Source organism: Subsaxibacter sp. CAU 1640 (assembly GCF_023156585.1).
Classification (GTDB): domain Bacteria; phylum Bacteroidota; class Bacteroidia; order Flavobacteriales; family Flavobacteriaceae; genus JBPOFM01.
Window position 1 is genome coordinate 173,015 of the sequence record NZ_JALNMI010000003.1, and the last position, 57,671, is coordinate 230,685.

Here is a 57,671-nt window from a genome sequence, read left to right on the forward strand (position 1 = left end):
ATTGTCCAAACATATTATACCCACAAGACCACAATGTACCATCAGTTTTCTTTGCCAAAACATGGCTTGTACCACAAGAAATGGTTTCCCAGTCAGTAGCAGTGCCCACTTGCACAGGAAAAAGACGATCGGTCAAATTGCCAAGACCCAACTGTCCCCTTTGATTTTGTCCCCAGGTCCATAAAGTGCCATCGGTTTTTATGGCATAACTAGATGCAAATCCTGCAGAAATAAACTCCCAATCGGTATCTGTTCCTACTTGCTGTGGTATGTTTTTAGCTATAAGAGTACCGTCTCCTAGTTCTCCATATCTATTATTGCCCCACGCCCACAAAGTACCATTAGACTTTAAAGCCATTGAAAATTCGCCACCTGCAGAAATAATCGACCAGTCATTGTCAGTTCCTACTCTTACAGGTGTATTTTGATCTATATTGTTGCCAATGCCCAATTCGCCTGCTGCATTATATCCCCAGGCCCATAGACTACCATTGTCCATCAATCCTAAAGTGTGTAAGGTTCCTGCACTCACGTTTTCCCAACATTGTGCAAATGAGGTAGAGCTTATGGTGAAAAGTAGTAAAAGCGTAATAATTTTTTTCATGTTTTTTTTTAATTAGAAGGTTGTGTTAAATTTTCCTACAAAAGAATAAAAAAAATCAATACACGAAACGTATTTATAGAAAAGGTTGAATAATTTGATTTGATTTAGTTTATAAGCTTTCTTTTTTTGGACAAGCATAAAGCCTACTGCATTAAGCTTGAAGCATTAAAAAATGTATCTTTGCGCACTAAAACGTTTTAGTAAATGGAGTGTATTTCGGTGTTCGATATGTTAAAGATTGGTGTAGGACCTTCTAGTTCACACACTTTGGGCCCTTGGCGTGCCGCCGAACGATGGATTAAAGAGCTAAAAGATGCCAACAAATTTGACAAAGTCGAGCATATTTGTGTAGATCTGTACGGTTCCTTGTCGCTTACAGGTAAAGGCCACGCTACGGATTATGCAGTGATGTTGGGTTTAAGTGGTGCCAATCCTGAAACCATCCCTACCGAAAACATCGATATCATCATCGCTTCCATCAAGAACACTCAAACCTTGATGTTCAATAATGAAATGCCTCTGAAATTTAATGTAGAAACAGATATTGTTTTCAACAGAAAGTTTCTCCCGTTTCATTCCAACGGTATCAAATTCACGGCCGTCATTAACGGCAGAAAAGCGAGCTCTACCTTCTACTCTATTGGTGGCGGATTTGTTGTGAAAGAAGAACGTAAAAACTCCAAAAAGAACAAAGAGATTTTCAACAATACCTTTCCATATCCTATTCAGTTGGGTAGCGAATTGTTGGCGTATTGTAACCAACTCAATCTTCCCATTTCGAGTGTGGTGCTTGAAAATGAGAAATCCATCCGCACACCTGAAGTTATTGATGCAGAATTAGGAAGGATATGGAACACAATGTTAGAATGTATGTTCATCGGTTGCCATACAGAAGGAAATCTTCCTGGCGGCTTGAATGTGAGACGTCGTGCTTATGACATGCATCAAAATTTGAAGGGCGATTTACCTTATGAAACACCTGAAGAATGGCTGCAAACTATCAGAAAAACCGAAGTTAAGTTCCGTCAAATATTGAAATGGGTCAGCTGTTTTGCCTTGGCGGTCAATGAGGTGAATGCCTCGCTCGGTCGTGTGGTCACAGCGCCTACTAATGGTAGTGCTGGTGTCATTCCTTCGGTGTTGATGTATTATATGGTGATTGAAAACCACGATGCCAACTTCGAACACATCAAAAAATTCTTATTGGTTGCCGGCGAAATAGGAAGCATCTTCAAGAAAGGTGCTACCATCTCTGCGGCTATGGGTGGATGCCAAGCTGAAATAGGTGTTTCTTCTGCAATGGCCGCTGGTGCGTTGACCGAGCTTTTAGGTGGCACACCCGAACAAGTCTTAATAGCTGCTGAAATCGCAATGGAACATCATCTCGGTATGACCTGCGACCCTATTGGCGGATTGGTGCAAGTGCCGTGCATTGAACGCAATGCGATGGGTGCCATTAAAGCCATCAATGCAGCAGAACTAGCCATCGACACCGATCCAAACAACGTCAAAGTACCTTTGGACAAAGTGGTCAACACAATGTGGGAAACCGCAAAAGATATGAACACCAAATACAAAGAAACATCAGAGGGTGGCCTTGCCGTTGGCGTGCATTTGTCGGATTGTTAAAAAGAGGCTTTAGAAGTTAGACGTTAGACAAAATTATTCATTATTCATTGTTAATTGTCAATTGATCATTGCTGAATACAATTCTCCTTCCGTCTAGTATCAATAAGATATACCATCTTCCAGCGTCCATCTAGCTTGACCAATTGAATGGAGTTGACACCACAATGGCTGAATTCATTATTGTACCAAAACCCATAAGGTGCCCAAACGTGAGCCATATCACCATCTATTTGAATGGTCATATTCAATAGTTTTTCTTCAAAATAAGCATCTTTCGGGATGGCAAGTATCGTACTGACAAAATCGGTGTAAGATTCAGTTTTGACAAAGGTTTTGCCGTCTTTGTCCTTCGTTATGGTCTGCATCACCACACCTTCGGCAACAGCAGCTTCCATTTGCGTTCGGTCTTTTTGATGAAAGGCAATAAAAAAATCATCGATGGCTTTTTGTACGGCTTCTTCATCAGTTTCTTGTGAATACCCAAAGGAACACACGAACATTAAAAATATAATAGTAATCTGTTTCATAGAGCTAATTGTTTTAAAGACTTTAAATTACAAAAATTTCAAGTGAATACGTGAGGATTTAACAAATTACGTTTAAAGAATTTGTACTATATTTCGCCCGCCTAACGCAATGCATCGATGAACTATTCGCCATTTAAGATTTGCCTTTATATTGTCTTGACGCTCTTGGTGTTATTGGGCGTGATGTATTTAAGTAACGCCAAACAATTGGATAGTGGTAAAGTTCAAGAAGGCTTTTTTGTGGGTGATGTAACGATTAAGTACCCAACTGCAGAAAGCTTTTTAGAGCAAGGCAAAAGAGAAAAGGCCGACATTAAGGCTTTGGATAGCATTGTGGAGAACATTGAGGTATTGGTTGAGGATATTGATGTAAAGCAGGAACCTTTTAAAGAAGAAAACTTTGTTCCTAAAATTCCCGACCTCACCAAAATTGATACGTCTAAAGTACAGCGTATCAATTATCCTGTTGGTCAAACAGATTATATTGCACAGTTAAGACAGCATCTAAAAAGCGGACAATGCAGAATCATACATTATGGTGATTCGCAATTGGAAGGCGACCGCATCTCGGCGTATTTAAGAAATAGATTGCAAGGCTTATATGGTGGCAGTGGTCCTGGCTTTGCGCCCATTGTTCAGGTCTATGACAACATCAGCAGTGTGGTCAACCATTCTGATAATTGGACACGTCACGCATATTTCGATCCTACGCAGACAAAATTTCCCCATAAAAAGTATGGTGCGTATTCGTCTATGTCGCGCTTCACACCTGCTTATGAAACGGTTGATAGTCTTTTATTGGATAGTTTAAGTACTACCAAAGCGACCATCAGCATTGGTATTCCTACCAAATCGTATGCCTTGCTCAAAAAGTTCAACAAAATTGGGCTTCATTACGGTAACGCTGTGGCGCCCACAAGCATCAAAGTCTATAATGATGGTGCCTTGATTAAAAGTCAAAGCCTCATTGCAGATGGCAATTATCACAAGTTCGCTATTGAATTGGGCGCAACGCCCTCAAATCTCTCCATCGAATTGGAAGGTAAAATCAGTCCAGATTTTTATGGCTTGACTTTAGATGGAAATAGTGGCGTCAGCTTGGATAATGTGGCAATGCGTGGGTCGTCAGGTACTATTTTCGCTGGAACCAACGGCACCAATTTTCAGCAAATGTATCAACAACTGCAACCGAAACTCCTCATCTTTCAATATGGTGGCAACTCAGTGCCTTACATCAAGGATTCGACTGGAGTTGCTGAATATGCAGGCTACTTAAAGAATCACATTACTTGGGTAAAACGTAAAACCAATAACGCCAATGTCATTTTCATTGGTCCTTCAGATATGACAACACTTGAAAACGGTGAGATGATTACCTATCCGTTGTTGCCTTATCTCAATGAAACACTCAAAAAAGTGTGTCTGGAAAATGGCATTGCTTTCTGGAGTATGTTTGATGCGATGGGTGGCAAAAGCTCAATGAAACATTGGGTCGATGAAGGTTTGGCAGCCAATGATTACACCCATTTTTCGCCCAAAGGCACCAAAATTATTTCAGAGCTTTTCTTTTTGGCGCTGTACCTAGATTTATCAGATATTAAATGAAATACGCCCTAACAATACTCTTCCTACTCATAAATGTGACGTTGTCAGCACAACAGTATGTGCTCGATAGCATTGAGCCTACCTTGGGCTCGCTCATCAACCGCGAGGCAAACACGTTTAAAATGGCTTCCGAATCGCCAGCCTTCAATCAATTCTTTGCAAAATTGGACAGCATTTATAGTGGAAAGAAAGACAAATTACACATCTTCCATATTGGTGGTTCTCATATTCAAGCAGATATTTATTCAAACAAAATCCGTACATATCTTCAAAACACCAATGAAGTATCTCAAGGACAGCGTGGCTTTGTGTTTCCGTATCACTTGGCGCATACCAACAATCCCAGTAATTATCGCATCAGTGCCAACAGAGATTTATGGCAAGGTTACCGATGTTCTATCAGAAAAGACAGTATTGCTTGGGGATTGGCTGGTGTGACGGCTGCTTTGCGCGTCTATGAAGACACTATTTATTTGAAATCAAACCATCGCAACTATACCAAGAAACCTTACGATTTCAATAAGTTGAGATTGTTTTACAATACTTGGAAGAATGATTACGAGGTAAATATCCTTGACGAGCAATTGGAGTTTACAGATACGCTCAACCTCGACAAGATGTATCGCGAGTACCGTTTTAGCAGCAATATTGATTCCTTGGCATTGCAGGTTCGATTGAAGGACACGACTGCGGTAAATCCTGAATTTGCGTTGATGGGTGTTGAGTTTATGAATGATAATGAGGGCATCGAATACACAAGTATTGGTGTGAATGGTGCCAGTTTTGATTATTACCAACGTGCTGCATACTTCGAAAAACAACTAGATTTGTACAAACCAGATTTGTTCATCATTTCCATTGGAACCAATGATGCCTATATGCCAAAGTCTAGGTTTGATGCCGAAAAATTCCGTGCCAACTACGAAGCTTTCATTCAAATGATTCAGCGCATCAATCCCGAATGCGCCATTCTTTTGACCGTTCCAAATGATGATTATTACCGAAGAAAATATTTGAATTACAATACAGCTATCCAACAGGAAATCATTATGCAATTGGCTCGCAAATACCATATGGCTGTTTGGGATTTCTACGAAATTATGGGTGGCTTGGGCTCGTCAAACAAATGGTATAAAAACAAGTTGATGCCAAGAGACCGTATTCATTTTACCTATTTAGGCTATAACATCAAAGCCGATTTATTTATGGATGCCATGATTGATGCGTGGGCCAATAGCACGAACAGAGATAAAGAAGAATTGTTGACGCATTATCACAACTTGGATGAATAGACTCTACGATATTTTTCAGTTTTCAGAGGATTTTCCTTTGATATTCACCCAAGCCAACTTCTGGATATTCTTTGCCGTGGCTTACTTCTTGTTTGCCTTGTGCTATAAGAAAATCGCCTTGCGTAATAGCTATCTATTCCTTATTTCGTTGTTCTTTTATTATAAAACCAGCGGACTCTTCATAGGTATTTTGATTTTCAGCACGTTGGTCGATTTCTTTATCGGTAGAACCATTTACAAGAGCAACCATCAAACCAAACGCTATGCCTTGGTGGCGACCAGTGTCATCATCAACCTGACGGTGTTGTGCTATTTCAAGTATGCCTATTTCTTTACGGATAGTTTCAATATGCTGTTTCATACCAATTATGAAGTGGTGAATTGGTTGGCACAATGGGGAAATACGTTTAACGATCAAAACTATTTCACGGTAGATAAAATCATTCTGCCTGTGGGTATTTCGTTCTATACCTTTCAGACGATCAGTTACAGCGTCGATATTTACAGAAGGAAATTAAAACCGCTCGACTCTATTCTTGACTTCGGTTTTTATGTCAGTTTTTTTCCACAGCTTGTGGCCGGACCGATTGTAAGGGCCGAAAACTTTGTACCGCAAATTTCACAACCTACTGTGATCACAAAAGCTGATTTTGATGCAGGAACGTTTATGATTCTGAAAGGGCTCATCAAAAAGATGTTGTTTGCCGATTTTATTGCGATGCACTTTCTCGACCGTGTGTTTGATGCGCCTGAAATGTTCTCTGGCTTTGCGAATGTAATGGCAATGATTGGTTATTCCCTACAAATTTATGGTGATTTTTCGGGCTATACAGATATTGCCATTGGGCTAGCCTTGTTGATGGGCTTCAAGCTGCCTGTTAACTTTAATTCGCCTTACAAAGCCACAAATGCAGGCGAGTTCTGGAAGCGATGGCACATCTCGCTCTCTACCTGGCTTCGAGATTACCTTTACATTCCTTTGGGAGGAAATCGTCAAGGTACTGCGGCATCCTATATTATTTTGGCAATCATTGTATTGGGAACGCTCTATGCATTTCAAAATCTGTATTTGGTTTTTGGTGTGTTGGCAACGGCATTGTTCATTTATATTTTGGCGCTTTACAATTCCAATGTCAAAAATCACATCAATACAAACATCAACCTAATGCTCACAATGCTCATTGGCGGATTGTGGCACGGCGCGTCTTGGAAGTTCGTCATTTGGGGCGGACTCAATGGTCTCGGGATTGTGGTATACAAATACTGGCGTAAAATCAGTCCGTGGGAAGCCAATAATAGATGGTACGCTCGCTGGTGGAAGATTGCCATTACCTTGGCATTTATCACCTTTACACGTATCTACTTTAGAGGTGAAAGTATGGACCATATTGCTCGCTGGTACAACCAAGTAGCTTATCATATGGATTGGCATTATGCTTGGGACATCATTGTGCATTACCAAATGGTTTTTTGGGTGATGTTGATAGGCTATGTCACACATTGGCTACCACAAACCACCAAAGACACGATTGAAGGTTGGTATGCCAAAAGTCCAATCCCAGTTAAAATTGGCGTTGCTGCCGTCACAGGCATTCTTTGCTACCAAGCCTTCTCCACCGATTTTCAACCGTTTATCTATTTTCAATTCTAGATTGGCTGTTAGCTAGTGGCCTTTAGCCTTTAGCCTTTAGACTTTAGCCTTTAGACTTTGGTCTTTGGCAACCATCGTTCATAAACCTTAAGAGCTATCTGCATAATATTTACTGCTTATCGCATACTGCATACTACATACTACCAAACGGTCATCCGTCATCCGTCATCCGTCTTGACTCTTGGATCTTGACTCCTGACTCTTTGTTCCCGATTCTCTCTAACATTCTAACAAGTCTAAAATAATCTCCCTATTTTTACAACATCAAAACTAAACACGATGTCTGTAGCTAAAAAAGAATATAAACGAATTACCGTCAAAACACTGGTAGATATGAAAGCCAAAGGCGAAAAAATATCTATGTTGACGGCTTATGATTTCACCATGGCAAAGATTGTGGATGGTGCCGGAGTCGATGTGATTTTGGTGGGAGATTCTGCTAGTAACGTAATGGCAGGTCACGAAACCACTTTGCCGATTACGTTGGATCAAATGATTTACCACGCCTCGTCGGTAGTGCGTGCTATCAATCGCGCGTTAGTCGTGGTAGATTTACCATTCGGAAGTTATCAGAGCGACCCAAAAGAAGCTTTGCGTTCTGCTATTCGTATTATGAAAGAATCTGGCGGACACGCAGTAAAGCTTGAAGGTGGTAAAGAAATCAAAGAATCCATCAAGCGTATTTTGAATGCTGGCATTCCTGTGATGGGTCACTTGGGATTGACACCACAATCTATCTACAAATTCGGAACGTATACAGTGAGAGCCAAGGAAGAAGAAGAAGCTGAAAAGTTGAAAGAAGATGCCTTAATGCTCGAAAAAGCTGGTTGCTTCGCCATTGTGCTTGAAAAGATTCCTGCCAAATTGGCCAAAGAAGTCGCTGAAAGTGTCAGCATTCCGATTATTGGTATTGGTGCTGGAAATGGTGTAGACGGACAAGTATTGGTTTTGCACGATATGCTTGGTATGACCTACGAATTCCAACCCAGATTCTTGCGTCGCTATATGAACCTATATGAAGATATGACCACAGCCATCACGAAATATGTTGATGATGTAAAGGCCGAGGATTTTCCTAATGAGAATGAACAATATTAGATTAGACTTTTTAGACTGCGTTGCTTTAGAGTATTAGACAAGTTAGACTATAGTTTTTTTTATTCAATATGGTACATCGATTTAAGGAACTGGAAATTTGGAAGCGAAGTAGAGTATTTAGTTCCAAAATTTATAAAGTCACGTCTAGTTTTCCAGAAGCAGAAAAGTTCGGTTTGACTAATCAATTGAGACGTGCTTGTATCTCAATTCCCTCAAATATTGCTGAAGGTTCTTCACGACAATCACAAAAGGATTTTTCAAGATTTTTGGAGATTGCCATTGGATCTTGTTACGGGGTAGAAACCCAATTACTGATTGCCCAAGACCTTGGTTTCGCAGATAAAACAGAGATTGAATCCATATTAAATGAGTTGAATGAAATAACCAAAATGATTTCAAGATTTAAAGCCTCTCTAAAACAATAATTCAAAAAATCCAGCTTATCCAACTAGTCTTATGTTCTAACAAGTCTAATGATCTAACTGGTCTAACCAGTCTAACAATCTAAAATGTCCAACCCTTCCAACAAATCCAATCCTTCAAACAAAAATAACCTCCAAGTTATTTATGAGGACAACCATCTGATCATCGTAAACAAACGAGCTGGTGATATTGTACAGGGTGATAAAACAGGTGACAAGCCTTTGAATGAGGTGGTAAAGTCTTTCATCAAGGAACGCGACAATAAACCTGGCAATGTGTATTTAGGTGTGGTGCATCGATTGGACAGACCTACAACTGGCATCGTCCTATTTGCCAAAACAAGTAAAGCATTGCCAAGACTCAACAAATTATTCGCCGAAAAGGATGCCAAGAAAACTTATTGGGCGATTGTCAAGAATCCGCCGCCAAAGTCACAGGACACTTTAATCCATTGGCTTAAAAAGAATCCGAAGAACAACAAATCTACGGCGCATAGTAAAGAAATTCGTGATGGTAAAAAAGCCATTCTCCACTATTCACTTTTAAAGCAACTTGATAATTATTATTTACTGGAAGTACAACTAGAAACAGGTCGTCATCACCAGATACGTGTGCAGTTAGCTAGCATTGGTTGCACGATTAAAGGTGACTTAAAATATGGCTTTGACCGCAGCAATGCCGACGCCAGCATTCATCTACATGCACGCCAACTGGAGTTCGTGCATCCTGTTTCCAAAGAGACTATTAAAGTCGTTGCTCCTGTTCCAAGTGAGGATGCCTTATGGCAGGCTTGCGAAGATTAAACTCAATCTTTTAAAATTGAAAAAGCCCGTAACTTTTAGCTACGGGCTTCTTTATATATACATGAGTAATTAGTTTTTTACTGGCATTGTATGTTCAGCTGGTTGAAACGTAAGAGATGTTTGTTGCATTCCCATCGCTTGTCTGCCTGCCATGCAGGTGATATCTCCTGTAAATCCTGAACCAACCACATTAGGGTCAGAATAGAATGTAAGAGTCATATAACGTCCTGTAGACACTACATTATCTCCTAACAATGAGAATGGTCCATTACCAGTTCCAGAGAATCCTTCTGGCATTGACGGTGTTCCTTCAACAGACATTGTGATCACCAAACTATCTGTATTTGGTCCATCATAGATTCTTACAAAGTCATAACCTTCTTCAGTATCAAATTCAGAGAAATTAACATTGACAGTATTTCCTTCACCTGCATCAATTACATAAACATCTCTTCTGAAACCTTCATAATCTCCATCACCTGCATGATCTTGAATAGACTCATCGCAAGTAGCATAGGTCATAGAAGTTGGTGGGATCAATGACAATACAAAATCTCCAGTCTCACCATCATTGGCTGTTACATAGATATAATATATTTCATTCAAGACGGTATTCAAAGGTATTAAAGGATTGTTTCCTAAACCACCGTTATCGTCACCATTCTCGCAATCCAAAGCACCACATGAACCAGTGAACAAACCAATTTTAGTATCAACATCGTCTCCTTCTGTTGTAATCAACACTGGGAAACCATCTCCAACGAAGGTATACCATACACCTGGAGCAGTATCCAAGTCAACTACACATGATGCTGGTGCATCAACACTAGATGCATCTGTAGTAGAAACCAATACTGAATCTCCAACACCTATTGGCAATGCAGACGCACACGTATCATTCAACAAACCTACATTTGAGCAATCAGAATCACTTTGGAACGTACCTGTGACTCCAGGACCATAGGTTGGTGCCGACCATGTACCACTTACCTCTGAACAAGAGGTTGTGTTAGCATAAGTGGTATATTCATGAGTACCACTCCAAGTTACGTCATGTCCTAGAACTCTGATTGATCCAGCAACATCACATGTAGTGAAACCTCCAGATGAAAAACAATTCGACTGTGTATTGTTTTCTGCTGCAGAGGTATAAATACGACCTCCGTAGAAAACTTGAACCATAAAGTTCTGTCCTTCGCCGGCACCAATGGACATTATATTCCAGGTGCGGTTGGAGTTTGGAAATCCTTGTCCATTAACAGCGCAATCTGTACAGGCATAAGTTCCTGTAATAGGCATTAAAGGCAGACGTTGTGTGTTTTTGGCAATCAAAATATCCGATGCCCTAGTATCGAAGTTGGTATTGTTCACCAACGGATTGGTACCATCACCATCTACTGAAAATTCAAAAGTTGAATGTATTGAACTCAATCCTTCAGAACTAAATTGCAATTGACTCACTTTTTGATCCATTGTCAATTTAGCAGGGCGGCTTTTTAATAAAATTTGCTCACCTGAACTTAAATCGATTTGAGCTTCACCTTCGCTACCTGGCATTAGTGATACGGTAACCGTACCGCGAATTAAACCATCATTGGTAGAAAATAAACCTTTATAAACTCCTAAATAGGAATTGTCGTATTGACCAGCCGCAAGCCTGGTATTGTCGTTCTCTGAATTTGGTGAATCTAGGCTATCTTGAGAACATGACCAGATGATAGCACACACCATTAACAATTTTAGTAGTTTGTTGTTTTTCATAGTATAATAAATTTAGGATCAATTAATAGTTGAACAAATGTATTTTATAAAATTGGTTGAATAGGCATTCCGTTTCATATATTCTTCTAATAGCAATTTTATTCGACGAACACCAATGACATCTCAAAAAATGTAATGCATTTAGTAAAACAATATTTCAATTGCAAAGAATTCACAAAAATGATCCTTTATTTTTGTTAAAATCTTTTTAAAATCGACAATAATGTAAGAGCCTTTTCACCTATTTCGAGTCTTTCACACTTTAAATCAATGACTTAAGATAAATTGACTCTAACCTATATGCAAATTTTCAAATAATTAAGGATTTTTAGGTGCTGATATGCAGTAAAGGTGAACTGAATTAAGGTGAAGAATTTCGAGTTTATTGCTCTTGGGCGTTACTCTATTTATGGAGTTATTAAATGTGTCAATGCAGTAAAAAAGATTCAATAAAAGATTTGGAGTTATCTGTATAAGAATTAATACTTCTTAATTATGTATCTTTACGTTAACCAAAAACCCCAATATCATGAAAAAAATGATCCTACTTCTGTTTTTTTCCCTCACTTTAAATTCATTTTCGCAAGAGAAATTGTTCAGTTTTGAAGCAAGTTATCCCCTTCTCTTTGGTGATACCTTTGTGAATGACAATTATAGCGGTCTCATTGATGCTGGGTTAAAGTATCGGTTTTATAGTTTTGAAACTTTTAATATAGGCGCCGCTTTTAATGGTGGTTATTTACGAAATACCAAAGACGACACCGTGATTGATGCCGATGTGAAGCTGTTTACCTTGCAACCGAAATTTTTTGTGGAGCTCGATGCGGAAGATTTGCCAAAGTTTCACCCAAGCATCGGTGTAGGATATACTTTTTTGAACTTTGAGGTAACCGATATGTTGAACCCAGATAATCCAGGCTCGACTACCTTTACAGAAACTGAAAGCGGTTTTAACGTCAACGTGGGATTGCTTTATGATCTTACCAACAAACTCTTTGTGCAGGTGCAGTATGACCTGATTAAACTGAAGACCGATGACGGTGTGCCTGACATTCCCTACAACAAGAACATTCATCTTTTAAAATTTGGGTTGGGGCTTTATTTGTAGAATCCTGTCGATAGTGCCCAGGCAATTATCAATGTCAGTAAACAGTATGCAGTGGCAGTGGCAGATGTTTGGGTTTTTATTTATGCAGTATAAATGTTAGTGTATAACACCAACAATGGCGGAATTGGACTATGGCCATCGTAAGGCTCTAATTATTTACGTACTCCAATCCTCTGGTCGATTGATAATAAAACGAATTTTCGTTTTTATATTTCTCAAATTCTGATTGACTTACTAAAAATTTGTATGTTCCTTCTGAATATAGTTCTCCATTATAATCGATAGATTTGATCAGCATTTTAATTCCATCTTTCAAAATAGTTAAATCAGGTAATGGCTGGTATTTATGACGTAATATACTTCCATCATCATTTATAATCAGTTCGCCCGTACTTCCATTAATAATTTGGTATTTGCCATTTTCTTTGATTAAAAACAGGATCAGTTTTTGCCCTTTTTTATAGTCAGTTTTGCGTATATCACAGGTCCATTGTTTCCCAATAGTAACGTAGATTGTTTTTTGATCTTTACCCTTAATGAAATCTGATATGGTGAAACCATATTTTCCGTCATAAATTTCATCAATAGTACCTTCAACAATTAAATCTGTCTTTGAAGTAACGATAGAGTATGGTAACACCATCTTATCAAAATAATTAGTATTTGAAAGCGAAACGCAAATTATTGTGAAGATGAGTGTTTTCATAATCATTCAAGGTTTGGCAAATAAGCTAAATTGAACCTTACTATTTTAAGCTAAACTTATTTGTTTGTGACTGGCAATTTCTGCTTTCTTCCAATGATAAAATACAGCAGAGCTCCGAAAAAGTTGCTTAATAAAACTACTAAAAGCCAGACTATTTTGTTGTTTCCAGAAAATTCATTTCTAACAATATCTATCAGTGCTATAATAGTTGGTATAATACCTAGAAATACGGTAGTTAATATTATAATTATTTGCCACGGTCCTATGGCTAAAAAATAGTTCATAAGTTTTGATTTGAGTTATATCCATAATTTTAGTCAGCATTAAAGCAGATATTTTAGTGCATGGACGATTTCTGAAAGATAACAAATTTAGTAGGACTTTGCTAATGCCCCTTTGCACTTATTGCTCGTGTAAGACTCAATCCCCTCAAGGTAGAACCGTAATCACCTTCCTTTCTTATTGACCAATCTATAGAAAAATTTGCTAAAAAAAATGTTATTATTTGAGAAGCTAGAATAATTTTAATACTTTAGCAATCAATGAACTATAATTGAAGAATTATGAAAAATTCAACAGTCAAAAAGTTCATCCCCACGTTTACACTTCTTTTTTTTCTATCCTCATTAATTTCTCATGCGCAAGTTGGCATTGGTACAACCTCCCCTGCCGCTGGTTCTGTATTGGATGTGAATAGTGCCGACAAAGGTGTATTGGTGCCTCGTGTGAATATTCCCGACTTGACTTTAATTGCCCCTATAACGGGTGGTGCTACAGAGGGACTTCTGGTTTGGAATACCAATACAACTACAGGTGTTGGCTTTCATTATTGGGACGGCAGCGCCTGGCTTCCAATCGTAGCAGGAAAAGTCGGTTGGGAAATAACTGGTAATTCTGGAACTACTGCTGCAAATTTCATGGGAACCATCGATAATCAACCTCTAAACTTTAGAGTCAATAATGAAGTTGCTGGTTTTATAGATTCCATAAATGAAAATCAGAGCTTTGGCTACGAAGTTCTTAATAACAATACTGGCAATTCAAACAACGCCTTTGGATATCAAGCACTGACCGCCAACACTACCGGAAATTTCAATACGGCAATTGGTAATTTAGCTCTGACCTCTAACACAACTTCTAATGGTAATACCGCTATAGGGCGTTTAAGTTTAAACCAGCAGGATACTGGTAATGGCTATAATACAGCATTAGGTACTGAAGCAATGCAATCTAGCACTACCAGTTCATTGAATACAGCCGTGGGTTGGCGAGCACTTCGAGATGCGACTACAGGTGAACAAAATACAGCTATAGGTGTGGGTTCTATGGAGTATGGTAACGGTACAGTTGGAGCAACCGCTGTTGGTAGATACTCTCTAGCCTACGACTCTTTCTCTAATTTTACAACTGCCATCGGTTACCATGCCATGTCACAACAAAATTTTGATAATGGTGGCAACCTATGGAATTCATACAATACGGCGGTGGGCGCTGTAGCGCTTCGTAACAATAATCCAACTGCTATTGGTGAAGGAGATTGGAATACGGCTATTGGTTCTTTTTCTATGTTCGGCAATACCATTGGCCGATTCAATACCAGTTTAGGTGTTTCTTCTCTGTACACAAATGTAGATGGAAATTACAACACAGGGATTGGTGTCAATGCCATGCGACTTAAGAATTCGGGTGATTATAATACGGCCGTGGGCAATGGATCTTTGTTCAATAACCTTACGGGCAATAGAAATACGGCATTGGGCGCAGCAGCTCTTAATGCGAATGACGGCAACAACAATACAGCAGTGGGCATTGACGCCATGGGCAATAGTCCTTCGGGAGATTATAACGTTGCCATGGGCGACTCCGCTTTACGAGACGGCAATACAGGCGATTATAATACCGCTATCGGTACGGAAGCCTTACGTCTCAATACCACTGGTACCGAAAATACCGCTATCGGTCATTGGGCACTACGCAACAATCAAACTGGTGAAAATAATACGGCCGTGGGTTCCTTCTCTCAAGGATTGAGAAATTCAGGAGACTTTAATACATCCGTGGGCTATTCGTCGCTTTATAATAGTACATCGGGCAGCGAGAATACCGCTCTGGGCTACAGAGCTTTGTTTGGATCTGGAGCCACCACCTACCTCGGTAATACGGCTGTTGGCTTTAATAGTATGTATGGGATTACCACTGGGAACCAAAACACTGCGGTAGGTCATTATGCCTTGACAGCTATTACCACAGGCGTAGGTAATGTAGCGGTGGGCGGTGGGGCCATGGACCAAAATACGGTGGGCACCAACAATGTCGCTTTGGGTTTTTGGGCGCTTCGCACCAATACGTCCTCTAGCTTTAACATCGCTATAGGCAGGGAAGCGATATATAGTTCTTCATTTAACAATGGCAACGCGGCTTTTAATACGTTTAATGTTGCTGTTGGCTACCGTTCGCTTTACAGCACCAACCCTACCAGTGTCTCAAATGCCGCTTACAATGTTGGATTGGGTTATGCCGCAGGCATCAATAATTCCATCGGTACACGCAATACGTTCCTTGGAGCAGCATCGAGTTCCTTGGGTGGCAATTTTAATCAATCGACCGCTATTGGATTCAATAGCTTAATTACAGCCAACAACCAGATTCGTTTGGGCTTTACGGGAACCACCTCCATTGGCGGCTATCAAAACTGGACCAATATATCAGATGGTCGACTTAAGCACCGTGTACAGGAAGATGTCAAAGGATTGGAGTTTATAAATAAACTTCGACCTGTGACCTATACCATGAATGTTGATGCCATTAAAACGCCAAAAGTAGATGATATGGAAGAGCTGACTTATAATAATGACATTCGCAACACCCGCCATACAGGTTTTATTGCACAGGAAGTGGAGCAAGCCGCACAATCGGTGGGATTTGACTTTAATGGTGTAGACGCTCCAAAAAACAGTGAAGACTATTATGGTTTACGTTATGCCACTTTTGTGGTCCCTTTGGTAAAAGCGGTACAGGAACAACAGGAAGAAATTGAAGAGCTGAAAGCTTTGGTCATGGAGTTGAAAGCACAGTTGGATGAAAACAGATAACGTTCTGACCCAATATCACAAAAGAAATTAATAAACCTTGTGAAACATCTTTATAAAATGATTTTATGTGCATTCATAAAATCATTTTGATGTGATGACATTATATATACGCTTTCGATGTATGGATATAATCCATTAAATCTTAAGCTTATGAAATCAATCTTTACCCTTTTTGCAATTCTTATTTCCCTACACATGTCAGCCCAGCTGACCTTGGGTTTCAACTTCAATCCTTCCAATGATGGCAATCTGTGTTCAGTGGCGCATGATGATTCTTACTTGTACGTCTACCAGTGTTTTGCTGCAGTCATCAATAAGTATGACAAGACTACCGGCACTTTCATGAGTAGCATTCCATTTCCACAGGCATCTGGCGCCAATGATGTAGACATCGAAATTGTCACCACCGAATTTGTTATGAATGCCACAAATATACCTGCCGGAAGCCTGCTCGTGTTTGATGGTGAAAGTGGTGCGGTTGAAATCTACGCCATCTCGGTTTCAGATGGAACGGTGATTACTACTCTCAATACCAATTTTGGAAATAGCCATGTGGTAGGTGGCGACTTCAATGCCACAAATTCTAATTTTTATGTGGTACAGGACAAACTGGCAAGTGCCACAGAACGTAATAAAGTGGTAGAGTTGGACAATATCAATGGCAGCAACACATTTAGTTTTCAAACCTCTGACGACGGTTTTATTGTCAATTATGGTGATTTGTCATGCTATAACAATCAATTATTTGTGGTGAGCAGTGATGAAGCTGATATGGCTGTGTACAGCATTACTGGTGACTTGCAACAACTCGTGACACTTCCCACCGAATTTAGTTCTTACCGTTCCGTTTCCATACAAGACGGTACTGGTGAGATGTGGGTGTGCACCTCATCTCAAGTCATTTCCTTTGAAGGCCTTAATGAAGCTTTATCTATAAATGAGTTGGCAGTGGAGGATTCTTTTTCCATAGCTCCAAATGTGGTCACGAACACATTGCAAGTGCATCACCTTAAACAGCCTACATTTTATCAGCTATACGATGTACTCGGCAAACAAGTTGGTAAGGGAAACATCCATCCACAACAACCCATCGATGTCAGCAATTTGTCTCCAGGTTTACATCTGTTGATGTTGGATAATAAAACCGTACTTAAGTTTATCAAACAGTAAAAACATAGGGCAAGTGAGCTTTCCTTATGGCGAAGGCTCGCTTGCATTTATAAACTAATCATTCTTCCCCCGCCTATTCCTATTTCGATTACGGTTACGGTTGCGGTTTCTATTTGATTTTTTAGTGCTTGAGTCGGAGCTGGAAGCGCCATCACCCGGTTTTTTGTTTTTGGGTCTGGAGTTACGGTTTCTGTTCTGTCCTGGTTTGATGGGTTCGGTGGAGGCATTAGGGTCGGGTTCGAAGCCTTCAATGATTTCGACAGGGATGCGCTCGCCTACCAACTTTTCAATGTCTGCCAAATATGAGGTTTCATCAGCGCTTACCAAGGACACGGCTTCGCCACTGGCGCCTGCCCTACCTGTTCTGCCGATACGGTGCACATAATCTTCAGCAATGTTGGGCAATTCAAAATTGACCACGTGCGGTAATAAAGGAATGTCCAGACCACGTGCGGCAATATCGGTGGCTACCAATACACGGATGCTTCCTTTTTTAAATCCGTCCAAGGCTTTTGTTCGGGCACCTTGGCTTTTATTACCATGGATGGCTAGTGCAGAGATGTTGGCATTGTTGAGCTTTTTGGTAAGGTTGTTGGCGCCATGCTTGGTGCGTGTAAACACAAGTACTTGTTCCCAATCACCTTCAGAGATGAGATTTATAAGAAGTCCTGCCTTTAATCCCTTTGCAACCCGATACACTTTTTGCTCTATGGCATCTACCGTCGTATTTTCAGGGGTGGCTTCTACCTGCACGGGGTGGTACAGAATATCGTTTGCCAAAGCTTTGATGTCTTTTGAAAAGGTGGCCGAAAACAATAAGGTCTGGCGTTTGCTGGGCAACAAGGCCATGATCTTTTTCATATCGCGCAGAAAGCCCATGTCGAGCATTCTATCGGCTTCGTCTAGGACCAAGATGTCTACATTTTTGAGGGACAACAATCCTTGGTTGTGCAAATCGAGCAAGCGGCCTGGGGTAGCAATCAAAATATCGACGCCTTGTCGCAAGGTTGCAACTTGTGGTTTCTGGTTGACACCTCCAAAAATGACGGTGCTTTTGATATCGAGAAAGGCGCTGTAATTCTTCACATTGTCATACACCTGTGCGGCGAGTTCGCGTGTAGGTGTGAGTACCAACGAGCGAATGGGCCTGTTATGAAGCTTTTTCCCTTGAGAAAGAATTTGTAGCATGGGCAAGGTAAAGCCTGCTGTTTTACCGGTACCTGTTTGTGCCGATGCCAAGACGTCCTTGCGCTCTAATATGACAGGGATGGCTTTTTGTTGTATGGGTGAAGGCGTAGTGTAGCCTTGTTGGCTGATGGCTTTAAGCAAAGCATCAGATAATCCTAAAGAGTTGAATGACATAGTTTTTATTTGGTAAATGACCGTCTAATTGCTAGTGTCATTCTGTATTTGGCGGCAAAGGTACGCTTTATTTTTTGGCTTTTGTGGTTTGGTATCAATTGTGATGCCGCATTATCCTTTTAATTGAGACTTTGAGTTGTGTGTTGGGGAAACATACATATAAACTTAAAACCTATTGCAAATATTTAAGAAGCATGTGGGCATTTCTAGAGTTTTTTAAACGTTTCAAAGCTTCTTGCCGCAATTGCCTTATACGTTCTGGGGTCATATCTAGATAGGCAGCGATTTCACTGAGATTCATAGTGTATTCATAACCAATACCATAACTCATTTTTATCACTTCCTTTTGACGTTCACTTAAAATGTTCAGTGCTATTTCTATATCGCATGACAGCGATTGCTTTAGTAAATTAGCTTCGGGACTTGCGAAGGATTCGCTCTTTAAGGTATCCTGCAAGGTTAAATTTTCATCCAGTTTTAGAGGTTTGTCTATAGACATAGGAAGGCTATTGATCTCTAGGCAAGTTTTTACTTCGCTTTCGCTTACCTGTAACAGTAAGGACAATTCATAGGCAGAAGGCATATATCCATATTCTTGCTGATAGATATCTATTTCTCGCCACATATGCTTTATGAGCTGCAGTTTATTAATAGGCAAACGTATGGTGCGCATGTTGACGTCTATGGCAGACATAATAGATTGTCTAATCCACCACACGGCATAAGAAATAAACTTAAAGCCACGGGTTTCGTCAAATTTATAAGCGGCATTGACTAAACCAATATTGCCTTCGCTAATAAGATCGGCAAGCGATAACCCACGTCGTTCATACTGTTTTGCCACCGATACCACAAAGCGCAGATTTGCGGTAGTGAGTCGCTCTAATGCCAACAAATCTCCTTTTCTAATGAGTACAGCCAGCTCGGCTTCTTCTTCTGGGGTAATCCTACTGATCTTATTGATATCGCTGAAATATTTATTCAGGGACTCATCTGATCGTTTGGTAATTTGCTGCTGTATCTTTAGCTGCCTCATTCATTTATCTATTTGGAAAAAAAAAGCCACTCCATTATAGAGTGGCCTTCAAACTGGAAGGTAATTAAGCTTTTTCTACTTTGATGGCACTTAAGCCTTTTACACCTTGTTCCACATCAAAGCGTACATGGTCTTCTTCACCAATATCTTCAGTAAGCGCAGAGACATGTACAAATATGTCGCGGTTGGTTCCTTTTTCTGTAATAAAACCAAATCCTTTGGCTTTATTGAAGAATTTTACAATTCCTTCTTTCATAATATAAAAAATTAAAATGTTGAGTGAAAAATACCTTACTTCATATATCCATCCGTCGGCCAATTACTTGAGCAAAGGAATTTTAGGACCAACTCCGGTGGAGTAAGGTATGTTAGTTATAAAAAAATGAAATAGGAAAGGAAGTTAAACTCGAACGGATAAAGTTCTCTTCTAGATATGATTCTACTAACCTTACAAATGAACGCTTTTAAATCGGTACCACCTAATTAATAGTTACTTATTTATGGGCATTAACCCCTTCAACAATGATACTTACTCCTTAAAGTGCATCATGGTCAAAGAAATTACTCAGTCCTCATTAAGGTTCTGGATCATCATTGTCACTTTTTAGTACAATGGACATCATTTTGAATCGTTGATTTGCCTCTAAAGTAAAAGGCACGTAGCTGGGTATAATCATACAGTCATCGCTTTTCATATAAGTAGAGATGTTTTCCACTACGAGCTCTGCCTTACCATCTAGAATCTTTATAAAGGTAATATATGGAGAAGCATCAGCTTTATAGACTTTACCATAATCAACCGAGATGGCTGCAATGTTTCCTGGAGGCTCCCTTAACAGGTATATTATCACAATTTTATTGGATTCATACTTAATATTTTCCTTGATATTAAATGGAACGAGTTTCTCGAATTCAAAGTTTTCCATAGTGTGAGTGTATAAAAAAATGAAACTGCACGTCAACTTAAAAAACAAGCACTTATAGATTTTAACCTCTATATTGAATTGGCCGTAATTCTATAATTAGCCTTTAATATATCGATCACTTCTCTGCGATTCTTTCTTAATTTATTTTCTAAACGTGAGATTAGCTGTGACTCTTGTCCACTTTTAAATCTCACATCGTCTTGTGTAAGGTGTGGATAGTTTATTTTTAAAGTCACTGTTTGTTTGTTCCAGTTGCCACGGCACTTAAAATCTTCGTGGTCTGTGATATGGGTTGTTTGATTTTTCATAATAATTATTTAGGGCACATAAGTGTGTGAGGTAAAGATGCTGCAAAATCTTTTTGGACTGAATTGAGAGCTGTGCAACACTACTACAGTCTAGATGATACGAAATCTCGGTAAGCAACGTTAAAGGATTCAAAAATATTGAAAACCATTACTGTTCTTTCTCTCGCTCATATTGCTCCTTATAGGCTGCCTTGGCTATTTCCCTACGTCGCAATTTAGAAGGTTTTGTATAATGCTCGTTACTACGCAGTACCTTCAGTTGTTTTGTTTTGCGTACCTTGTTACGATAGCGTTTCAGAACGCCATCAATACGTTCGCCAGGTTTTATCTTTATAATGAGCATACTGTAGGTTTTAATTAAAAAAGCCACTCTACAAAAGAGTGGCCCAAAAAATTTCTGTTTTAAAGCCTTTCAACATTTACGGCATTGAGGCCTTTTTTGCCCTGTTCTACCCCGAATTTTACTTTGTCGTTTTCATAAATTTCATCTAGCAAGCCAGATTCGTGTACAAAAATGTCTTCGTTAGAATTTGTTTCTTTGATAAAACCAAACCCTTTGGTCTTGTTGAAGAATTTTACTGTTCCTTCTTTCATAATTTAAAAATTTAAATGATTTAAAATATACCTTGCTGACCCTTAATAATAACACTAAACAGGCCAACACGGGAATGATACCCTAAGCCTTATCAGCAAGGTACTTGTTAGTGGTATGATAAAATAGAAAAGGAAGTTAAACTAGAACGGATAAAGTTCTCAACTAGAAAATGATTCTACTAACCTTGCAAAGGAACGTCTAAATATTGGTACCACCTAATTAATAGTGGTTTATTTGTGAGTAGGTTGATGGTTGATGGTGGGAACGTTTATTGTAAAATAGAATTTTTTTCTTACATTTAATCCAATAATTCTCCGTAGGCCAACTACCCCGATTGGTTTTAGTTACTAGCTGAATGTTTGTTGACACTAACATTTAAAAACGCTGTATGCTTTAGGCATAATGATATAGGTTTTGTATGATACTAACTAAACCAACTGATATGAAAAAGTTATTATCCTTAATAATAATCTTATGCTCTGCTGGAACTGTTTCACAGGAAAGTGAAGACCATCCCAAAAAGGTTATCAGGGTCATTTCCGAAAACGACTTTTGGCTATTTAAGAATAAAACGGATGTTTTCTACACACAAGGACTTAAAATTGAATGTTCGCACCTTCTTAAGGATTCCAGTAGGTTAAAAAAGTGGTGGCCATTTGTATTAGATAAAAGTACTGAAAACATTACGGGTTTCAGTATCGGACAAAATCTCTATACGTCATCAGATATTACAGTGCCTTCCATAATGCTAGATGACAGACCCTATAGTGCTTGGCTTTATATATCGAAAAGTGTAATCTCCAATGATAGTGCGTCGGCTAAAAGGCTATCTTCAGAAGTATATCTAGGTGTGATAGGGCCAATGGCTCTTGGTGAAGAAGTTCAAAGTACATGGCATGAATGGATAGGGTCACCTGACCCAAAAGGCTGGGATAACCAAATAAAGAATGATATAGGAATTAATTTGCATCTAAAATATGAAAAAGGTCTTTACTCCTATGCCTCACCAAATTTAACTGTTGATTTTGTTCCAAATGCAGAAGTACTTGCTGGAACCGTTATTAATACTGTCGGTGTTGGCACCACCACCAGAATTAGCATCTTCAACGCCTCTTCCTATTTTCAGAATATCTACAGCGAAAGATCCATCATAAAGGCATTTAAAGAGCCCATAAAACCAAGTTTCATTAAGAGTTTTAAAGATTCAAACATCTCATTGTTTACTACAAACTCGGCGAATGTCGTTGTTTGGAATTCATTGCTCCAAGGTGGGTTGTTCAGTCAAGATAGCCCTTACCTCATAGATCACAAGGATATTGAAAGAGTGTATATCAATTTAGAATATGGCATTTCCTACTCAAACCCCTATTTCAACATTTCTTACACCCGTGCTTTTAGAACCAGAGAGTTTAAACAACAGGAATTCAATCATCAATGGGGAAAATTCCAGGTACTGATTAAAATATGACCCATATTACCTTTTAAACTTTAACCAATATAAAAGCAATCATTAACCAATACCAACCAATTATGAAAACTATTTATAAATTACTGCTTTTACTACTACCTTTATTCGGATTTACACAAACAGAAACCGTTATTGACTTTAATAGTTCTGTTATTACTAATTCATACATTATTGACAAGGGCGCTAAAATTAATCTATCATTTGTAGCTAAAAATGATACATATTTATCGGTTTCCTATGTAAAAGACTACAATCCTCAAGGCACTTTAGTTATTCCAGATGCCAATGCTGCAGGTGTCACTAGTATGGGAACTCCAACATCTCCTATCCTAATGACTTTTGCAGCCAACACCAAATATACCTTTACCGTTAAAGCCTTTAAAAAAACAGACAACACTCTAATAGATACTCACACAATTGAATTTGTAAGCCGTTCCAAATGGTATTGGACACCAACCTTTGGAGTGAGCATGGTGTCTTTGGTAAAGCGTGATACTTACAAATCTGTGCTGAATGCAGATGGTGCTGACCCCGCTACTTACACCATTGTGCGTGATGGTAGCCAAAAACATTTTGATGCCATTCCGAGTGTGATGTTTACATATTCTAAACTGGAACAAGATTTTAGTTGGGGCGTTACAGGAGGACTGGGTACAGACTTTGAAACGCTGTCTACTTTTGTAGGTTTATCTGCTGTGGTTGGACAAAATTTTGTATTGACCGCAGGACTAGCGTTTCATGAGCAATTAAGGCTTAACTCTAACTATGAAGAAGAGCAAGTGATTAACACCGATTTGAACTTTGAGGAATTAAACACAGCCTACCATCGATTCAATCCGTTTATATCCTTAACATACAGGTTGAATTCTAATCCGTATAAGAAGTAGTTAATAAAAGCCGAGCAGAATTACATTGGTTAGGGTTTTAAACTATGGTAGAGTCATCAAATTATACATATGCTTCGCCACAAATCGCCATGGCGTACTGTCAAAATAGATAACCTCTAGGATATGTTCCAATATGATGGCGCCACCTACGTATAGCAATACGGGGTGTATCTTGCCATTTGCTAGTTTATCCCAAATCCATGAGATGATAATCAGGCTATCGGCAAGCACCACTGCAAACCAAATATCCGGACGCTCAACACTTGGGAAATAATACCGAAACCGAAACCAAGCTGGCCATAGGAGTACTATCACGGACAAGAGCATCAGCCTTTTGTGCACAGCGCCATTTTTTCTGTAAACAATTGCTGCGATAACAAGTCCTAAAAACATCAACGCCGTGGTACAATTGCCGATGATTCCTGAAATAGCAGTATCGCCCAATCCTGACTTCAGCTCTTTTTGTACAGCATACAGGCCTGCGGGCATGATGGTGATGCCAGCAGCCAGCGCTATAAAAAGGCCAGCAACCCCCAACCTCATATGCAGCTTATAGTTTCTTCTCATGATGAGCAGTGATTGGACCGTAAAGAGCAGCACCCATAAGAGTGCCATGGCACCATGGAAATAGATGATGAATGGTGCGTGAAACGTACCGCTGCTGACTGGAATGATAAAGGGTTTTGCAAATCCTACAAGGATGGCGAACAGGCCCAACAGCCCGATGGACATAAAAAACGATGACCTATGTTTCATACAGTGACATACACAGCGGTTAAGGATTAGGCCATGACAGGTTGAAGCACATGATAACCAACGTGTTAAAGCCCCACTAAAATAATGAATTTTGGAATTGAATAATGCGGGGTGGGTTTCTTTTTTTAAAGGCACTGTTAGAACCTTATTACAACGACATTAACATAAAAAAGCCAAAGCAGTGACTAGCTACTTTGGCAAAAGTCAATTGACAACAACTTCCTAGAACGGAAGCGATGTGTCGATATAAATGTATGAAAAAAAGTGATTGGTGCTGTGGGTGGTTTGGAAAATTTTGTGGTTTAGGATAGTGCTTAAAGTTAAATAATACTATTTACTCAATACTCAATACTCAATACTCAATACTCAATACTCAATACTCAATACTCAATACTCAATACTCAATACTCAATACTCAATATTCAATACTCAATACTCAATACTCAATACTCAATACTCAATACTCAATATTCAATACTCAATACTCAATACTCAATACTCAATACTCACTACTCAATACTCAATACTCAATACTCAATACTCAATACTCAATACTCAATACCCAATACTCAATACTCAATACCCACTACCCACTACCCACTACCCACTACCCACTAAATACTAAACACCAAAAACCAATGACTAACAGCTAATAGCCAAAGGCTAACCGTCAATATCTAACAAGTCTAACGTGTCTAAAAAGTCTAACTAGTCTAACAAGTCTAAAAAGTCTAACAAGTCTAAAAAGTCTAAACCCCCTTCCCTCGCCGTCTTTTCATTTTTTAAACCCCTAAAAGATCATCAATTAACTCATTTTTCTGAAAGTTATATCTTACATTTTTAATTAAAGTTTTGTTAATTGTTTAGGATTTTAACGTAATTTATAAATATCTGTTTTTGTAAGATTTATCAGATTTGACGCCACATTTACGCATTTTGTCCGATATTTTTGCGTTTCATGGAATCTACTCAAAAACCATCTCGCCAAAATAACCGCGTTTTTCATATCGTTTTTTTGATAAACTTTGCCATGTCAAGTCGCTGAAAACTAAAACATAATCATCCAGCATCTTGTCAATTGTTTAACCTAAATCTTTGTTTAATGAATTAAATTTTAACCTATGAGTAAAACACCCAACAAAAGAGCAAGAGTCTCTAAAAAGGCGCAGCTCGCAGAAAACGTAAAGAACCAATTGTCCAACGAGGCTCAAGACCACAATTTCGACAACGAAACGGTAGAGTCTCAACCGAAATCGGAAACCCCGGTTCAGGAAGATCAAGAAACAAGTACTAACAACCAGCACAGCATCGCGGTGTCTAGCAAAGTGGAAGAAGAGGAAGATAAACGCAACAAAAGGTATGCGGCGAGTATGACAAACACCATCACCCGTTGCGGAGAGTTCATCTCTCTGGCAACTACCATGGAACCTAATTATGCTACCAACATCCCTATGTACGAATTGGCAAATCTCAAAATCATTCAGAACAATGCAAATGGTCACATGGATACGGTAGAACAAGCAGAAACATCATACAAATATGCCGTAGCCATGAGAGTTGCAGAATTCTCGGGCTTGGCACCACTTGGCGCACTCATCATCGCCGAGATGGTATTGGCTAATGCTTTACCAGAAACTATTGAACAATTACGAACACTCATGCGTCTATTGCGTGGCGAGCGTAAAGTACCTAAAGATCCTAGTAACCCGATGGCAAATTACCGTAGCGTCAGTCAGTTAAATTATGATGATGTTACTACCAACTTCCGTCGTTTATTATTGATGATTGCCGCAGACCCTAATTACAACCCAGCCACAGTTGCCATTCAGTTGGTGACACTTCAGGCCAAGTTAGTAAGTTTAGAAACCGCAAATGCTAATGTACAAACCAAAAAGGCAGAACTCGATGCAGCACGTATGGCGCGCAATGAGTTTTTCAATGCCCCAGTCACAGGTTTGGTAGCAGTGTTTATTAATGCAAAGAAGGTGGTGCTCACTAATTTCGGTAGAAAGAGTGAGCAATTTGCGAGAGTAAAAGGGTTGGAATTCAGAAAAATCAGAACACGCTAATCCAACCAAACCTTATTAAATTCTAAAAAACCACGAATTCTTTATGGAGTTCGTGGTTTCTTGCATCCCCACGAAAGTGGGGACCTCGAATGCGGGGACCTCTTTGTCATGCTGAACTCGTTTCAGCATCTCATGACAGTAAGCCAAAACCCATGTTGTTATCGCGAGGCCGAAGAACGAAGCGATTAAATTTCTAGACAATTAATTGCCACGTCATATTTCATTCCGTTACTTTGATCTCTCCTTGTATCACCTTATCAAACCTACTCATTAAATCAAAAACATCACCATCTATAGCCGTCCATAACTTACCCGTATATCTGAAGTTGAAGTATAAATTGTCTCCTGAAGTTGAATGATTAAATAGGAAAACTTCCAATCGATTACCCCTTTTGAAATTAAGTTCTTTATCAAAAGCATTTGGAGAATTCAAAACTTCTAGAAGAAGTTTTTCATTAATATCAAACATCGGATTTAGAAAATAGGGTATTGCAGTTTCACCCATAAGCTGCAAGTTTTTGTTTTTAGTTCTACTATGCAGAATCCAGTAATGATTGAGTTCATCAATTTGAAAGCTTTCACTCGCACAGGTGCAAAATTTTATTTTATTTGAAATTATACACATACTTTTTCTTTATATAACAGAAAAGTTGTTTTTATTTTGGATGGTAATTGTTTTATATTTTAGGAATTTTTGTTGGAGGTAATTAAAATTCAATTCCCACACAGCCTAACCACTGTTTCCAAATATAATCAGCCATTTCTTTTATAGACAATTTCTTTTCTTGTTGATAATTTCCAAAAGTATTGTCTGTCCAGTACATATTGAATTCGTCATGTTCAAGATTAAAATATCCTTCAGTGTTGTTACCGTTGATTAAATTAATTTTGAAATTTAAAGCGAATTCTGAACGATTTAGATAATTAAAATGATATGTATTCTTTCCATCAGATTTGGAAAGTTCCAATGTTGCTTCAGTATTGACTTTATTTCTATTTACAATTAGACATTCGAAAGAAATGTTATTGTCTTTTAATACTCTTGCCTTAATATTATCCAAGTTAACTACTTCATCTATATAATTCTTTAAATTCTTCTTTAGTTCATCAAATCCATTTTCAACGAATTCCATTTTTTCAATCGAATCAAAGTCCTTTTTAATTTTATAATTGCGTAAATTACTTTTCACATTTTGAAGCGGTATCGTTGGATTCAAAGTTTCACTAATTGTACCCAACTGTAACAAAAGTCTAACTTCTTGGATGATGTTTAAGAATGCTGTATTCATATTGTTCCAATCAGATATAGGCTTTCCATCTTTAGGCAATGCCTTAAATTGTTTGAAAGGAGTGTTGGTCCAATCACAAGGTTCTAAAATTATTGGAATAATGGTAAGTTGATTATCTTCTTGCATTTTGAGAGCTCTCTTAAATTCTTTATCATAGCAATAATTTGAATTAATATAATCTGGACTTAAAAGTGCTATGAAAACATCTGATTTCTCCAATGATTCAGAAATAATGTTATCTAATTTTCCACCAGCAGGAATAGCTTCGTCAGTCCAGGCTTCAATTAATTCTTCCCTCTTCAATTGCGCTAAATGCACATGCAAGCGTTCTAAATAGTTTTCGTCCTTATGACTGTAGGATATAAATGCTTTCATTTATTATCATTTTTTAAATAAAAATCGATTTAAGAGGTATAATTTTCTTTAACTTCTTTTTCACTATTCCACTTATTAAAGAAATTGATAGCCGCTTGACCTTTAGGATGACAATCTTTATGAACTGACACCCCATTATAAATGGTAGTTTGACCTCCATTTTGATGTTCATCGACATGATGGATTTCTAAATCATCCCATGCAACTTCACTTTTGCATACTTGGCACTTCTTGTTGTCTCTAAAATATATTATTTCTCTTTCTAATTGACCGTAAGTTCTAACATTATCTTTTCTAACCGGTTGTAATATTGAGAACATTTTATTTGTAAAAAATTTATGTCTCTCTTGAATCGTTTTTGCATTTGAGGATTGAGTTTGGGTTAAAGAACCATAGTTGAACCAATATTCACCATCTTTTGTTTTCTTGGCCAAAGCACTTTTCTTTCGAAAATCGTCAAATGCCGAAATGAAGTTTGTTTGCCAGCTTTTAGTGTAATCTTCACTTAAACTATCCACCAATAAACAGATGTGTATAGCTTCATGTCCTCTCAATTTTGGACCTCTGTATCCTAAAAAAAGTTCATATACTTGGTCCAATAGACGGCCAAATTTTGCCACTTTCGGAGATTTCATATCGAACCCTAAATTACTGTAATAATAATCATCAATGGCGCTTGTACCAGTATCCATCCAATTACCTTTTGTGGCTTCTTCTAAAAACATCATTCCAATTTGAGCACAAAGTTGTCGTACTTGTCCTCGATCTGTTTTGTTGCTCAATTTTTTAAAAAAATCATAACCTGGATATCTTGCTAACTCTCGTTTGCCACCAAATTTTAGAACGAACTCGGTGTAACCACCTGGCCAAGCATCTCTTTTTTCTTGAGCATTTAAAGGCAATCCTGCTTGCAAACGAATAAAGAGGTCTCTTGCTTCGTCCTCATTGTCTGTTGTTACTTTTACTAAAAACAATTCGGTATTATCAAACTTTTCTTTTAAGTTGTCGTCTAGACCAAGATAATCGCAATGTGCCCACGGGCACGGTAAATCACTGATGAACTTCGGAAATCTTGCTACTTTGTCATCTTTAACCGGGTCGAAAAGTTTAAAAGCGTTTTCTCCAAAAAGATATAGTGCATTGATGCGTTGTTGACCGTCTATAATTTCCAAATCTTCTCGTTTCATACCTGCAATCTCCTCCTTTTTATGATGAAGATAGATTAGAGGTAACGGATAGCCTCGAAGAACACTGTCAATCAATTTTTTCTGCTGCGGTTCTTTCCATACAGCACCTCTTTGATATTCAGGATTGACCGATATCATGTTTTTGCGTTTAAGCTCTAATAAATCTTTAATTTTTATTTTGTCTGAATTTAGTTCCATTTTTACGTGATTGGTGATGTTAATTATTTAAATTTTTTATCTTTCTTGGACTTTTAATGCAATCAACTCTATCATAAAATTTTCTTCTTGTATATCATAATTGTGATTTGCCTGATATTTGTTTTGACCCAATCCTATTACCACATTATTGTGGTAAATATTCAGATAATCAAACACTAATTTTATTTGATTTTCATTAACCTCAATATTCTCTCGTTTATAGAATTCTGCCCAGCCAGCAATATCAAAACTGTTCCATTGTATCCTTATTCTTCTTGTTGGACCATTATGCATATTGTATAATAAATTCCAAAACAAATCATAAGTTACTCTATTATCAAACAATTCCTTTAGTAAATTTATGCGCTTTTCCATTGCAGTTATATTTTAATATATGTCCCCCCACTCAAACAAAGGGTCTTCTTCAGTTGCGTGTTTTTTTATATAATCTTTAAAATGGTCTCTTGGGTCTTCTATGCCTGTTGCAATACTTTCAAATGGAATGTTATGTAACATTCTATATTTGGTTAAGAATCGATACCCTTTTTTTCCTAAATAGTCCCAATTATTACCAAAATCAGCTAAATAATTGTAATACAACAATACCTGTTCTGCATTAGATAATTGTGCTCTTAAAACTCTTAAATATTGTCGGGATTCACTGTACGATATTAACTTCTTCTCTTCTTGTTGTATCACATATTTTACTGTTTGAAATAGATGTCTGTAATAATGTGCCAATCTGGACTCATGTCCTTCAAATGGATAAAACTTTAAATAATATTCATTTTTTCTAAATTTTGAATCCTCTGCTTTATTCCTATTATAAAATTCTTCTTGTTTTTGTTTTAATATGTTAAATAATTTATCCTTGAATTTTCCAGGGCAATCTCCAAAATCTATCTTTTTTGAGTTTTTACCGTAAAAGAATACTTGGTAGCTATAATCAATTAAGTCTTTAGGGGTAAGTTTTAATTCTATATCATTTGATACATTCTCTAATATATGGTACAAGGCATTAAACTCGTTTAGCATGCCAACAAAGATTTTTCGACCATCAATATCTCGTAGAAATTCCTGCGCTCTATACCCATGCCCTGTAGCATCTTGATATGGTACTTTTTGAAAATCGAAAAATGAAATCTTCATTTCTTGGACATTCCCTCTATGCAATTCAATCATTTTGTAGTATTGATTTTCAAACTTTTGAAGCTGAAGAGTATCATTCTGAATTTTAAACTCCTTGTTAGTTTGTTGTATTTCTTCAAACTGATTTTTTAAATCAATTCTCTGTAGGTATAAACTAATGATAATACCTGCAAACGCCAATCCAGAAAAAGCAGCGTTAACAGCTCCAAACATATCACCAAAAATCCCTCTTTGTTCTTTACATAAACTTAATCCATAGTCATAATTAAAATACCAAAGACTAAAAACAAGTAGTATAGAAAAAACAACTGTTGGCCAAAAGTATTTGTATTCATTCTTTTTCCCTCTTACATTTCTAAACCAGATTAAGGCTTTAGTTATTCCCTTATGTTTTCTAAACCACAAGAATCGTGACTTCTTCTTATTTTTCCCACTAGCACTCATTTTATTAATTTATTAAATCAATATTTCCAAAATCAAACCCTTTTAAATTCTCAATACAATTTTCTAATCTTAAAATTTTATAAGTAGTCATACTCCCATCGCTATAACTCATATCTGACAACCAATTCAATTGGTGATGTAAGAGATTAAAATTAGGAATACGTGAATCAAAATATTTAAATATTTCGTCGTGCATGATACTGGGATATTCAAAATTGTATTTATCTCTGCTGACCATATGTCCATATAGAGATTTAAAATTATCAGAATCGATTTCTTTTAAAAACTGGATTGCTGCCTCTTTGAGGCCATTGAAAATATAATAAAATAAAATAGTTGGTACCTGATAATGGAAACCAAATAGAGTATCCGAAGTTTTAACCATTTCATTATTGATATATCGTTCTGGATAACCGTTTGCTATTAAATAGTCCTTCTTGTAAAAGTCTGCAACTTTTATAAATTTTAATTCATCAATTAGTTGTAGTGTATCATCCGGTAACTGCACATCATCAACTTGATACGTCTTATAACTTCCTTCAAATCCACCATACTGATAATGCAATTGACTGTGGTTATTGTTCAAAAACTGAAATAACCTGGCTACTCTGTTATAATCATCTATTTCCATAATTACTCAAACTCCAATCTAGGCAACCCCGCCACAATATCCACAGTCTGCACACTAACATTAATAATGCTCAACAGCAAATCAAAAATATAGCTTGGGTTGTCGTGCTCTTTGCTCCAATCGTTGGGGTTGTTCGTAATGCCCGATTTCTTATCGGTGGTCACTTGATAGCGTTCCATAATCCACTCAATGGCGCTTTTACCATTTACAACATAGTCATAGGCTTTTTCTGGGATGTTCTTGATTTTGATACGTCCGTTATAGATAATAGTATCCTTTTGGTCTTTTTTAGGGAACTTCATTTTGGATACGGCATAATGCGCATAGGCATCTAAATTGATTAAGGCTTCCTGACCTTGAATTTCTACCTCTGGATAGGCTGGTACACTCTCGTAATTAATGTGTAAGTCTGCCAACGCACGGCCTGACTTTGAAAATTTCCAGAAATCATTTGGGCTGTCAACCAAAGGAATACGTGGTAACATTTTCTTTAAATCGTTGGCAAAGGTTTCTCGGTAATCTGGGCTGTGCAAAATGCCATAGACATAATAGAAAATATCTTCTTTGGTAACCGATTTACCATATTGCTTTTGGGCACGACCTAAAATGAAATCACTGACCCCATCGTGCCGTATGTACTCGCTTTCTCCTTCTTGGTCAAACAGTCCAGGGGTTTGTTTGGTTTGTTCTTCGTAATAATGTAGAGGAAAACATTGTGTCTTCTCTAAAAAATCATACGATATTAGTTTGTTGGTAATTAATGTCGAGAATGATTTGCTCGAACCAATTCCTGAAATAGTGATTACCAGATTCTCTTTTCTTTCAGGAAAAAACACTCTATTTAATCCTGGTCTTTCTATCAAACTATCATCATAATATAAATTTTGAGAAAAGAATGGTCGATAGATTCCAGTAAAAAACTTGTCTTTGTATAAATTTAAATTCTTGTTTTTTTCAAGGCTATTTTTCAGATTAACTGTCCAACTGATTTTAGTCGAATCACTACTAATATAGTCATTGACTTTTAACTCATCATTAATCTTTTGCGCTTCCTTAAAACCAATTCTCTGTTCGTTATAAAATCTTAATGAGTCATCTAAATTCTTATGTAATTTATTTTTTGAAAAATTGTAAACCCAAAAATCTCTTCCTGAAGATATTCCAGGACCATTTATTGTAAAATAGGATTGAACATTCTTTATTTTTTTTTCAGTTTCGATAGGAATCCATTCATCGAATGCTTCATTACGTTGATTAATCCAATCTCCATGTTCATTTGGTTTTAGAGTCTTTAGTTTCATTTCAGGATTTGAAATGTAACCAAATTCTGATATGATTTTCAGTTTATCCTCGCGCGATAAATAATCGCCAATATCGTGGTATTTAATAACTGCCTTGTCTTGTCTTTTCTCTGGATTTTTAACCAAAATAGTTATCGAGATTGGAGTTCTTGAACCCTCTTTAAAAACGTTTCCTGCTTCCTTACGCCTTAATTCACCCGAAGTACGGGCATTTCCTCTTAAATTAAAGACATAAATACTGTCAAATTCCTTTTCCAAAACTTTTCTAAAGCCATCTTGTGAATTGCCATCTAACCAAGTACCATTGGTTACAAAACCAATAATTCCTCCTTCATCATCTGCTAATCTATCGGTACTCCATCGGAACGCTTTGATATATGCATCGTATAAAGATTTGTTCAATCCTGCTTTGGATTCCTTGGCATAGGTGTTGGCAATTCTCGCATCTAATAATTCATAACTTTGGTTTTGTGCATTGTCGTTTGCATCCTTTTGCCCAATAGAATATGGTGGATTTCCAACAATGACGCGAATGGGTCCCTTTTTCTGTATTTCCAAACGTTCCGAATTTTGTGGGAACATTTCAGAGAAAATCACGCTGTCTTTAGTTTCGCCTAATTGGAAGGTGTCCGTCAATACAATACCATCAAAAGGGACATAATCACCTTCGTTGCCCATCACATCGTGGTAGGCATTTTCTATATTGACATCGGCAATGTAATATGCCAAAAGCACAATTTCATTGGCGTGGAGTTCACGGTCGTATTTACGTGGCAAGTCTTCTTTTTTAATGAGGCCAGACTGTATTAATCGGGTAATAAAAGTACCTGTACCTGTAAAGGGGTCGAGCACGTGTACGTTTTCATCAGAAATGCTTTGCCCAAATTCTTGTTGCAAGACATCGTTTACAGAATGCAAGATAAAATCAACCACCTCTACAGGGGTATAAACAATACCCAATTGCTCAACCATTCGTGGGAAAGCCGTTTTAAAAAACTTGTCGTACAACTCAATAATGATGCGTTGTTTACCTTCAGCATTATCAATACCAGCAGCACGCATACGTACCGATTCGTAGAATTTATTCAAGACTTTGGTGTCTTTTTCCAAAGCACCTTCTTCTAGCAAGCCTACCATTTTTTGCATAGATTGGGAAATGGCATTATTATCTACAAAAGAATAGCCTTCAAACAAAGCCTCAAAAACGGGTTTGGTAATCATATGCTGTGCCAGCATTTCAATGGCTTCCTTTTTGGTGATACTGGAGTTAATATTGGCTTGCAGTCCTTTCAGGAAAAGTTCAAAAGCTTCCCGATGTTCTGTCTTTTCTTCAGTGAGGTAAGTAAAACGCTCAATCAATCGTGTGGCAATCTCACCCACATTTTGTGCCCATTGTTCCCAATACCTGCGGTCTCCTACTTTTTTCACCAAACGTGCATACAACACATTTTGTAAAGCCTCAAACTGTAAGGCGAATTGCTGGTTCAGCTTATTGGTTTTATAGCCATCTTCGTTTTCGTTCACCCAATTACCATCTTCATCAAAGGAATAGTCAGGGCGCCCTATCAAAATTTGATCTGGTCGTTTCTTGTTAAGGTCTATCTTATTGATAATGGCGTTAAAACGGTCATCGTGCGCCCGTAGGGCATTGAGAACTGTCCACACCACGGCATAACGCTTGTTGTCGTCAAGGGCTTTGTCTGCTTCTATATCCGACGGTACCAATACAGGAATAATAATATAACCATATTTCTTGCCTTCCGCACGCCGCATCACACGACCCACGGATTGCACGACGTCAACTTCTGAATTTCGAGCAGATAAAAACATCACGGCATCCAATGATGGCACATCCACACCTTCGCTTAAACAGCGCACATTCGTAAGAATTCTACAATGGTCAGAGTCTTCCTTTAACCAATTCAATAGTTCTTCACGCTCTGGTGCTGCCATCGTACCATCAATGTGCTTGGCTTCCGTAGCAATTCTAGTATACTGTTCCTTTTCTGGCAAGGAGTCAATATAGTTTTCAGAAACGGTATTGAAGTAATTAGCAATAGTAGTCGATGCTGTGGCATCGGAATAAGCCGTAGGATTGATACGGGAACAAAAAGCTACAGCTCGCTTCATCGGTCCTGGGTCTATGTCTCTCAATGCACCATCGTCGCCTAGCATTTGTTTGGCAAGGGCGTTGATACAACCTATAAGTTTTGAGGCGTCATCAGCATTGATTTCCTGTTCTTCATCTGAAATCATTTTTTGTACCGATGGTGGCACATCCTTATCGCTTAAGGTAAGAATGAGAACCTTATAATCGGTCAACAAATTCCTCTCTACGGCTTCACCAAAACCAATGCGGTAAATTTCTTCACCATAAATGGTCTCATCGTCCATAGAGCAAAGGAGAATATCGTCTTGGGCTGCCTTGTCTTTGACTTTCGGGTCATAGAGTCTTGGCGTTGCCGTCATATACAAACGCTTTTTACCTACAATAAATTCATTGCTATGAACCTTTGTAAAAGCTGATTCGTCTTCATCGCTTAATGTCACACCCGTAGTTCGGTGCGCTTCATCACAAATGATTAGATCGAAAATAGCGGCATCACCTTCTTCTTTTTGAATCGCTTTTTGCGCCCTGGCAATCACCTCTATAGATTGATAGGTGGAAAACACGACGGTCATGCCACCTTTGTTATGTTCCTTATGGTATTTGAATTGGTTTTTGATAACCTCTGTATCAGTTGATGCTGGTAAGGCCAAATCAATGACACTATAGAAATCGGCATCTTCGCCTTTTTGTTTCTTCTTGGTGATATCAGGCTGTGAACAAATGCAAATAGGATTAATGGGTTTAATCGCTTGGGCTGTCCATTCATTTAACGTTTGCCCTATCAATGCTATGGATGGTACTAAAAACAAGATTAATCCTTGGTGATTGGTTTCATGTTCAGCAATGCGAAGTGCTGTGAACGTTTTACCAGTACCACAAGCCATAATGAGCTTTCCACGGTCTTTTTCTTTGAAATAGTCATGGGTACTATCCAAAGCGGTTTTTTGATGTTTTTTGACTTCATACTTTTGAGTTCGAGCTGACACTCCAGAAATGCCCTCATCCAGTTTATCCCACTGCACTGGAGCCTCTTCCAAATGAAACAATCCTATCCTTGTTACTGGAATATTTTGATTGAGTATAACATTTTCAGCATTAGAACTCCACCGTTTTCCTGTGGTATCAATCCATAAACGATGTGAGAAACGAACCGTTTTTAAGTTCTCATCTTTAAATTGTCTGCTAGAGGTAGACAAAAATCCATCCACCGCTTTTTTATCGATGGTTGTCCCTTCTGCATAACATTTACATTGTATGGCCCAATATTTATTATCATTCGTTAAGGCTACGATATCGATACCCGTATCATTACCGCCCAAATCTTTACGTCCAGGAAATTCAAACCACAGCCATACTTTTTTAAATTCATTGGCATATTTTGGATCCGTTTGGAGATAGGCTGCCATCAGGCGTTCGAATTTATCGCCTTTATCTCTTTCAGAAAATGCATATTTGCGGTATTTGTCAAGTAGGGTTTTGAATCTTGCCATTTATAAGTCAGAAGGTTTTATAAGTTCTTAAGTTGCTGATATATTTTTACCATCGCCAAAGTGTCCAGTTTACAATATTCCAAAAGGTGCTTTCTTACTGCAGCAGCATCCTCAAAACTTTGTGGTTGCAGCATAAGTCTGCCCCATGTGTCCAAGGCCATAGTGCCGTTTTGGATTTCTAGTTCACTGTAAGAAAATTTTGGTTCTAAAATAGGTAAAACATATTTGATTGAAGTTCTTCCTTGAAATCTATAATCAACATAACTAGTGAAAAATAGTTTTTCCAAGTCGAACATATGGTTGTTAATATAATTTAGATAGGGTTGAAATTCTGGATGCATACGCATCATATCGTTATTTCGTCCAGTTTCAAATGCTGCATACCAAGATATAAAAGTACCTTCAACTCCCGTAAAATTTTGCATTTGTTGTAACATCTTTACTGGCAATTCCATCACCTCCGACAAATATTCAAAATGCGTGATATCACCATTTTTATTCATAGTATGAATAGAAACTTGAAACGTAAGATGTTGGTGCGGGCTCAAACCATCAACTTTTGGAATTGCGGTTGGAAAAGTTTCATAATCTATAAAATGAAGAGGAAACTCTAGATTTTCTAGAGCATTTTTAATTTCAATTTTATTAATCATAGGCGCTTGCCCTAGCAAAGAATCCACTTGAAGTCTTTGACGTTCGGTCAAATCTACATTTGAAGGCACATCTTTAATGTCAATTACTCCTAAATCTGTAAGTTCATGTATTTTTTTTGCACGAATACCATTTAACTCATAAATGCTATGTTCGGGAATATCATTAAAGTAATCAAAAGCATCACAGTGGTTACTTCTTGTATTTTTTACACAGGAGCATTGTGTGGGTTGTGCTGCTTGATTAATAAATTTTAATGCTCCATTTATTTCATTGACTGTTTCAGAATAGATGGCATTTACTTTGTCAGTGACGTCTTCAACTATTAATAATTCTGATGGGTCGATGTCTCCATTCTTTACAAATTCTTTGTTTAAATAAATAATGTGTACCTTATCAATAGTATAGCCGCATTCGGTCATAACATACTTTTGAAAGCAGGCATCTTTAAGATGATTATGTTTGCTATCCGTATGAATGGATGTCGAGGATTTCACCTCATAAATAGTATAAGTGCCATCGTCATTTTTCTCTAGAATATCAATAATTGCCAATGCGCCTTTTGAAGTTACAAATGTGGGTTGGAAAAAATATTGATATTCCTCTTTTAACTTATCGCTAGTATAATTGGCGTTTTTGTTTCCGCTTAAATCCAAGCCGCCTTCAAACAATTGTTGCGCATATTCTTCTACCTCATAACCTTCTTGTACCAGTTTTTCCAAAAAAAGTGAGGTTTCACCATGCGGATAGTCTTGAGGTTTGTTTTTCAATAGCCACAAAGATTCTGGGCATTTCAAGAATTGAATGAAATTGGTTTTAGTCAGTTGCATAGAGGGATTTATAACTAAATCTGATTTTAGCTATTAACATTACTAGGGAGAGTCTAAATATATAAAGAATATTTCAAACAAACCCCACAAAAATTTCCAAACCACCCACAGCATCAATCACTTTTTTTCATACATTTATATCGACACATCGCTTCCGTTCTAGGAAGTTGTGGTCATTTGACTTTTGCCAAAGTAGCTAGTCACTGCTTTGGCTTTTTAATTATAATAATCACCCTCATCTAATAGGCATTTCAGCCGTCATTAGCCGTTACCACCGTCGTAGATGGCGTTACCACAGTTATAATTCCCGTTACCACCGTTATATTTCTTGTTACCACCGTTATAATTCCCGTTACCACCGTTATATTTCTCGTTACCACCGTTATATTTCCCGTTACCACCGTTATATTTCCCGTTACCACCGTTGTATTTCACGTCACCACTGTTATAATTCCCGTTACCACCGTTATAATTCCCGTTACCACTGTTATATTTCTCGTTACCACCGCTATATTTCCCGTTACCACCGTTATATTTCTTGTTACCACCGTTGTATTTCACGTCACCACTGTTATAATTCTCGTTACCACTGTTATATTTCCCGTTACCACCGTTATAATTCCCGTTACCAACGTTATATTTCACGTTACCACCGTTATATTTCACGTTACCAACGTTATATTTCACGTTACCACTGTTATATTTCCCGTTACCACCGTTATATTTCTCGTTACCACCGTTGTATTTCCCGTTACCACCACTTTATATACCTCATTCCGCCAAAGGCGGAAAACCCCAATCGGCAGTATAAGAAGTTCAAAGCGTAAAGAATCTTTGAAGCCTTGGAAAAGATTTAGCTTTGAACTTCTGGTTTTATTCGAAGAATAACTGCAAAGCACATCATGAGTTCCATTAGTACAATGAATATGGATGAATAAAAAAGCAAAAGAGAATGACCCTGTAAACCGTTAACCGTAAACTGTAAACCGTAAACTGCCCACTGCCTACTAAACACTCACTCCCCCAACAACCCTTGAGCCTTTTGGATACTGGTAAGCAACTGCTCCTCTTTAATGACAATATCGGTCATGCTGATGGAGAGAAACAGCGCAATACGGCGCATGGAGGTCTCGCTATTATCAAAGTCCATAGTGATCAAGCCGGAGATCATGAGGTTGGCGAAATCTTCATAATCGCGCTGCTTGGTATAGACATCATTAATGGCTTGTATCTGGTCCAATGGCATAGTGTTGAACAACCCTGTCTGGATACCCGTTTGGTAAGCACTGTTCACAAAGCTAAGCGTATTGACACCCTTAAAGAAGCTGGGCTTAAAGGGTAATGAATCGGCCTGCGCCATATAGTGCCGCGAACTGTCGCGCACCATACGGTGGTAGGTCAGCACCTGGTCAATCTTGGCTTTGTTATCGGACAGCTCGGCTTCTAGCGTGGTCTTCAGACTATCGAACTTACGTGATTCGCGTCGGCTTTCGGACCAATTGGAAATGATAAAGCCCAAAAAGACACCAATGGTCACAGAGATGATCTGGATAAATAGGTCGGTGGTTTTGCTATTGAAACGTTTCATGAGGACGGTTGAAATTTGGGTTTAAGATAGGGATTTTTTGGTAGCTGTTAGCAACTAGCTTTTGGCTGTTAGCCTTTAGCTTTTAGACGGTAGACGGTAGACCGTAGACGGTAGACGGTAGACGGTAGACGGTAGACGGTAGACGGTAGACGGTAGACAAAATTAAATTTTTCTTTTCATTTAGTACAAAGTATTAAGTATTTAGAATCAAAGGCCAAAAGCCAAAGGTTAAAGGCTAAACAAAATATTAAACAAAAAGATATATTATTATTGTAAAACAATAATTTTTTATATATTTGCAATAATAAAATAAGTTTACTGCCATGAAAAAAACCAAGGTTATTTCAAAAATTCTGTTCTACCTAACACGAGGATTGGCGTGGGTGTATATATTGACAGCTGTCTATGGAGGTATCAGCTGGTTCACTAATACCAATAGCACTATAGAACAAGACCGTATGATTATTCAGTATCCGTTTACGGACAGTTCTTTTTTGATTTTAGACAACCACCTGACCTATGTACTCTTTTCCTTCTTGCTTCCCGTTGTGGCCTATGCCCTATTTTTCTGGTTGCTCTCCAATGCTTTTAGGGTTTTTTATCAGGACAAATTGTTTGTAAGGGAAAATATTGTGCATCTGCAGCGGTTTTATAGTGCCAATATCTTCTTGCCGATAGTACTCGTGGCGTTCTCTTCCTTTTTTATAACTGTGGAGAGTGAAATGTTTTTGATTGTGATTTTACATCTCTTTTTGGGTGTATTTGCATTCTTTATGTCCGAAATTTTCAATCAAGGATTGAACTTACAAAACGAACAAGACTTATACATTTAGCGTATGCCTATTATTATCAACATCGATGTGATGCTCGCCAAACGAAAAATGAAAAGCATGGATTTGGCAGACGATATCGGCATCACACCTGCCAATCTTTCTGTGCTTAAAACAGGTAAAGCCAAAGGTATTCGGTTCGAAACACTGGAGGCCATCTGTAAAGCACTCGACTGCAAACCTGGAGACATTATAGACTATGTAGAATAGCGCTTCGCATTAAATAACATCAAATGAATACATTGAAAATAGACAATGTATCTGTTGTGTATCGCAACGGATACCAGGCACTTACTGCCTTAAATCTGGAAATAGAAAATGGAATTTTCGGGCTACTGGGACCCAATGGCGCAGGAAAATCATCTTTGATGAAAACCATTGTGGGTCTGCAAAAACCCAGTGAGGGCAGCATCCATTTTAACGGATGTGATGTTGTAAAACATCCGCTTGCCATACAAAAACACTTGGGGTTTTTACCTCAATATTTTGGAGTATATCCCAAAGTTTCAGCCTACGATTTACTGGACCACTTGGCAAAACTCAAAGGGGTGCAACATAAGCAAGAACGCCACCAGCAGATTCTTGGGCTTTTGGAAAAGGTGAACTTATTGGAACATCAAAAAAAGGAAGTGCATACCTTCTCGGGCGGCATGAAGCAACGTTTTGGAGTGGCTCAAGCCTTATTGGGAACACCTAAAATTGTGATTGTAGACGAGCCAACCGCCGGATTAGACCCGGAAGAACGAAACCGCTTCAATACCTTGTTGAGCGACATCAGTGAGGAGATCATTATAATGCTATCGACGCACTTGGTAGAAGACGTCCGCAACCTCTGCTCAAACATGGCCATTATCAATAAAGGCGCCATTGTATCACAGGGACGTCCCAATGATTTTATCGCGGAATTAAAAGGGACGCTTTGGCAAAAGGCCGTTAAAACTTCTGAACTGCCCGAAATGGAAGCCAAGCACCAAGTCATCAGCAAGCAATTGATTGAAAAAGTGATGTACGTCACCGTGCGGGCAACGGAGGCTCCCAATGGATTTCACCCAGTTGCCCCTACGCTGGAACATGTGTATTTTAACCATTTAAAATAGGGCAGCATGAAAACGGTCTTTTGGAATGACATCTTTACCACCCTGAAACAGAAAAATACCTATATCGCCTTATTGGTCTATGCAGGCATAGGTTTCATGACTGGCTACAAATTCAGCATCAAAGTGGGTGACGCCATTGCTGCCAATGCGCCCTACTCTCTCGGTTTTATGATAGGCCTGATGAGCTTAATGATAATTTTAATGGCGACGGTGGTGGCTTTTACATTATTGTTTAAGGAAAGTGACGCCAATTTTGGTTTGATTGTGTTTGCTACACCTATTGAAAAACGCCATTTTGCAATGGCCCGTTTTGGCGCATTTTACATACTCACGCTCTTTGGCTTTTTTATTCTGGTAATGGCGTATGCCCTGGGGCTTTATATGCAACCCTTAAACCTGATGAACCCCGGGTTTCAACCGTGGCATTTTTTCTATCCGTTTCTAATATTTGGCGTGGTAAACGCCTTCCTGATATGCAGTTTGTTGTTCTTTGTGTCAAGTAAGTTTCAAAATAAACTCCTGCTTGCTGTGACGGGGCTTTTGCTCTACATTCTATACATGCTGGCCATGGTATTTTCTAATGCCCCATTTATGGCACAGGCTTTACCGCAATCAATGATGGCACAGCGTATGTCGGCCATTGTGGATGTTTTTGGGCTGTCGAGCTATTTTTTTGAAGCAAAAGACCTCACGGTGCTGCAGCGAAACCAAAGCGTTGTGCCATTTACCAATTATATAGTGCTAAACCGAGTGGTGGTCGCGCTGCTTGCGATGGGAATTGTATGTTTTGGTATTCGGGCTTTTTCAGTTTTGCCGATAGATAAAGGAACGTCCAAAAAAGACAAAATGCCTTTAGCATCAGTTTACACCCAGATACCTTTTACAACTGCCTCAACAGGCTTCAATCTAAAAACCCGATGGAACGCCATCGTGTCCTTTATAAAAATTGATACGATCTATCTTTTCAAAAGCATTGCCTTTATAGCTGTAGGGATGCTGCTTTTATTTTATGTTGGCATGGAAATGTATGGTGATATTGACGGAGGGATTAGAATGCCGCAACTGTATGCCAGTTCGGGCAGACTGGCACAAACCATTAACGCGACATTCTATTTTATGGGCGCTTTCGTAATGGTTTATTTTGTGAACGATATGTATTGGCGAAGTACGGCCACAGGATTTTCCATCCTGCAAAACACAACCTATTATGCCAAGGAAAAATTGTTAGGGCACCTCGGAAGCATAACGCTACTGGTATCCGTTCTTACGATGATCATGATAGTTGAGGCCTTGGTGTTTCAGATGTGGTTCCAATACTTTCGAATCGATGTCCAAGCCTATGTGGGCGTGGTGGTTTTTAATATGTTACCTGTAGTATTGTTATCGCTATTGCTGCTGTTTATAAATAGCATCAGTAAATCCAAAGCCGTGGCGCTCGGTATGTCCCTCTTGGTCTTTTTGTTGTTTGCCACACCTATTTCAAAGAGTTTTATTGCCAATCCTTTGCTTCGGTTTTTGTCGGGATACCGAGGTCATTACAGCGAATTTTTAGGGTACGGTCCTTACCTGCCACTATTTTTATGGCGATGGGTTTTTGGGTTATCCATCGTGGCCATGCTTTTTCTGACGTCCTTTTCGGTAAAATCTTCGGGGAAGAAAGGGGGAACCTATGTGGCTCTGTTTGCATGCATTGTAGCAGCATTGGTAAGTGGTTCACAATTTCTTGAAGGTTACGAATATAAAAACGACGATTCCGCAGTAACGGAAAGGGTGAGCTATGAAAAAATGTTCAGAAAGTATCAGCACATTCCACAGCCTACCATATCAGAAGTGAGTACTGAAATTGATCTGTATCCAGAATTGCAACGCTATCGCATTAAAGGGCACTATGTAATGATGAATAAACATTCACAACCCGTCGATTCGTTACTGTTCACCATCCCGAAAGATTTTGAACTGATATCCCTCACCTACCAATACAAAAACGAAACTGTTCAATTGAAACAAGCCATTTCCCAACTTTTCTTAAAAGAGCCAATCGCTCCCACAGAATCAGCAACTTTGGAGTTCGAATTAGCGTATCAATGGCATGCGGTCAACAACCACGACAATTTCAACGCCATTGTAGAAAATGGGTCTTTTATGCGCATCAGTCGTTATTTCCCAAAAGTGGGTTATGATTCTGAAAAAGAAATTTCAGATAAAACGCTTCGTGAAATGTATAAATTGGGAGATGAGACGCCGTTAACCGCTTTAGAGGCGCCAAAAATGGGTACGGATGATTTTATCAAACTTTCGATGCAAATTTCCACTCCACAACATCAAATCGCTGTAGGTACAGGAGAGTTAAAAAAGGAATGGCAACACGAAAACCGAAATTATTATCTGTATACAGCCGAAGATATCCCGTTTCGATTTGCGGTATCTTCTGCAGAATACGAGGTAAAAAGAGTGCAGCATCATGGTGTGTCCATCCGGGTGCTATACCACCCATTACACGATACCAATGTCTCTCACCTCATCGAAAATACAAAACTGACACTGGCGTATTGCATTGAAAATTTCGGGCCATATCCCTTTAAGTCGATAACCTATGCAGAAGTGTCATCGTTTACACAAGGTTTTGCAGGCACTGCCTACCCTGGAGTCATTTTTATGACAGAACACATGACCTTTAATGCCAATATCAAAGCAGGTAAAAATCAGGATGTGGTGAATGAATTGGCAGGTCATGAAGTGGCACATTTATGGTGGGGCACCAACCAAATTGACCCCGATTATAGGGAAGGTTATGCCATGCTCACTGAAAGCTTGGCAATGTACACGGAAATGATGGTTTACAAGAAAATGTATGGTCATGAGCAAATGATGGAACGGCTTGCTATTCATCAACAAATTTATGACGCACAAAAGGGATTTAGCGACCAAACCTCTCTGTTAAGAGCCAATGGCACCGATACCTTTATAGCGTACTCCAAAGGCGCAGTGGTGTTTGTGGCATTAAGCGAACTCATTGGGGAGCCACAGTTGAATAAGGCATTGAGAAATTTTCTTGCAAAACATGAACATCCCAACCCAAAACCGATTGCAACAGATGTGCTTCACGAAATTCTTGAGGTTTCCGATAAATCATATCACCCTAAAATCAAATCCTTATTTGAATGAAAAATTTGAGGAGCTTTTAGCTTTGGCTGTTAGCCTTTAGCGACTAGAACAAAGTATTTAGTAGATAGAATTAAGAGCCAAGGCTAATAGCTAATGGCTAATAAAAATTTATGATGGCTAACTATTTAGGTCTCAACAGATATGGGAATTTGACCACCAAATTCTTACAATTATCGACGAACGGTAAGAAACTTTCGATATATTTGACTCCCGACATAGATATTATTATTAACAACAAAGAGCCAAAAGCTAAAGGCTAAAGGCTAACAGCTAAAGAATAGAATTAAAAACCAGACACCAAAAACCAAAACCGTTGAGCACCGCTTAAATTTCGCTCAACACCCCCTAACCCAAATTGCTTTCGAGTCCATCTTTTTGCGAAATAAGTCAAACAAGAGCGTGATAAGAGAGTAAATTAGTAACCCTAAACTAGAATTATATGGCCTATTTTGATGTAAATAAGACCACACCTACTGATGAAGGTACCTATATGGTACAAGTACTGACCCTCAAAGGTTATATCCGCGAAGCCAAAGCAAGATGGCAAAAACAAAAAGGATTTAATTTGATCTCCTCTTCCCTTCAGCCCGATGAATTTATTAAAGCGTGGTGGGAGTATTAGACCGCTGACGCATTAGATCATTAGATGAGTTAGAGCTTTAGAAAGTTAGACATAAAGCTAAATGATTCCCATATAGAATCAAAAGTCGAAAGCTGAAAATGTAGTTACGTGTTTTTGCTATTAGGCTTGATCGAATCTAATAATCTCAAAGGTCTAAAATCTAATAAGTCTATAAATCTAACTCGTCTAACTGTCTAAAATCTAACTCGTCTAATCAGTCTAACAATCTAACTGGTCTATAAACCTAATAGTTTAACAATCTAACACGTCTAACTGTCTAATGATCTAACTCGTCTAATCAGTCTAACAATCTAACTGGTCTATAAACCTAATCGTTTAACAATCTAACAAGTCTAACTGTCTAATGATCTAACTCGTCTAATGATCTAACTCGTCTAATCAGTCTAACAATCTAACTGGTCTATAAACCTAATAGTTTAACAATCTAACAAGTCTAACTGTCTAATGATCTAACTCGTCTAATGATCTAACTCGTCTAATCAGTCTAACAATCTAACAAGTCTAGAAGTCTAACCATCTAATTTTCTAGATTCTGTAGCAACACCTACCCTACAATCCTTGTAACTTTATACCAAAGTAAAACGGTTATGAAGTTCACCTCCTATTACAGCCAACTCGTGAAAGCCCATGGCGTGCCGCACGTTGGCAGCAAAGAACATTTTTTGATAATGAATATTTTGTTCCTTGAAGCAAGCATGCATGCGCTGGAGACCCTGCCCTGCGAAGGTCAAAGCCAAGTGAACAAAAACAAAAAAATGGAACAACTGAAATGGAAGCTCCGCGACCTCACCAGAAGACAAACCCCGGAAGAATTATTTAGAATGGTGATGGAATGAAATAGACGGTAGACGGTAGACGGTAGACGGTAGACGGTAGACGGTAGACGGTAGACAAAGTTAAATTTTCCCTACTTATTTGGTAAAGAGTTTTAAGTATCAAGAACTAAGAGTCAAGACCTATTACATCTTACTGCTTACTGCTTACTGCCTATTGCTTAAAGCCTACTGCTTACTGAACACTGATAACCGATCACTATCAAGTGTTAGCTGTGAGCCTTTAGATGTTAGCAAATCTAATTGGTCTAACTGGTCTAACCCGTCTAACCCGTCTAACCCGTCTAACCCGTCTAACCCGTCTAACCCGTCTAACCCGTCTAACTCGTCTAACTCGTCTAACCCGTCTAACCCGTCTAACCCGTCTAAATCCATGTATTTCATCGAAAAATCTGTTAATATATTGATAATATTGTAAGAATTATCTATATTTATTACGGCTGGATAAGCTTGTTACGGATAAAAAACACCAATTCGGATTCTATAAAGGAGTTTTCTTTGGTGTTTTTTTTGCTTTAAAGCGATACCTCTTACCTATAATTTTTCAAATCTTGTACACTACAGATTCCTACTTCTAGTTTCCTGCTTCCTGCTTAATACCTCTTGCTTACTGCTTCCAGCTTTGCGTTTCTAACTCTCATCCCACTTTTTCATATTAATCTGTAGGAAAAGACTAAAATAGTTTTATCTTGGCGACCTCAAAACCTTAACACAATTTTAACTAAATGAAAAAACTATGTACGCTCTTGATCCTAGCGCTCACAATGCAACTAGGACAGGCACAAATCAAGGTGGGCAATGCCGCTTTGGATTATGGGGAAACCATCACCAACAAAGATGGTAAAGTGATTCACATTGCAGGTGTGGTGGGCAACACCATCTATGCCCTCGCCAATGAAAAAAAGAAATACTTTTTGCAAACCTTCGACAACAGCACCATGCAGCTGAAAAAAAGTGTCTTGGTCGATTTGGAAAAGATTGACAACAAAAAAGTGAGTCTTCAGGACTTTGTAGTGATTGAAGACAAAATCTATGTCATGGCTACTTATTACAACAATAAGGAAAACCGTAACGTATTTCTTGCAAAGGAAGTAGGTACTGACCTAAAATTGGGGAAAACCACAACCATTCTCGATGTAGAAGTTCCTAGCGACCGACACAGAGGGGTGTTTGTGTTTAAACCGTCCTATGATGACGTCAACTATTTTGTATCGCATGTTGGCATCATTGAAAAAAAGGAGTTAATGACCTATGAGTTTGCCTTGTTGGACAAAAATTTGACGGCGGTGGCTTCAGATACCTATAACCAATCGTTTGAAGACCGTAAAGATTTAGAGTTCGACTATTCGGATGTCAACATCAATGAGCATGGCGATTTGTTCATCACCACCACCGAAACCTATCGCGACAAATCGGGCAAAACAACCGTAAACAACATCACACTTCATACCTACCTTGAAAGTAAAGGCTATGAAAAGCAGGAGTTGGTGATTAATTTGACAGGAAAAAAAGCGCTTAACTGCAACATTATCGAAACAAGTGCAGATGGGGTGCACATGGTAGGCTTTTACTCGGATTTGAAATCGAGCGGTAGAGCTGAATATGGTTTGGAAGGTATTTTTGATATTGCTGCCAACTTCAAAACGAATAGTATCACCAAACAGACCTTTAATGAATTCACGATGGACACCAAAACCAAGATTTTGGGCGAGCGTCGTGCCAACAAAGGCAAAGACTTAAAACCTTTTTACCGCAACACACACCTGATTGAAAAAGAAGATGGTGGTATTTTTGTGATGTCTGAATTTTACACAGAATATGTGGGACGCGCACAAGGCATTGGCCCCTTAGCCTTCACACCGATTACCTATACAGCGAATGAAATCATTGTAACCTCCTTGAATCCTGATGGCACCTTGCAATGGAGCAACGTGATTCCGAAAGAACAAAGTGTGACGGTAACTCAAATGAGCTTGGCCCTGGGCATGATAGGCGGCAATGGCAACGTGACCGTGTCGGCAAGTTTGATGTTCCCATTGACGGTTTTGGGAAGAGGTCCAGAATACTTGAGTTCGCTGCCATTATACAACAATGGGAAATTGACTGTATTGGTAAACGACGACCCTAAAAACATCGGGATTACCGATATTGATGAAGTACGCCGTGTGAGCAATGTGAACAAGATGATTCCAGCCCTGTTTATTTTTGATGGCGCTACTGGCGATATGGAGCGTTTGGACCCGGACGATTTCGAAAAGAAACAAATTGTGGTGCAGCCACTGACCCACTTTATGATCAGCGACCGCGAAGCCATAATCTATGGTTCCAACAAAACGGGCGCCAATCTGGGAGTATTAAGTTTAAACTAGTTTATTAGACACCTTTTTAGCGAAAGAGCCTCAAGTAATTGGGGCTTTTTTTGTGGGCATTTGAGCAAAAAATTTATAGTATAGAGTACATATTAAATCGTAACTTTAAACAACTGTTTATATTTAGTTAGTTGGAAGAAGGCCATGTCATGAAAGTGTCATGGCTTTTTTTTATTGTAAATCAAAAAAAGGTCCCTTCGCCAAATTTGATTTGGTGTGCCTCATTATTGTAATTCTCTTTACTAAAGCCCATCTTTTAAAGTCAATAATAAAAGGTAATCAGTTCACAATTACTCTTTTTTACTTCTAATTTTAAACAACAATAATTCGCATTTTATAATTACAAGCGAATGATCTTAAATACAAACTTTAAACAAGAATGACATGGCAGAAATAAAAATAGAAAAGAAAAAACCGGTATGGCCCTGGGTCTTATTGATAGTGATTCTTTTGGCAATTGCAGCCTTTATTATCTATCAAAATCAGGCTTCCGATGATTTTAATGAGGATTTTGATGACGAGTATAGTGATGCTGAAATAGAGAATAATGAAGATGACACCATATATCAAGACAACGCTATCTACGATACCATCAGAAACGATGAATATGGCACCGCGGCCATGACAGCCTTAATGGAATCGATGAGAGATTCAACGCGTTTTGGCACAGACTCCACTTATACCAAAAATGCCCTTAAGAGTTTGGCTCAACTGACCGTTTCAAAAGCGGAGGCTTACAATCTCGAATCGAGTGCCGCTTTGACCAACTTGCAACAATATGCAGAATCCAACGTCAGCTCAGAATCGCGTATGGATAAAAACAATCAACTGCAAACGCAACTTAAAAAAGTGACAGATGAGGTGGTTCAAGTCATTCAACAATTGCAGCCAAAAACCAACATAGCTGCTGAAACGGTGAACAGTCTGAAGAGTACCGCAAACAAAATCAGCGCCACGGCGGCCCTATCAAAGCAGCAAGAATCGCTTCAATCATTCTTTAGGCAAGCCCACGACATCCTGCATGACTTACAATCTTAAAATTCAAATACCATGACACAAGAAAAAAGACATCTCTATAATTTAAATGAACTGTCTGATTACAAAATTTCAGACGGCTACCCAGATGTGAGAGGCTGGGACGTAAAAGACATCGATAACCGCGTGGTGGGCAAAGTAGAAAACCTGTTGGTAAATAAAGAAGCCGAACGGGTGGTTTATCTAGATGTGGAAGTGGACAAAAGCATCATCGATGCCAATCATGACCCTTATGGCCCTTCTCGAAACGAACAAGTGAGGGAATTTGTCAACGACAAAGGCGATAATCACTTAATCATCCCCATTGGCTTGGTAGAATTGAACACCGATACCAATTATGTTTATACGAATACCATAGATCACCTCACCTTTGCATCGACCAAACGGTATCGCAAAGGAGATACAATCGATAGGGTCTATGAAGCACAGGTAATGGATTCATATAATAGAGCGGATGATGTGCCTCTAGATACCGCGAGAATCCGTCAAATCGTAAGGGAAGAAATCAGGAAATACCATAATGACACCAATTCCTATTGGGATACCATCACCGAAGAGGAAGTGAAAATGCATAATAGGTACAGTGAGGATGTCTACGATGAAGACGACTTTTATGAGCGTCGCGAATTTGACGACAGTCGATTTAAAAAACGCACCCCAGGTTTATAGAAACACTACCCTCATCATTGGGCTCTATATATGATTGATAAAAAACCCACGTCAATTGATGCGGGTTTTATTTTGAGGTTTACATTTTAGTTTAGTAAAAAGCCGTAGCACTTTCATACCACGGCTTTTTTATTCTGAACGAATGTTATTCTGAATTCTTATTACGGTAATCCGTAGGCAACATCCCGAAACGTTTAGAAAATATTTGAGAAAAATAACTGCGACTGTTAAAACCTATTTTATACACAATCTCCGATACGGAAAAATCAGAATACTTCAAATATTCAGCAGCCTTTTGGAGTTTGATCTCTTTTGAATAGCCATTGACAGTCTGATGATATAATGTTTTAAAACCTTCTTGAAGCCTGAATTCTGAAAGCGAGACCTGTTTTGCCAAATCCTCGACATTAATTTTATCAGATATTTGATCACTGATAATTCTACTGGCGCGATGTACTTTTTCAATCTGGTCATCGGATAGGTTAAAATGACCGCCGGCAAGTTGTTTTTCATGGTCAGCAAGCAATAAGCTCAAAATAATAAGCAAATGCCCTTCCAATTGCAAAGTTCTAATAATACCCGTAGTTCTACTGCTATTGATATCATTGAGCAAATCTGCTATTTGAAGATTATGAGAGCCCTTCAGAGTGTGATAATCTTTAGCAGAAAACTCAAAAACTAATTGTAGTCGTTCATTAAGATAGCTGATATTATGATGTTTCTTATCCAAATACTTTTCAGGCACTATTTGAATGAAGGTAAATTTCAAGGCCGAATCCTTCGGAAAAATATAAGTATTGGTGGAATGTGCTTTATAACGGATGATGGAATTTTGAAACGTACCGATATTAGATTTTTCAGAATGATCATTTTGAAAATATAAATTCCCCTCACTCACATATATAAAATCAATAGGTGTTTCAGTTTCAAAGGATATATGTATATGGGTGTCTTTAAAAAAAGAAACATCCCATTGGATGAAGGTGAGTCCCCAATCGAAAGCGATGGTTTTCACTAAACCTTTTCCTATTTCATTATCAAAAGAAAGAAATGTCTCGCCCCAATGGGTTTCCATTGTAGCATGTAAGGCTTTGTGTAATTGCTCGGGAATCCCTTCGTCGTTCCAGTATAAATTGATACGGTGATGTTGATTCAAGAGTATTTTGAGTTTTTTAATTGCAAAAAAAATGGAATACTCGAATAATGCGTAATGAAATTGAAATTTAATTTAACGTTTTTACCCTTCAAAACATTGTTTTCTTGTATACAAAATGTAGAATGTGTAAAAATTTGTACTTTAGTGTTACAACTTAAAAAAGTTGACTAACTAACAACTTACATTTGAAAACTATTGTAGTAAATTCCTTGCCTTTAATGGATGTCATTAAAGACTTTGCAAGGCTCTTCAAAACCGACTTTGTAGAATGCTGCGAAGATTACCGGGTAAAAATTCCAAGGTTATGGGGCTCCGGAGAAATAAGTGGTATCAATTTCCCTTCTGGTATTGGTCTCTTGCAATATGACTGTACATTTAAAGAAGATTTGGAAGTACATTTTGTGGTGAACGATGTACACCCGTTAAAGTTTCTCTTCTGTTTGGAAGGCTCATTTCAGCATCGTTTTGAAGGAGAAGATAACATCCATGATCTAGGCACTTATCAAAATTGTATGATTGCCAATCAGCACCATTCTGGTCACGTATTGTATTTTAAAGCCGGTGTAAAAACAACGATTCAAAGCATTGAAGTAGACCGCAAACGCTTCAACCAAAAAATGGCTTGCGACATTAAAAATGCAGAACCGCGTATCAAAGAAGTATTATTGGACGTATATGCAAATGAAACCTTTTACCATGAGGGTTATTATAGCTACGATATGGGCAAGATTTTTGATCAAATGCAGGCACAGAAGGAACAGGGATTGATAAAAAAAATATTCTTGGAAGGACGTTCTTTTGATATTTTTGCCAATCAGCTCTTACAATACAAGGATGACGACATGGAAGCGTCGCAACAGCACTTGCTCCGTCGCGATGAAGTAAAGTCCATTCACCAAGCAGTAGCCATAATTGAAAGCTCAATGGCCACATTGGGTACCGTAAAGGAATTGAGTAAAGAGGTAGGCTTAAATCCGAATAAATTGCAGAACGGTTTTCAGACGCTTTACGGACAGACTGTAAACGAATTTATTCAAAAAATACGATTGGAGGCCGCTAGAAACCTTTTGACGCAAACCCCTTATTCGGTGCAGGAAATTATGGAACGTGTGGGATGGAATAGCAAAAGTTATTTCTCACAGATTTTTAAGGATACCTTTGGGATGACGCCTAGCGAATTTCGCAAAAAACATCAAAAGGCAAGATAAAGCCTAACAAGCTAGCAGTTGCTGTTGATAACCTTTGGGAGTACATTGATACTTCTCTTTAAAGATTTTGCAAAAGTAGCTACGGCTAGACCATCCTAGAGCATAAACAATTTCGGATACGTTCATGGAAGTCGTTTTTAAAAGCTCTTCCGCCTTTAAAAGGCGCATATGGTTGATAAAACTACAAACGGTACGTCCGTGCATTTCTTTAAATCCTGTTTGTAATTTGGAAGCACTCAAGCCCCATGTATGGCAAATATCCTCTATAAGATAATTGTCTTCTGGTGCTTTTGAGATAAGGTCCGAAATTTGCTTGATGCGCTCAAGTTCCGCCACGGTCAAGGCAGATAAGCGCGATGGGTCCTCTATATATTTTAGGAACTGTTTCATTTTTAGGCTTAAAAGAATATTGATATATCCAGCCGCCATAAGCTTATCAGACATTTGCGTTTTAGCCATGTCCATCAGTTTTTTCACATATTCGCCCAATTCCAGATTTGGCAATCCAGTGTGCAAATAGTAACTAACTTCAGACATTTTTTTGAATTCCTCTTCAAATTGTACAAAAAATGGATTCAAATCACCATTCACGTTATGTTTTGCTAACTTTACAATACAAAATTGGTACGTACTCTCTCCTTTTAAATGAAGAAACGTCTGTCTGCCTTTCTGATCGTGAATGATGGCACTTTGAAAATTCTCCAACTTATTGGCTGCACCACCACTACTCGAAAGTGTAAGCGTATCTTTTAAATTATATAAGAAATGTAAATACAGACCATCCGTGTCATTGAGGGAGATGGTAATCTCCTTTTTAGTGTCAAAATCCATCTCAATCCAAGAAATATAGTCAGATAATGGAAAAATTTCGCAAAAACCTTCTAAATCTTTGCTCCAACTGTTGGCGAGCTTGGTCTGCAGTAAATCAAGGGTTTTCATAAAGCTTGATATCTAAAAGGTTAAAACGATGACTATGACAATCACAGTCGCTAGCGGCATCAAAACCGTGGTACCGATGAACCACACCACGACGGTTGATAATAAGGTCAGTTGGATTAAGAAACCATTTTTTTAAAAAAGGTGTCATAAAAAATGGCTTTAAAATTAATATTGTTAAAAGTAGGTGTTAATTTCTACGTGTTGTAACGTTTTTACCACTCCCTTTAATGATTTTCAATTGAGTTACAGTTGATAGCATATGAGCACATGCCAAAAAAGCCCTCAAATGTTGAGGGCCTGCATCCTTAAGCTGTTGAACTTAAAAATGCATCTGGGAAATAATTTTCTAAAGAAGTTGGGAAGAGCGACTTGGTTTCATATGCATAATTTCATCAGAAACCTCCTGTACGTTTCTAAAAGTCCTTTTGGCAATACGTTTGAGTACCTGGTCAAACTCTCCTGGATAATAATTGACATCATGCCCAGTCAATTCTGGATAACGATGACGATAGTGACGATGGATCTCGGCCCATTTGGATTCTATCGCATCCGGCTTCAGTGAAGTGGACAAAGAAGTTTCAGTAGTGGTACTGCTATTCCATGAGCCATTGATACTATTATAGATTTTCATGATGCATAGTGTTTCGATGATGTCATAAATGTATTCCTTAAATAATCACTGGCATAGCTGTATCCATTAGAAAAATAACCGATATAAGTTATTCTTTCTTCGTGCTTCAAGCATCCAAGTAGGTATCATAAATTCATGACAAAACTGTAACATTTCATACCTTTCAGGGTCTACTATAAAAACCCAAAATTTAAAACACTCTCCCATGCTCTCAAAATTTGAAGCCCATCACAGAATGATAAGACAAAACAGATGGTATTGGTATTTCTATATACTGTGTCGTCTATCATTGGCATTTGGCTTCTTTGCTGCGGGCATGGTAAAAATTGTGGGCGAACGCTTTGCCAGTGGCTTATCCATTGTACACCCTATGGGAGCATATCTGGAAGCATTGCACCATACAGGTTACTACTATACATTTATAGGTGTGGCGCAGATATTGGCGGCAGTGTTGCTCATTATTCCGCGCACGGTTACATTGGGAGCTTTAGTATACTTACCTATCATTGTCAATATTTGGATACTTTCCTTTGCCGTTCGTTTCGACGGTTCCTACATGACGGCGCCCTTGATGACCTTTGCCAACATATATATCCTCGTCTGGAACTACGACCGACTCAAATACATCCTGCCCCTCAAAATCGTTCCTTCCTACAATCTTATTCAAAAACCTGCAAAATGGAACAATCGCTTTCCTTTCTTGTTTTTTTCAGGCGTAGCTTTGGTTTTTGTCATCGTGGTATTGCGGTTTGCCCTTTTCCACGACATCATGCCCCGAAACTCTGTGAAAGATTGTCGTCAACAGTTTATAGGGAAGGACAATCAAAAAGCAGGTTTTGAGTTTTGCGATTGCATTCACAATCAAGGCGGCTCGCTAGACCATTGTTTGGAATTATTGGAAGATTGATGGTTATCTTAAATGAAAGAACTCCAAAGTCAGCGTCTTTACGGATTCAGTACATCAGTACCGATGCTTTTAATGCGTGATAACTAACAGTGACTTGAAATAATGATGCAATGCAGCTTAAAGAATAAATATTTAATAAAAAGGTAAATAGATGATAAATTCTGCACCCTCGTTATCCGAACCCCTGGCTTCAATATGACCTTCGTGGTTGGTAACAATTTTTTTAACGATAGATAAGCCTATCCCTGTACCTTCAAACTCTTTACGACTATGGAGACGTTTAAAAACATCAAAAATTTTCTCGCCAGAATTTTGGTTAAACCCAATACCATTATCCTTCACATGTATGACAGTGTAGGTAACATTCTGGTCGATGTGTTCATTCTCAATGGAAGCGCCATCAATTTGGGTAGCAGAAAATTCAACAGTCAGTTGTCGATTGGGATGCCTAAATTTAATGGCGTTGGAAATCAAATTGTACAATACCTGCTTAAATTGAAAAGGGATGACTAAAACCTTGGTCGATTCTTTGAGGATAAGTTGTCCATCTACCGCCTTTAATTCCTCTTTAAGATCATTTTTGATTTCCTTGAACAGAAGCTTAAAGTCCAAGGTTTCAAGGGCCCTATCACTATCATTGGTACGTGAGTAGGCGAGCAAATCATTGATCAAGGTTTGCATGCGCTTGGCAGAAGCTTCTAGTCGGTCCAATTTGGTTTTGCTTTTTTTAGATAGATTGTCGTAATCATTTAGAACGATCTGTGAAGCAAAGGTTCGTATTTTTCTTAAAGGCTCCTGCAAGTCATGACTTGAAATATAGGCAAATGATTGTAATTCATCATTCGACTTTTCAAGTTTTAGGTTAGATGCCTTTAATTCCTGTGTGCGCAATTCAACTTTTCGTTCAAGCTCATCAGAGAACAACTTTTTATCATGAATGTCCACAGAGGACCCTACGGAACTGTCAAAACTTTGATCATCGGCGAGCTTGGGCATAAAGTAGGTGGCAATCCATCGGTAATTACCTTGTTTGTCCCGCATCTGCAATTCAGCCTCCCAATTCTCATTGACTTCCATATGCTTCAGATAATCTTTGAGCGCTTCTTCACGCTGTTCGGGATGCACAAGGTCCATCCATCCCAAATCTTGCAATTCTTCAGGCGATTTACCCGAATAGTCAGACCAAGCTTTGTTAAAATAAACCGCATTCTTGGTTTTATCTGCCATAGCGATCATCAACAAATTACCTTCTGCAATTTTCCTAAAGCGCTCCTCACTAGCCACCAAAGCACGATGTGCCAAAACAGCTTTGGTAGTCTCGTTCATGATAATCATGATACCCACTATCTCGTTGTTGGCACCTTTTACAGGACTCAAACCGTAAGACCAGTAAGCCTCTTCAAGTGTACCGTTTCGTTCAATAGGAATAAATTGGTTACTATCCCAAGTGGCATCACCTCCCTGTTTCAAATTGATGAGCCCAGGGCCAAAGTCATCCCACACTTCAGACCAAAATAGCTCCGCCGGCACACCTAGATTGGAAGGGTGTTTACCATTGGCACCTAAACTTTCCTTAAAAACATCATTATAAAAACAAATCAACTCATCACCCCAAACCATAAGCATCGGAGATTTGGTATTGAGCATGATATTCACGCAGGTTTTTAAAGTCGGGGACCACTCTATCATGGGGCCCAATGAGGTGCTCGACCAGTCTTTGGAAGCTATAAGTTGCCCCATTTCACCATGGCTTTCCAAAAACTGTAAATCTTTTGCGTATGTGGAGTCGTTCATTTAGGTTGCGATTAAAAATTTCTGATGACCATCGCCTCTCTTGATAATGGAGAGTGCATTTTTGATGACCTCTACTAAAGTTAGGTAATTGCTCGGCTTACGTATAAAGTGATTGGCACCTTCTACTTCGAGCGTTTTAACGGTCTCTGGATTGTAAGAAGTGGAGTAGATAATGATTTTTATATCATCATATGACGATTTAGAGCGTATATATTTAAGGCATTCATGACCATCCATAACAGGCATATTCAGATCCAAAAAGATGGCATCAGGTCG

52 protein-coding genes (2 of these 52 running past the window's edge) are annotated in these 57,671 nt (G+C 38.5%); 24 read left to right on the forward strand and 28 right to left on the reverse strand.

Annotation, left to right across the window (positions count from 1 at the left end):
• Window positions 1-604, reverse strand: the 5' portion of a protein-coding gene (locus M0G43_RS08335; protein ID WP_248025011.1) for a T9SS type A sorting domain-containing protein. The gene continues 755 nt to the left of window position 1, outside the view; 604 of the gene's 1,359 nt are visible here — the first part of the coding sequence; the start codon lies at window positions 602-604; its stop codon lies off the left edge, out of view.
• Window positions 605-808: 204 nt separating this feature from the next.
• Here M0G43_RS08335 and M0G43_RS08340 point away from each other — a divergent pair, with 204 nt between their 5' ends.
• Complete coding sequence (locus tag M0G43_RS08340; protein WP_248025012.1) at window positions 809-2,233, forward strand: L-serine ammonia-lyase; 1,425 nt, start codon at window positions 809-811, stop codon at window positions 2,231-2,233.
• Between the two features lie 65 nt (window positions 2,234-2,298).
• On the opposite strand, the gene M0G43_RS08345 is transcribed toward M0G43_RS08340, so the two are convergent.
• Window positions 2,299-2,760: a nuclear transport factor 2 family protein gene (locus tag M0G43_RS08345; RefSeq protein ID WP_248025013.1), complete on the reverse strand. Its 462-nt coding sequence runs from the start codon at window positions 2,758-2,760 to the stop codon at window positions 2,299-2,301.
• Window positions 2,761-2,877: 117 nt separating this feature from the next.
• Between M0G43_RS08345 and M0G43_RS08350 the strand changes: the two genes are divergently transcribed.
• The 6 genes from M0G43_RS08350 to M0G43_RS08375 all read left to right on the forward strand — a co-directional run bounded on the left by M0G43_RS08350 (window position 2,878) and on the right by M0G43_RS08375 (window position 9,632).
• A complete protein-coding gene (locus M0G43_RS08350; protein WP_248025014.1) occupies window positions 2,878-4,365 on the forward strand; it encodes a GDSL-type esterase/lipase family protein in 1,488 nt (495 codons plus the stop codon).
• A complete protein-coding gene (locus M0G43_RS08355; RefSeq protein ID WP_248025015.1) occupies window positions 4,362-5,657 on the forward strand; it encodes a GDSL-type esterase/lipase family protein in 1,296 nt (431 codons plus the stop codon). The genes M0G43_RS08350 and M0G43_RS08355 overlap by 4 nt, the downstream gene beginning before the upstream one ends.
• Window positions 5,650-7,308: an MBOAT family O-acyltransferase gene (locus M0G43_RS08360; RefSeq protein WP_248025016.1), complete on the forward strand. Its 1,659-nt coding sequence runs from the start codon at window positions 5,650-5,652 to the stop codon at window positions 7,306-7,308. Before M0G43_RS08355 ends, M0G43_RS08360 begins: the two co-directional genes overlap by 8 nt.
• A gap of 279 nt (window positions 7,309-7,587) precedes the next feature.
• Window positions 7,588-8,406, forward strand: a complete 819-nt coding sequence (gene panB / locus M0G43_RS08365; protein ID WP_248025017.1) for a 3-methyl-2-oxobutanoate hydroxymethyltransferase — start codon at window positions 7,588-7,590, stop codon at window positions 8,404-8,406.
• 68 nt (window positions 8,407-8,474) lie between these two features.
• Window positions 8,475-8,831 carry a four helix bundle protein gene (locus M0G43_RS08370; protein ID WP_248025018.1) on the forward strand — a complete coding sequence of 119 codons (357 nt, stop codon included), beginning with the start codon at window positions 8,475-8,477 and terminating at the stop codon, window positions 8,829-8,831.
• Between the two features lie 84 nt (window positions 8,832-8,915).
• Window positions 8,916-9,632 carry an RluA family pseudouridine synthase gene (locus M0G43_RS08375; RefSeq protein ID WP_248025020.1) on the forward strand — a complete coding sequence of 239 codons (717 nt, stop codon included), beginning with the start codon at window positions 8,916-8,918 and terminating at the stop codon, window positions 9,630-9,632.
• Between the two features lie 69 nt (window positions 9,633-9,701).
• Here the strand turns inward: M0G43_RS08375 and M0G43_RS08380 are convergent, their stop codons facing one another.
• Window positions 9,702-11,393, reverse strand: a complete 1,692-nt coding sequence (locus M0G43_RS08380; protein ID WP_248025021.1) for a CUB domain-containing protein — start codon at window positions 11,391-11,393, stop codon at window positions 9,702-9,704.
• Between the two features lie 529 nt (window positions 11,394-11,922).
• On the opposite strand from M0G43_RS08380, the gene M0G43_RS08385 reads away from it, so the two are divergent.
• Entirely contained in the window at window positions 11,923-12,501 is a 579-nt protein-coding gene (locus tag M0G43_RS08385) for an outer membrane beta-barrel protein (RefSeq protein ID WP_248025023.1), read from the forward strand.
• 148 nt (window positions 12,502-12,649) lie between these two features.
• On the opposite strand, the gene M0G43_RS08390 is transcribed toward M0G43_RS08385, so the two are convergent.
• Window positions 12,650-13,207 carry a hypothetical protein gene (locus M0G43_RS08390; protein ID WP_248025024.1) on the reverse strand — a complete coding sequence of 186 codons (558 nt, stop codon included), beginning with the start codon at window positions 13,205-13,207 and terminating at the stop codon, window positions 12,650-12,652.
• Between the two features lie 56 nt (window positions 13,208-13,263).
• The gene (locus tag M0G43_RS08395) at window positions 13,264-13,491 is read right to left on the reverse strand and encodes a PLD nuclease N-terminal domain-containing protein (protein ID WP_248025025.1); all 228 of its coding nucleotides are present in this window, start codon (window positions 13,489-13,491) and stop codon (window positions 13,264-13,266) included.
• Between the two features lie 279 nt (window positions 13,492-13,770).
• Here M0G43_RS08395 and M0G43_RS08400 point away from each other — a divergent pair, with 279 nt between their 5' ends.
• Both M0G43_RS08400 and M0G43_RS08405 read left to right on the forward strand, forming a co-directional pair.
• Complete coding sequence (locus M0G43_RS08400) at window positions 13,771-16,299, forward strand: tail fiber domain-containing protein (protein WP_248025026.1); 2,529 nt, start codon at window positions 13,771-13,773, stop codon at window positions 16,297-16,299.
• Window positions 16,300-16,449: 150 nt separating this feature from the next.
• Window positions 16,450-17,469, forward strand: coding sequence for a T9SS type A sorting domain-containing protein (locus M0G43_RS08405; RefSeq protein ID WP_248025027.1), 1,020 nt, complete (start codon window positions 16,450-16,452; stop codon window positions 17,467-17,469).
• 54 nt (window positions 17,470-17,523) lie between these two features.
• Here M0G43_RS08405 and M0G43_RS08410 read toward each other — a convergent pair whose 3' ends face one another.
• The 7 genes from M0G43_RS08410 to M0G43_RS08440 all read right to left on the reverse strand — a co-directional run bounded on the left by M0G43_RS08410 (window position 17,524) and on the right by M0G43_RS08440 (window position 21,695).
• Window positions 17,524-18,831 (reverse strand): DEAD/DEAH box helicase, encoded by a 1,308-nt coding sequence (locus M0G43_RS08410; protein WP_248025029.1) that lies wholly within the window; start codon window positions 18,829-18,831, stop codon window positions 17,524-17,526.
• Between the two features lie 172 nt (window positions 18,832-19,003).
• The gene (locus M0G43_RS08415; protein WP_248025031.1) at window positions 19,004-19,867 is read right to left on the reverse strand and encodes an RNA polymerase sigma factor RpoD/SigA; all 864 of its coding nucleotides are present in this window, start codon (window positions 19,865-19,867) and stop codon (window positions 19,004-19,006) included.
• A 64-nt stretch (window positions 19,868-19,931) separates the two neighbouring features.
• The gene (locus M0G43_RS08420) at window positions 19,932-20,123 is read right to left on the reverse strand and encodes a cold-shock protein (protein ID WP_248025032.1); all 192 of its coding nucleotides are present in this window, start codon (window positions 20,121-20,123) and stop codon (window positions 19,932-19,934) included.
• 319 nt (window positions 20,124-20,442) lie between these two features.
• The gene (locus M0G43_RS08425) at window positions 20,443-20,793 is read right to left on the reverse strand and encodes a hypothetical protein (RefSeq protein ID WP_248025033.1); all 351 of its coding nucleotides are present in this window, start codon (window positions 20,791-20,793) and stop codon (window positions 20,443-20,445) included.
• Window positions 20,794-20,861: 68 nt separating this feature from the next.
• Window positions 20,862-21,101 (reverse strand): hypothetical protein, encoded by a 240-nt coding sequence (locus tag M0G43_RS08430; protein ID WP_248025034.1) that lies wholly within the window; start codon window positions 21,099-21,101, stop codon window positions 20,862-20,864.
• Window positions 21,102-21,249: 148 nt separating this feature from the next.
• A complete protein-coding gene (rpsU, locus tag M0G43_RS08435; protein WP_248025035.1) occupies window positions 21,250-21,444 on the reverse strand; it encodes a 30S ribosomal protein S21 in 195 nt (64 codons plus the stop codon).
• A 59-nt stretch (window positions 21,445-21,503) separates the two neighbouring features.
• A complete protein-coding gene (locus tag M0G43_RS08440; protein WP_248025036.1) occupies window positions 21,504-21,695 on the reverse strand; it encodes a cold-shock protein in 192 nt (63 codons plus the stop codon).
• Window positions 21,696-22,138: 443 nt separating this feature from the next.
• Here M0G43_RS08440 and M0G43_RS08445 point away from each other — a divergent pair, with 443 nt between their 5' ends.
• Both M0G43_RS08445 and M0G43_RS08450 read left to right on the forward strand, forming a co-directional pair.
• Window positions 22,139-23,164 carry a lipid A deacylase LpxR family protein gene (locus tag M0G43_RS08445; RefSeq protein WP_248025037.1) on the forward strand — a complete coding sequence of 342 codons (1,026 nt, stop codon included), beginning with the start codon at window positions 22,139-22,141 and terminating at the stop codon, window positions 23,162-23,164.
• 62 nt (window positions 23,165-23,226) lie between these two features.
• Window positions 23,227-24,051, forward strand: coding sequence for a hypothetical protein (locus tag M0G43_RS08450; protein ID WP_248025038.1), 825 nt, complete (start codon window positions 23,227-23,229; stop codon window positions 24,049-24,051).
• 42 nt (window positions 24,052-24,093) lie between these two features.
• Here the strand turns inward: M0G43_RS08450 and M0G43_RS08455 are convergent, their stop codons facing one another.
• A complete protein-coding gene (locus M0G43_RS08455; RefSeq protein WP_248025039.1) occupies window positions 24,094-24,594 on the reverse strand; it encodes a hypothetical protein in 501 nt (166 codons plus the stop codon).
• Window positions 24,595-25,928: 1,334 nt separating this feature from the next.
• Here M0G43_RS08455 and M0G43_RS08460 point away from each other — a divergent pair.
• Window positions 25,929-26,876 (forward strand): hypothetical protein, encoded by a 948-nt coding sequence (locus tag M0G43_RS08460; RefSeq protein WP_248025041.1) that lies wholly within the window; start codon window positions 25,929-25,931, stop codon window positions 26,874-26,876.
• A gap of 220 nt (window positions 26,877-27,096) precedes the next feature.
• On the opposite strand, the gene M0G43_RS08465 is transcribed toward M0G43_RS08460, so the two are convergent.
• The 10 genes from M0G43_RS08465 to M0G43_RS08510 form a co-directional block, all read right to left on the reverse strand.
• On the reverse strand, window positions 27,097-27,381 hold the full coding sequence (locus M0G43_RS08465) for a hypothetical protein (protein WP_248025043.1): 285 nt from the start codon (window positions 27,379-27,381) through the stop codon (window positions 27,097-27,099).
• A 202-nt stretch (window positions 27,382-27,583) separates the two neighbouring features.
• On the reverse strand, window positions 27,584-28,540 hold the full coding sequence (locus M0G43_RS08470; RefSeq protein WP_248025045.1) for a toll/interleukin-1 receptor domain-containing protein: 957 nt from the start codon (window positions 28,538-28,540) through the stop codon (window positions 27,584-27,586).
• A gap of 29 nt (window positions 28,541-28,569) precedes the next feature.
• Window positions 28,570-29,925 (reverse strand): HNH endonuclease family protein, encoded by a 1,356-nt coding sequence (locus M0G43_RS08475; protein ID WP_248025046.1) that lies wholly within the window; start codon window positions 29,923-29,925, stop codon window positions 28,570-28,572.
• Between the two features lie 36 nt (window positions 29,926-29,961).
• Complete coding sequence (locus M0G43_RS08480) at window positions 29,962-30,300, reverse strand: hypothetical protein (RefSeq protein ID WP_248025047.1); 339 nt, start codon at window positions 30,298-30,300, stop codon at window positions 29,962-29,964.
• 12 nt (window positions 30,301-30,312) lie between these two features.
• Entirely contained in the window at window positions 30,313-31,518 is a 1,206-nt protein-coding gene (locus M0G43_RS08485; RefSeq protein ID WP_248025048.1) for a putative phage abortive infection protein, read from the reverse strand.
• 4 nt (window positions 31,519-31,522) lie between these two features.
• On the reverse strand, window positions 31,523-32,149 hold the full coding sequence (locus M0G43_RS08490) for a hypothetical protein (protein ID WP_248025049.1): 627 nt from the start codon (window positions 32,147-32,149) through the stop codon (window positions 31,523-31,525).
• A gap of 2 nt (window positions 32,150-32,151) precedes the next feature.
• Complete coding sequence (locus M0G43_RS08495; RefSeq protein ID WP_248025050.1) at window positions 32,152-37,050, reverse strand: DEAD/DEAH box helicase; 4,899 nt, start codon at window positions 37,048-37,050, stop codon at window positions 32,152-32,154.
• A gap of 17 nt (window positions 37,051-37,067) precedes the next feature.
• Window positions 37,068-38,531, reverse strand: coding sequence for a DUF2779 domain-containing protein (locus tag M0G43_RS08500; RefSeq protein WP_248025052.1), 1,464 nt, complete (start codon window positions 38,529-38,531; stop codon window positions 37,068-37,070).
• 261 nt (window positions 38,532-38,792) lie between these two features.
• Window positions 38,793-39,218, reverse strand: coding sequence for a hypothetical protein (locus tag M0G43_RS08505; protein ID WP_248025053.1), 426 nt, complete (start codon window positions 39,216-39,218; stop codon window positions 38,793-38,795).
• Window positions 39,219-39,546: 328 nt separating this feature from the next.
• Window positions 39,547-40,119, reverse strand: coding sequence for a hypothetical protein (locus tag M0G43_RS08510; RefSeq protein ID WP_248025055.1), 573 nt, complete (start codon window positions 40,117-40,119; stop codon window positions 39,547-39,549).
• 323 nt (window positions 40,120-40,442) lie between these two features.
• Here M0G43_RS08510 and M0G43_RS08515 point away from each other — a divergent pair, with 323 nt between their 5' ends.
• The 9 genes from M0G43_RS08515 to M0G43_RS08555 all read left to right on the forward strand — a co-directional run bounded on the left by M0G43_RS08515 (window position 40,443) and on the right by M0G43_RS08555 (window position 50,760).
• Entirely contained in the window at window positions 40,443-40,952 is a 510-nt protein-coding gene (locus M0G43_RS08515) for a DUF2975 domain-containing protein (protein ID WP_248025056.1), read from the forward strand.
• A gap of 3 nt (window positions 40,953-40,955) precedes the next feature.
• Window positions 40,956-41,159, forward strand: coding sequence for a helix-turn-helix domain-containing protein (locus M0G43_RS08520; RefSeq protein ID WP_248025057.1), 204 nt, complete (start codon window positions 40,956-40,958; stop codon window positions 41,157-41,159).
• Between the two features lie 23 nt (window positions 41,160-41,182).
• Window positions 41,183-42,046, forward strand: coding sequence for an ABC transporter ATP-binding protein (locus tag M0G43_RS08525; protein WP_248025058.1), 864 nt, complete (start codon window positions 41,183-41,185; stop codon window positions 42,044-42,046).
• A gap of 6 nt (window positions 42,047-42,052) precedes the next feature.
• Window positions 42,053-45,211: a M1 family aminopeptidase gene (locus tag M0G43_RS08530; protein ID WP_248025059.1), complete on the forward strand. Its 3,159-nt coding sequence runs from the start codon at window positions 42,053-42,055 to the stop codon at window positions 45,209-45,211.
• Between the two features lie 439 nt (window positions 45,212-45,650).
• Entirely contained in the window at window positions 45,651-45,833 is a 183-nt protein-coding gene (locus M0G43_RS08535) for a hypothetical protein (protein WP_248025060.1), read from the forward strand.
• A gap of 608 nt (window positions 45,834-46,441) precedes the next feature.
• The gene (locus M0G43_RS08540; protein ID WP_248025061.1) at window positions 46,442-46,690 is read left to right on the forward strand and encodes a hypothetical protein; all 249 of its coding nucleotides are present in this window, start codon (window positions 46,442-46,444) and stop codon (window positions 46,688-46,690) included.
• Between the two features lie 722 nt (window positions 46,691-47,412).
• Entirely contained in the window at window positions 47,413-49,056 is a 1,644-nt protein-coding gene (locus M0G43_RS08545; RefSeq protein WP_248025062.1) for a hypothetical protein, read from the forward strand.
• Window positions 49,057-49,440: 384 nt separating this feature from the next.
• Complete coding sequence (locus tag M0G43_RS08550; RefSeq protein WP_248025063.1) at window positions 49,441-50,094, forward strand: hypothetical protein; 654 nt, start codon at window positions 49,441-49,443, stop codon at window positions 50,092-50,094.
• A 12-nt stretch (window positions 50,095-50,106) separates the two neighbouring features.
• Window positions 50,107-50,760, forward strand: coding sequence for a PRC-barrel domain-containing protein (locus M0G43_RS08555; protein ID WP_248025064.1), 654 nt, complete (start codon window positions 50,107-50,109; stop codon window positions 50,758-50,760).
• Between the two features lie 145 nt (window positions 50,761-50,905).
• Here the strand turns inward: M0G43_RS08555 and M0G43_RS08560 are convergent, their stop codons facing one another.
• Window positions 50,906-51,916 carry a helix-turn-helix transcriptional regulator gene (locus tag M0G43_RS08560; protein ID WP_248025065.1) on the reverse strand — a complete coding sequence of 337 codons (1,011 nt, stop codon included), beginning with the start codon at window positions 51,914-51,916 and terminating at the stop codon, window positions 50,906-50,908.
• 185 nt (window positions 51,917-52,101) lie between these two features.
• On the opposite strand from M0G43_RS08560, the gene M0G43_RS08565 reads away from it, so the two are divergent.
• The gene (locus M0G43_RS08565) at window positions 52,102-53,124 is read left to right on the forward strand and encodes a helix-turn-helix domain-containing protein (RefSeq protein ID WP_248025066.1); all 1,023 of its coding nucleotides are present in this window, start codon (window positions 52,102-52,104) and stop codon (window positions 53,122-53,124) included.
• A 3-nt stretch (window positions 53,125-53,127) separates the two neighbouring features.
• On the opposite strand, the gene M0G43_RS08570 is transcribed toward M0G43_RS08565, so the two are convergent.
• On the reverse strand, window positions 53,128-54,063 hold the full coding sequence (locus M0G43_RS08570; RefSeq protein ID WP_248025067.1) for a helix-turn-helix domain-containing protein: 936 nt from the start codon (window positions 54,061-54,063) through the stop codon (window positions 53,128-53,130).
• 346 nt (window positions 54,064-54,409) lie between these two features.
• Window positions 54,410-54,694, reverse strand: coding sequence for a hypothetical protein (locus M0G43_RS08575; RefSeq protein WP_248025068.1), 285 nt, complete (start codon window positions 54,692-54,694; stop codon window positions 54,410-54,412).
• Window positions 54,695-54,899: 205 nt separating this feature from the next.
• Between M0G43_RS08575 and M0G43_RS08580 the strand changes: the two genes are divergently transcribed.
• Complete coding sequence (locus tag M0G43_RS08580) at window positions 54,900-55,601, forward strand: DoxX family protein (protein WP_248025069.1); 702 nt, start codon at window positions 54,900-54,902, stop codon at window positions 55,599-55,601.
• Between the two features lie 132 nt (window positions 55,602-55,733).
• Here M0G43_RS08580 and M0G43_RS08585 read toward each other — a convergent pair whose 3' ends face one another.
• Window positions 55,734-57,395 carry a sensor histidine kinase gene (locus M0G43_RS08585; RefSeq protein ID WP_248025070.1) on the reverse strand — a complete coding sequence of 554 codons (1,662 nt, stop codon included), beginning with the start codon at window positions 57,393-57,395 and terminating at the stop codon, window positions 55,734-55,736.
• A protein-coding gene (locus M0G43_RS08590) for a response regulator (protein WP_248025072.1) crosses the window boundary here: on the reverse strand, window positions 57,396-57,671 show its 3' portion. The gene runs 159 nt beyond the window's last position; only the last 276 of its 435 coding nucleotides appear in the window; its start codon lies off the right edge, out of view; it ends in the stop codon at window positions 57,396-57,398. It abuts the gene before it with no gap.

What these genes read in the sequence shown, in the direction of transcription:
- M0G43_RS08445 (WP_248025037.1), top strand. Translation starts at nt 22,139, where the DNA reads ATGAAAAAGTTATTATCCTTAATAATAATCTTATGCTCTGCTGGAACT.
- M0G43_RS08415 (WP_248025031.1), bottom strand. Translation starts at nt 19,867, where the DNA reads ATGAGGCAGCTAAAGATACAGCAGCAAATTACCAAACGATCAGATGAG.
- M0G43_RS08585 (WP_248025070.1), bottom strand. Translation starts at nt 57,395, where the DNA reads ATGAACGACTCCACATACGCAAAAGATTTACAGTTTTTGGAAAGCCAT.
- M0G43_RS08360 (WP_248025016.1), top strand. Translation starts at nt 5,650, where the DNA reads ATGAATAGACTCTACGATATTTTTCAGTTTTCAGAGGATTTTCCTTTG.
- M0G43_RS08425 (WP_248025033.1), bottom strand. Translation starts at nt 20,793, where the DNA reads ATGGAAAACTTTGAATTCGAGAAACTCGTTCCATTTAATATCAAGGAA.
- M0G43_RS08550 (WP_248025063.1), top strand. Translation starts at nt 49,441, where the DNA reads ATGGCAGAAATAAAAATAGAAAAGAAAAAACCGGTATGGCCCTGGGTC.
- M0G43_RS08430 (WP_248025034.1), bottom strand. Translation starts at nt 21,101, where the DNA reads ATGAAAAATCAAACAACCCATATCACAGACCACGAAGATTTTAAGTGC.
- M0G43_RS08490 (WP_248025049.1), bottom strand. Translation starts at nt 32,149, where the DNA reads ATGGAAATAGATGATTATAACAGAGTAGCCAGGTTATTTCAGTTTTTG.
- M0G43_RS08405 (WP_248025027.1), top strand. Translation starts at nt 16,450, where the DNA reads ATGAAATCAATCTTTACCCTTTTTGCAATTCTTATTTCCCTACACATG.
- M0G43_RS08450 (WP_248025038.1), top strand. Translation starts at nt 23,227, where the DNA reads ATGAAAACTATTTATAAATTACTGCTTTTACTACTACCTTTATTCGGA.
- M0G43_RS08375 (WP_248025020.1), top strand. Translation starts at nt 8,916, where the DNA reads ATGTCCAACCCTTCCAACAAATCCAATCCTTCAAACAAAAATAACCTC.
- M0G43_RS08515 (WP_248025056.1), top strand. Translation starts at nt 40,443, where the DNA reads ATGAAAAAAACCAAGGTTATTTCAAAAATTCTGTTCTACCTAACACGA.
- M0G43_RS08475 (WP_248025046.1), bottom strand. Translation starts at nt 29,925, where the DNA reads ATGGAACTAAATTCAGACAAAATAAAAATTAAAGATTTATTAGAGCTT.
- M0G43_RS08555 (WP_248025064.1), top strand. Translation starts at nt 50,107, where the DNA reads ATGACACAAGAAAAAAGACATCTCTATAATTTAAATGAACTGTCTGAT.
- M0G43_RS08465 (WP_248025043.1), bottom strand. Translation starts at nt 27,381, where the DNA reads ATGGGTGAAACTGCAATACCCTATTTTCTAAATCCGATGTTTGATATT.
- M0G43_RS08520 (WP_248025057.1), top strand. Translation starts at nt 40,956, where the DNA reads ATGCCTATTATTATCAACATCGATGTGATGCTCGCCAAACGAAAAATG.
- M0G43_RS08570 (WP_248025067.1), bottom strand. Translation starts at nt 54,063, where the DNA reads ATGAAAACCCTTGATTTACTGCAGACCAAGCTCGCCAACAGTTGGAGC.
- M0G43_RS08480 (WP_248025047.1), bottom strand. Translation starts at nt 30,300, where the DNA reads ATGGAAAAGCGCATAAATTTACTAAAGGAATTGTTTGATAATAGAGTA.
- M0G43_RS08340 (WP_248025012.1), top strand. Translation starts at nt 809, where the DNA reads ATGGAGTGTATTTCGGTGTTCGATATGTTAAAGATTGGTGTAGGACCT.
- M0G43_RS08410 (WP_248025029.1), bottom strand. Translation starts at nt 18,831, where the DNA reads ATGTCATTCAACTCTTTAGGATTATCTGATGCTTTGCTTAAAGCCATC.
- M0G43_RS08575 (WP_248025068.1), bottom strand. Translation starts at nt 54,694, where the DNA reads ATGAAAATCTATAATAGTATCAATGGCTCATGGAATAGCAGTACCACT.
- M0G43_RS08495 (WP_248025050.1), bottom strand. Translation starts at nt 37,050, where the DNA reads ATGGCAAGATTCAAAACCCTACTTGACAAATACCGCAAATATGCATTT.
- M0G43_RS08370 (WP_248025018.1), top strand. Translation starts at nt 8,475, where the DNA reads ATGGTACATCGATTTAAGGAACTGGAAATTTGGAAGCGAAGTAGAGTA.
- M0G43_RS08510 (WP_248025055.1), bottom strand. Translation starts at nt 40,119, where the DNA reads ATGAAACGTTTCAATAGCAAAACCACCGACCTATTTATCCAGATCATC.
- M0G43_RS08460 (WP_248025041.1), top strand. Translation starts at nt 25,929, where the DNA reads ATGAGTAAAACACCCAACAAAAGAGCAAGAGTCTCTAAAAAGGCGCAG.
- M0G43_RS08385 (WP_248025023.1), top strand. Translation starts at nt 11,923, where the DNA reads ATGAAAAAAATGATCCTACTTCTGTTTTTTTCCCTCACTTTAAATTCA.
- M0G43_RS08530 (WP_248025059.1), top strand. Translation starts at nt 42,053, where the DNA reads ATGAAAACGGTCTTTTGGAATGACATCTTTACCACCCTGAAACAGAAA.
- M0G43_RS08455 (WP_248025039.1), bottom strand. Translation starts at nt 24,594, where the DNA reads ATGAGGTTGGGGGTTGCTGGCCTTTTTATAGCGCTGGCTGCTGGCATC.
- M0G43_RS08400 (WP_248025026.1), top strand. Translation starts at nt 13,771, where the DNA reads ATGAAAAATTCAACAGTCAAAAAGTTCATCCCCACGTTTACACTTCTT.
- M0G43_RS08545 (WP_248025062.1), top strand. Translation starts at nt 47,413, where the DNA reads ATGAAAAAACTATGTACGCTCTTGATCCTAGCGCTCACAATGCAACTA.
- M0G43_RS08500 (WP_248025052.1), bottom strand. Translation starts at nt 38,531, where the DNA reads ATGCAACTGACTAAAACCAATTTCATTCAATTCTTGAAATGCCCAGAA.
- M0G43_RS08525 (WP_248025058.1), top strand. Translation starts at nt 41,183, where the DNA reads ATGAATACATTGAAAATAGACAATGTATCTGTTGTGTATCGCAACGGA.
- M0G43_RS08390 (WP_248025024.1), bottom strand. Translation starts at nt 13,207, where the DNA reads ATGAAAACACTCATCTTCACAATAATTTGCGTTTCGCTTTCAAATACT.
- M0G43_RS08345 (WP_248025013.1), bottom strand. Translation starts at nt 2,760, where the DNA reads ATGAAACAGATTACTATTATATTTTTAATGTTCGTGTGTTCCTTTGGG.
- M0G43_RS08535 (WP_248025060.1), top strand. Translation starts at nt 45,651, where the DNA reads ATGGCCTATTTTGATGTAAATAAGACCACACCTACTGATGAAGGTACC.
- rpsU (WP_248025035.1), bottom strand. Translation starts at nt 21,444, where the DNA reads ATGCTCATTATAAAGATAAAACCTGGCGAACGTATTGATGGCGTTCTG.
- M0G43_RS08440 (WP_248025036.1), bottom strand. Translation starts at nt 21,695, where the DNA reads ATGAAAGAAGGAACAGTAAAATTCTTCAACAAGACCAAAGGGTTTGGT.
- M0G43_RS08540 (WP_248025061.1), top strand. Translation starts at nt 46,442, where the DNA reads ATGAAGTTCACCTCCTATTACAGCCAACTCGTGAAAGCCCATGGCGTG.
- M0G43_RS08470 (WP_248025045.1), bottom strand. Translation starts at nt 28,540, where the DNA reads ATGAAAGCATTTATATCCTACAGTCATAAGGACGAAAACTATTTAGAA.
- M0G43_RS08355 (WP_248025015.1), top strand. Translation starts at nt 4,362, where the DNA reads ATGAAATACGCCCTAACAATACTCTTCCTACTCATAAATGTGACGTTG.
- M0G43_RS08580 (WP_248025069.1), top strand. Translation starts at nt 54,900, where the DNA reads ATGCTCTCAAAATTTGAAGCCCATCACAGAATGATAAGACAAAACAGA.
- M0G43_RS08380 (WP_248025021.1), bottom strand. Translation starts at nt 11,393, where the DNA reads ATGAAAAACAACAAACTACTAAAATTGTTAATGGTGTGTGCTATCATC.
- panB (WP_248025017.1), top strand. Translation starts at nt 7,588, where the DNA reads ATGTCTGTAGCTAAAAAAGAATATAAACGAATTACCGTCAAAACACTG.
- M0G43_RS08395 (WP_248025025.1), bottom strand. Translation starts at nt 13,491, where the DNA reads ATGAACTATTTTTTAGCCATAGGACCGTGGCAAATAATTATAATATTA.
- M0G43_RS08485 (WP_248025048.1), bottom strand. Translation starts at nt 31,518, where the DNA reads ATGAGTGCTAGTGGGAAAAATAAGAAGAAGTCACGATTCTTGTGGTTT.
- M0G43_RS08420 (WP_248025032.1), bottom strand. Translation starts at nt 20,123, where the DNA reads ATGAAAGAAGGAATTGTAAAATTCTTCAATAAAGCCAAAGGATTTGGT.
- M0G43_RS08350 (WP_248025014.1), top strand. Translation starts at nt 2,878, where the DNA reads ATGAACTATTCGCCATTTAAGATTTGCCTTTATATTGTCTTGACGCTC.